This window comes from Lentzea sp. NPDC036949 (assembly GCF_055608075.1).
This window is the reverse complement of the sequence record NZ_JBVJRA010000001.1, coordinates 1,063,784-1,120,030: the sequence shown is the minus strand read 5'-3', so window position 1 is coordinate 1,120,030 and position 56,247 is coordinate 1,063,784. Positions and strand designations below refer to the sequence as shown.

The window sequence follows — 56,247 nt, the reverse complement described above, 5'->3', positions numbered from 1 at the left end:
AGCAAGGAAGTCGAGGTCGGGGGAACCCCCGAGCAGGTCTGGGACGCCATCGCGACCGGACCCGGCATCGACTCGTGGTTCATGGGCCCGCACACCGTCGACGGGCGCCTCGGCGGCCGCATGTCGCTCGACCTGGGCTTCTTCCAGGAGAGCTCGACGATCACGGCCTGGGAGCCGGGCAAGCACCTCGCCTACTCCAGCGACAAGGGCGAGGACGGCACGTTCCACGCGATGGAGTTCCTGGTCGAGGGCCGTGAGCAGGGCTCGACCGTGCTGCGGTTCGTGCACAGCGGCATCCTCGGCGACGGCTGGGGCGACGAGTTCGTGGACCAGCAGTCGAAGGGCTGGGACATGTACCTGTTCACGCTGGCCCAGTACGTGCGGCACTTCGCGGGCCGGCCCGGCACGTACGTGTTCGCGCAGTGGCCGCCGCAGCCGGAGGGCGCCGACAACTGGCCGGTGCTGATGCGCGCGCTCGGCATCCCGGAGAACGCGGAGGTCGGCGACGAGGTTTCCCTCGAACCGTTCGACGTGCACGGGGTCGTGGACTACGTGGTGCGCCACGACGCGCACAGGTTCCTCGGCGTGCGCGGGCAGGACGGCCTCTACCGCTTCCACGGCACCAACGCGGTCGGCCACCACCTGTTCGGCGATGCGACCGGCCAGGCGGAGAAGTGGCAGGCGTTCCTGGCTCAGACCCCGGGCGGGCAGAGCTCGTAGACGTAGTCACCGTGCCCGTACGGCACGACGTTCCGGTCGCGGCGGATGACGGAGACCCGTCCGCCGCGATCGGCGCAGGCCTTCCGGAACCCGTCGTCGGTGTACTCGATCTGGATGAAGTTGTCGCCGAACGCCTCGGCGTAGCGCCCGCACTCGTCGTTGACCTGGCACTCCTCGGTGATCGCGAAGTCGAAGCCGATCTCCTGCCTGCCCGCGGTCCCCAGCTCGGCGGTGTTCTTCTGCGCCACCGCGAGCCCCTGCTCGTGCGCGTACCGCACGAAGCCCTTCATGAACTCCTTGGCGGCGCCGAGGTCGAACGCCCCATCCGAGCGCGTGTACGAGTCGAGGTTGTCCGGCTCGATCCCCTTGAACAGCGACTGCTTGCAGCCCTTGATCCACTTCTTCTGGATCTCCAGGATGCGGGCGCGCTTGTCCCCGGTGGAGATGTCGAGGATGCCCTCGGACCACTCCGCGTCGATGGCGGGCTGACCGTCCTGCTTCTTGACGAGCAGGTCGGCGTGGTGCTGCCGCCACCACCCCAGCCCGCCCTCCATGCCCTCTGGCTGCGTCTGCAAGGCGTTGAGGTAGCAGATGTTGTAGCGCCGCCCGTCCGGCGTCTTGCTGCGGTCCCGCACGACGATCTTCACCGGCACGTCCGGCTGGTAGGCGCCGCCGATCTGGTAGTCGAACACGGCACCCACCGGGGGCAGCTCGCGCGGCGGCAGCTCCGGCTCGCTCGAGCACGAGGTGACGAGCAGGAGCAGGGCGGCGGCCGCCACGGCGGTTCTCATGCCTGCCGTTCTACCCACTTCCGCACGACTTCGTCGAGCAGCCCGGGCGTCGTCGCGGCCCATTCGTCCCCCGGGATTTAGGCCGATGGGCCGCCATGACCGCCACGCGCGGCGGGTATGTCCACCCCATGCGGTGGATCTTGCTCATCTTCCTGCTCACCGGGTGTGCAGCGCTCCCCACCTCGGCTCAGGTCGACCGAGTGCCCGAGGGCACGCTCGACGCCGCCACGGCCCGCACCTCGCTCGCCTCGCTGCCGGCGGGCGCACCGGGAACGCTGCGCGGCTACGACCGCGACTGCCCCGGCGCCTGCGTGTTCGGCCGGCCCTGGTCCGACGTGGACGGCGACGGCTGCGACCAGCGCAGCCAGGTCCTCGCCCGCGACCTGACCGCCGTGGAACGCAAACCGGGCCGCTGCGGCGTGCAGTCCGGCACCTTGGACGACCCCTACACCGGCTCGCAGGTGACCAAGGTGTCCTCGATCCAGATCGACCACGTGGTGCCGCTCGCCGAGATGTGGCGCAGCGGAGCGGCGGCCTGGCCCGCGGAGAAGCGCGTGGCGGCGGCGAACGACCTGCGCAACCTCGTGGCGACCTCGGGCAAGGTCAACCAGTCGAAGAGCGACAAGACGCCCGACGAGTGGATGCCGCCCAACGCGGCCTACGCGTGCTCGTACGGGCGGATCTACGTGACGGTGAAGACCGCCTACGCCCTGACGGTGGCCCCGGCGGAGCGGTCGGCCTTGGAGAAGGCCCTGGCGACCTGCGGTTAGGGTGCCGCCCGTGGACCTGACCCGCGGGCACCCGTTCCGCATCCCGCTCACCGCGGGCCTGCAGGCGGCGACCGAGGCGGCGTCCGCGTTGCGCGCCGTGCTGCCACCGGACGTCGCGGTGATCGGCGGGCAACGCCAACTCCTGGTGCTGCGGCTCATCTCCGACGACGAGCTCACCCTGCTGCGGCCGGCCGTGGAGGCGTTGATCGCCGACTTCCGCGCCACCGCACGGGCTTTGGTCGTGGCGCTGGCCTCCGACGCCGTGGACGAGGCGTGGTCGGTGCACGAGCACGGCGAGCACTGCCGGTTCGAGAACCTGGTGACCGGCGTGGTCGTGGAGGCCTTTGTGGACCGTCCGGACGACCTCGACCCGTACTTCCTGCTGGAGTTCGCCCGGACGGAACACCGGCACCGGGCCGTGGCGGAGGCGTGCGTGGAGGGGTTTCACGACATGTGCCGGGTGCTGGACGTGCTGGGATAGGCACTGGAACAGCAGAAGGGCCAGCCCGCTTCTCTGATCGCAATGAGCGCAGCGATTGCGGGAAACGCGGAATCGCTGCGTCGTCGTTCATGCGGCATCACTCGACGCCCGGACGCGAACACCGGTCGCCACAACGAGGTCCGGCAACGGATCGCCGTTCACGCGGTGGACCACGCGCTGTCCGGTGAACGCTCGCCGGCCGTGCAGCCAGCGGTGGTTGTCGAGTACGTAGCCCAGCCCGGCAGTGAGCCTGAACTCAAACGCGTGGCGGTCGATCGCCGCCCGCAGTGCCGGAATCCACCGGCTGACCTCAGGCGCGAACTGAGCGAGCTCGTCGAGCCGAAGTCTGACGGCGATTCGACCTCGACCGTTGTCGCTGAAGATCGAGCTGAGATGTCCTGCCGCACCGCCGAACAGCACGGAACGCGGCGTCCTCAACGCGATGAGCGCTTCGGGCTCCGACTCGGCGAGATCGTCGTACAAGGCCTGGCCGTCGATGAGCACGCACTCGCCACCGGTTGTCGCAGCCTGTGTGCAGCTCATCATCAGCAGGGCGGGCGGGTGCGGAACGCCTGAGCGATCGGTGTGCGGGTTGAGCGCACACGCGCTGAAGCCCGCGAACCCGCTACGCACGACGGACTCACCGAGGTCAGCGATCGTGGTGACGCCGTCAGGTCCGCTGTCGCGATGCGGAACGACTACGGCGATCGACTGCGCGAGCCTCAGCAGGTCCTCGGGGCCGTCGAGACCGTCGACCACAGCGAGTCCCCGCTCAGCGATCAGCCCGACCAGGTCGGTGGAGTCCGCGTTGACGCGATATGGCTCGATCATGGCGTCTACCTCCCGGAACGACTCGTCCACGGGATCAGCAGAACGCCGTTCGATCCACCACGTCCAGTGACAGGCTGTCAACATCGCGCCGCCTCGGCACGGTGAGTTCCGGTGCTACGTTGCCGTTGAGCAACCGCCTGCGATCACGGAGGACTCCTCGATGAGCCAGCTCACCTACCCCGTCTCCATCAAGGGCGTGGCGATCCGCGACGGCAAGGTGTTGCTGCTGAAGAACGAGCGCGAGGAGTGGGAGCTGCCGGGCGGCCGCATCGAGCCAGGCGAGACCCCGGAAGAGTGCGTTGCCCGCGAGATCACCGAAGAGACGCAGTGGAAGGTGACGACCGGGCCGATCCTCGACACGTGGATGTACTACATCGACGTCGCTGAGAAGAACGTGTTCATCGTGACCTACGGCTGCCACCCGGACGGCGACAGCGAACCCGTGCTGTCCGACGAGCACAAAGAAATCGGCCTGTTCACCGAGGACGAAGTGCCCGGCTTGAACATGCCAGAGGGCTACAAGCGGTCAATCGCAGCGTGGTTCGAACGTTTGCGCGCGGACGCGGTCAGGTGAGCCGTGACGGGCGGGCGGTGTGACGCGTGTGGAGCCGAGCTGAGTCGACTTGCCGTCGAGCCGATCTGCCCCACCTGTCACGCGAGTGCTCGCCACGTCGCCCCGGTCGTCCCTGCTCGCCGACTCATGCCCGCCGTGTGGTTGTGGTCGGCACCAGAGGCAACCGCGGCCCTCAGAAGTCGTGACCTGGCAACGATCCTGCGGGTGTACCGCAGGCTGAACAAGCTCAGTCAGGAACGGCTCGCCGCGCTGCTCGGCTACGACAAGACCTACGTGTCGATGATCGAGACCGGTCGCCGGAACATCAGCGACGTCGCTACGCGCCGGCACATCGCGCGGACGCTCGGGGTGCCGATGCACGCCCTCGGCGTGACCGACAACGACGATGCCGACTTCGCGGCGATGATCCAGTTCGGTGACTCGACCATCCGCCTTGCTGAGATCGCACGCCAGTCCGGCAGGGCCGTCGACGCCGTCAACGAGCTGTGGCCGCTGGTCGCTCGGCTTGAGGCACGAGCCGCCGAGGGACGGGCCGAACGGGACACAATGATCCTGCTCGGTCAGGGCCGTGCCGCGCTCGGCGTCTCGCTCGGCACGGTGCTGCCTGAAGAACGGCTGGTGGCTGCTGCCCGCTGGACGGGCAAGGCACTCGTGATCGCCGAGCGCCTCGGCGATCAGGCATTCCTCGCTCACGCGCTCCGGATGCACGGGAACGAACTGCGCAAGGCCGGCCACGCCGGCGCAGCAATTGCTCGACTCAGCCGGGCGGTTGCCGTGTCCGAGGATCGTGAGGGGCAGGGAGCCGCGTTCGCACTGCTCGCTCGTGCCGCAGGCGAACATAGTGACCCGGACCTGTTCGACCTCGCGATCGACGGGTACCGCGAACGGCTCGACGACGTTGGCGGCCGCAGCATGCTGTTCAACCCGTTCACGTTCCGGGAGATCGAACTACGCGGGCTGGTCACGACTGGCCGAGCCGCCAAGGCGGTCCGGATCATGCAGACGAACATGCCGGTCGCGCCGCCGGTCGCGCCGCAATGGCACATCATCGAGCGAGTCACCGCCGGACAGGTTCTGCTTGCAGCACGCCAGCGAGACGGCGCACGGGACGCCTTGCGCACCGCACTCCTTGCGGCAGAGACGCACCGCCTGCCGCATCAGATCCAGCGAACGATCCGCGCCGCCGACGACGGCGGACTCATCGAAATCAGCACGGGCGGGCAGCTGGCACTGCAACGCCTCAACGCCCTTCTGACACCGGGCTGATAAGGATCGGCTGAGTCGATCTCAGTGGACGACCACGGTCGGTAACGCGTTGCTGGTCTCACACCGATACAGGGCATGCCTGGCAGCCAGATGTGACACCCACTAGCGACTGCGAAAAGAGTTCCGCATGCGCCGATTCACGCTGCCCATCATCGCGCTAGGCGTAGTAGTCACGCTGTGCGCCTGCGGCGCTGCAAGTCCTTCGTCTGAACCGTCCCGATCATCAACGGCGGTAACGACCACGACTACCTCCGCCGCACCGCTTCCGCCTGTGATCGACACAGCCAAGTACGTGGGCGTCACTGCGAACACAGCGGTCGCCGAGATCCAGAAACTCGGCTACTACGTCTATGTGACGCATGCGATCAAGAAGTCGAACCTCTTCCAGATTTCGACCTCTGGCACGCTCCCCGAGTCCCTGAACAAGTGGGTCGTGAGTTCGATCGAGGCCAACCGCAGCACCCACTCGACTGCGACCGTGTGGGTCAAACCTGGAGAACTCACTCCAGCGGAGAAGGTCGATGAGGCCGCACAGGCAGCAGGGCTCGACTCGGCTGTAGGCACGACATACCGCACGGCATCCGCATGGGTGCTCGACGTGTGCAAGAGCATGACGACCCCGGCTCAGTACGTGACCGCGTCGGAGTTCCTCCAGGGGCAGATCAACGAGGATGCGAAGAGACTAGAGATTTTCAAGATCGGCATACCGCTGTTGTGCGCCGAGCACCAAGGCGCACTGAACGAAGTTCTCGAAGGCAACGTTCCCTTCGGTAGCGGAACCTACGAGATCGGTACCGGGAAGGGGAAGATCAAGCCCGGTAAGTACCGCACGCTGTTCAGCGTTGATGACTGCTACTGGGAGCGGACACGGCCTGACGGCGAGATCATCGACAACAACTTCGCCACACACGCCCAGTCGATCACTGTGACGATCGCATCAACAGACGGCAGCTTCACCACTCAGCGGTGCGGCAAGTGGCAGCTGGTCAAATAACTCCAAGTTTCGTACACGCCGCGAGTTGCTATGACATACCGGTCAGCGTCAGCGAGCACACGGGACGGTAGCGATCCGTCAAGAACTCTCGTCTACAGCGGACGGTGAGCGTCGGCTGCTCCGCCGCTCCGGCTACGTGACGGCCGAGGCAGCGTCGAACCAGGCAAGCGCCCCAAGGCCCTGGTGTGGACAGCCGAGCGCGTCGAGCAGTGGAAGCGGTCCGGCGAGAAGCCGTCACCGGTCATGGTCTGGACTCCAGAGCAGACGGGCGAGTTCCTCGACTTGGTGCACGAGGACAGGCTGTACGGGCTGCATCACCTGATCGCGTTCCGGGGCCTGCGTCGGGGCGAGGGTTGCGGGTTGCGCTGGTCAGACGTCGACCTCGACACGAGGACGGCGACGGTCGCAACTCAGCTCGTGCTCGCCGGCTGGGAGGTCGAGGAGGGAGACCCGAAGACGTCCAGCGGTGCACGAGTCGTTGCGCTGGACGCCGAGACGGTCAAAGTCCTGCGAACGCACAAGGCGCAGCAGGCAGCCGAACGGTTGGAGTGGGGCGAGGCCTGGATCAACACAGGCCGCGTGTTCACCGAGGCCAACGGGACGCCGCTGCACCCAGGCAAGGTGTCCGAGGCGTTCGAGAAGATCGTGCGGACGTCGAGCCTGCCGCCGATCCGGCTGCACGACCTGCGGCACGGTGCGGCGACGCTCGCTCTCGCGGGCGGCGCAGACATGAAGACTGTGCAGGAGATGCTCGGTCACCCGTCCATCACGATCACATCGGACATCTACACGAGCGTCCCGCCCGAGGTCGCTCACCGTGCCGCCGAAGCGGCGACCAAGCTCGTCCCGCGCAAGTCCACCGGGAACCGATGGGCATACTTCGAGCACACACGAGGCCCAGAGCAGCGCAGCTCTACAACTCGTCACGAACCTGCGGATACAGAAAGACCCAGGTCAGGAAGCCTGACCTGGGTCTTATCTCACCGAGCCGCCTATCGGAATCGAACCGATGACCTGCTCATTACGAGTGAGCCGCTCTGGCCGACTGAGCTAAGGCGGCGAGACGCGATAACTATAGCTGACCCGTGGACCCGTCACTCACGGGGGTCGGCATCGTTGAACCGACCGTGACCGAGGTCACCGTCTCCTAGTCCGCGTCGAGGAGTGGTTCATGCGTCGCTCGTTCTCCGTGCCGCTGGCCGGTCTGCTGCTGGCACTCGCCGCAGGGCCGGCACTCGCCCAGCCGCCGACCACACCGGTGCCGGGGCCGAGGGACCCGAACCAGCCGCCGGCGTCGTCGCCGAACGGGCCGCAGCCGTTGGCGCACGCGGTCGGTGACGCGGGCACGGGGCTCGCGGTGGTGCGGCTCGGGCCGCAGGGCGTTCCGACGAGCACGATCCTGCCGGGGTTCGGTGAGCAGCTGCCGAAGCAGTCGGTGACCGAGCTCGGGCTGGGGCTGTCGAGCGCGCAGGTCAACACCGAGGCGTTCCTGGCGACGGAACGCGTGGTCACGCAGGCCAACCCGTTCGGGTTCGCGGTGGCCGGACGGGCGCCGCAGACGCCGGGAACGCTGGTGCAGACGGCGATCCCGGACAACCCGCAGCCCACGAAGGGCGGCCTGCCGATCCCGGAGACGCCGCTCGCGAAGCTGAGCGTGCTCAACGGCAGCGTGCAGGCGCGGTGGGACGAGGAGGTCGGGCCGTGCATCAGCCCGCTCGCCACGGCCACGACGTCGCTGGCCGGGTTGCAGGTGCTGAGCGCGTTGCCCGCCGAGGTGCCGCTGGCGCCCAAGACCGGGCTGGTGAGCATCCCGGACACGTTCGAGGCGAGCTCCGCCGTCCGGCTCGTCGACCTGCCGGGCAGCAAGAACAAGGCCGTCGCGTCCACGTCGACGATGCGGGCGGTCAGCATCGAGCTCGCCGGCGGTCTGAAGATCGACGTGGTCACCCCGCCGACGCTCACCGCCACCGCGACCGGCGACGAGAAGACCTCGACGATCAGCTACACCGCGCCGGTGCTCAAGGTCAGCCAGAACGGCAAGGACCTCGGCACCCTCGACGCCGCCCACCCGGTGCTGGACGTGCCGCTGCTGCTCGACCTGGTCGTGGTGAAGCTGCAGATCGCGGGCCTGACCGAGAAGAAGGCCGCCTTCTCCGGCAACGGCTTCACCGGCTACCAGCTCGGCGCGACCGCGCGGATGCTCGACGTGCAGCTCCTGCCGACGGACAAGCTGAAGCTCCCGAACCTGCCCACCGCGCTCGCGCAGATCTCGCTCGGCGAGCAGATCGCCCGCGCCGCGGCACCGCAGGGCGGCGTGGTGTGCGGAACGTCACAGCCGCCGCAGACGAACGCCCCGCAGGAGCCGGGTGGTGCGGCGGCGCCGCCCAAGAAGGCACCGCCGCTCGCCTACACCAACGCCGCGTACCAGTCGGTTCCGCTGTTCTGGACCGGTGCCGGGTTGTTGCTCGTCGGGGTCGTGGTGGTGGCGGCGCTCCCGGTCCGTCGCCGGCCGCGTCGTGTTCCGAACTGACGCTGGCGTGGCGGAGTCGGGTGCACCTGCTGGGGCGGGCCAGCGGCACCCGAGAACCGCACGTCAGCCGCGGTGCAGCGTGGTGACCATCGCCTCGATCGCGATGCGCGGCTTCACGTTCACCTCGATCGCCTCCCGGCAGGACAGCACGGCCTCCAGGCGGCGCAGGATCGACTCCTGCGACCACTGGGCGGCGGCGGTGCGCGAGTCGGCGGCGCGGTCGGGGTGCATCAGGGACGCCTCGGAGCCGGTTTTGGTGACCAGGGCGTCGCGGTAGAAGCCGGCGAGGTCGACCAGGGCGAGGTCGAGGGAGTCGCGCTGGGTGCGGGTGGCGCGGGACTTCTGGCGCTTTTCGAGGTCCTTCAACGCGCCCTTCGCGCCGCGGGTGGCGGCTGCGGTGCCCTTGCCGGTGCCGCCGGCGCCCATGGCGGTTTCCAGGGCGGTGCGTTCGGCCTCGTTGCGGGCCTCGTTGGCGGTGGTGGCGTCTTCCTCTGCCGCCTTGATGAGCTCGTCGGCGCAGGTGAAGACGTCGGCGGGTTTGCGCAGGGCAAGAGGGATGCGCAGGACGGCCTCGCGGCGTTCGCGGGCTTCGGGGTCGACGGCCAGGCGGCGGGCGCGGCCCACGTGGCCGCCGCACACGGAGGCGGCCCAGGAGGCCATCTCAGGGGACACGCCGTCGACGACTTCCAGTGCTGAGGCGATGGCCGGGGGGCGGGGGGAGCCGAGGGGGACGAGGCGGCAGCGCGAGCGGATGGTGATCGAGACGTCCTCCGGGTGGTCGGAGGGGGCGCAGAGCAGGAAGACGGTGCGCTCCGGGGGTTCCTCGACGGCCTTCAGCAGCGCGTTCGCGGCGCCCTCGGTGAGGCGGTCGGCGTCCTCGATGATGACGACCTGCCAACGGCCGGACGTGGGGCGACGGGCGGAGATCTGCACGAGGGAGCGCATCTCGGCCACGGAGATCGAGAGGCCTTCGGTGATGACGACGCGCACGTCGGCGTGTGTGCCGTGCAGGGCCGTGCGGCAGCCGGTGCACTCACCGCAGCCTGGGCGGTCATCGGTGACAACGCACTGCAACGCGCCGGCGAACGCACGGGCCGTGGACGAACGGCCGGAGCCGGGTGGGCCGGTGAAGAGCCAGGCATGGGTCATCACGCCGGGTGCCGGGGTGCCGCCGGCGACGATCGTGGCGGCTGCCTCGGCCGCCGCGGACAGGCTTGCCACCGCGTCGGGTTGGCCGACCACCTCGTCCCACACGCTCATGGGTGCAGTCTCCCAGCGGCCGGGCCGGTCACGACGTCGGGGCGGGGGCTTCCGCGGGCACCTTCTTGCGGGACGCGAGCAGCGGGAGCACGGCGGTGTGGACGCGGTGCGCGGTCGTGTCGGCGTCACCGTCTGTCTCGACCACCAGGTAGCGGTCGGGGTTCGCGGCGGCCATCTCGCTGAGCAGGCGCTGGACCCGCCAGTGCTGTTCCAGGCCGATCGCCTTGCCGTCGGACACCGGGCGGTCGAGCAGGATCGTCAGGTCCGGGCGCAGGCGACCGGTGGCCCACTCGACCAGGCCTTCGAGTTCCTGGTGCTCCAGGGTGCCGGTCGCGCTGAAGTGCGCCAGGGGCGAGTCGACGTAGCGCTCCATCACGACGATGGACCCCTCGTCTAGCGCGGGACGCACCTGCCGTTCGACGACGTCGGCGCGCACGGCGGCGGCAACGAGGGCTTGCGCGCGCACGCCGGCCAGCTCGGCGGACGACAGCATCGTGCGCAGACGGCGTTCGTCGTGTTCGGGGTCGGCGGCAAGCAGCACCTCGAACCCCTCGGCGCGAAGAGCGGCCGCGAGCCGACGGGCCTGCACGGACGTGTCTTGACGCGTGTCGCCCTCGACGGCGATCAGCAGACCCTTGGTGCGCGAGCGTCCGCGGATGGCGGCGAACAACGACGACAGCACGCGCTCTTCGCGACGGTCGTCCATCTGCCGGTAGGCGACGAGGCCGAGCACGATCGCGATGACCGCACCGCCGAGCATCACCGGACGGGTCGCGTCGACCTCCATCGGGTGGCCGAAGATGCTGACCGTGCGCTTCTGCAGCACCGCGACCAGCAGCGGAGCACCGGCCGACGCACCGAACAGCACGACCTTGAGCAACGACTGGATCAACGCCACCGTGCGGCCGCGCATCTCGTCCTCGACCTGCGAGCCCACGATCGTGAGACCGGTCAGGAACGCCACGCCGGCGCACAGGCCGACCAGCGACACCATCAGCAGCGCCAGCCACAGGCTCGGGGCCAGCGCGACCAGCGTCAACGTGACGCCCGCGCCGACGATCGTCACGCCGAACAGCCGGTTGTAGGCGAGCCTGCGCGCGAACCGGGGTGCCGTCGCCATGCCGACCGCGAGCCCGAGGAACACGGCCATGAACAGCAGGCCGAACGTCGACGCGCCACCGAGGAGCGAGGTCGCGTAGAGCTTCGCCGTCGCGATCACGACACCGGCCGCGGCGAACGCGCCGATCATGCCGATCACCAGGCCGCGGACCAGCGGCGTCGCGGCGGCGAACCTGACCCCCTCGCGGAACATCGCGACGAAGCCCGGCTTGTCGGCGTCGACCTCCTTCTTCTGCCGCGCGGCCCGGCCGGACAGCTCCGGCAGCCGGGTGGCGATCAGGACGGCGGAGGTGAAGTACAGCAGGCCGTTGATGATCACGGCGATGGTCGCGATGCGGAACTCGAGGTCGCCGCCCTGCAGGTTCAGGTACGCCGGCACGCCCGCGATCAGCGAGTACAGGCCGAACCCGCTGATGGTCGAGATGCCGTAGGTCATCACGAGGCCGAGCTGGTTGGCCGACTCGACCTGGTCGGGCCGGCGCAACAGGTTCGGCACCGCCGACTCCTTGGCCGGAATCCACAGCATCGCGCAGCAGCCGACCAGGAAGTTCGCCACGAACAGCCAGATCGGCGACCCGATCAGCGCGATCGAGATGAACAGCGACCCGCGCAGGACGTCGCAGACGACCATGACCTTGCGGCGGTCGAAGCGGTCGGCGAGCACCCCGCCGACGGGGGCGAACAGGATGCCGGGCAGCAGCTGGGTCAGCACGACCAGCGACAGTGCGAACGACTGCCACTGGTAGCTGTTCAGCATCTCGGAGACCAGACCGGTCAACGCGAGCAGTGACAGCCAGTCACCGACGCTGCACAGGTAGGTGACGAGCCAGAGCCGGCGGAACGGCCGGATCGCGAGCACCGACCGCAGCCGGTGGACCGTGGACACGCTGGACTGGGCGGACCCGGCCGGGTCTGCCTGCGTCGCTGGTGTGTCCGCGTCCTGAATCTCAGTCACCTCTGCTCGCCCGTGCGGGTGCGATCAGGGTAACCGGATGTAGTGGGTGACGACGCCGGACTCTCGGCGTCGAAAGGTCACTATCCGCTGAAGATCGCGCCGAGGACGCTCACGAGCACCAGCACGAAGAAGCCGAGGACGACGATGCAGCCGACCACGGTAGCGGCGGTGTTGGGCTTCTGCACGGGCTGCTGCGCCTGTGCGGCAGGCACTTGCGGCCACTGCGCGGCCTGCTGCCCCGGTCGTGGCCGGCGGCTCTGCGGGCGCCGCCGCTCCTGTTCCAGCTGGGCCTGGACGGCCTGCCGCACCTGCTCGGTGGGATCGGGAGGTGTCGGCACCGCCACACGTGACGAGAACGACGCGGTCCGCAGCGAGGACCACTGGGGTGCCACCCACGTGTCGGCCGTCACCAGCCCGGCGAGCGGGTCGGGGAACAGCGGGGGTGGCGGCGGGGCCTGCGTCCCGTCCGGACCGAAGTCAGAGCTCGGCACCCGCCACCCCCGTCACGTCAGCTCTTCGTCTTCGCCGGGGCCTTCTTGGCCGCCGGCTTCTTCGCCGCGGTCGTCGCCTTCTTGACCGGTGCCTTCTTCTTCACCGGGCCCTTGGCGCGCTTCTCGGCCAGCAGCTCGGCCGCGCGCTCGTCGGTGATCGACTCGACGCTGTCGGTCTTGCGCAGCGACGCGTTCGCCTCGCCGTCGGTGACGTACGGGCCGAAGCGGCCCTCCTTGATCACCATCGGCTTGCCGGACACCGGGTCGTTGCCCAGCTCCCGCAACGGCGGCGCGGCGGCGGCCCGGCCGCGCTTCTTCGGCTCGGCGTAGATCTTCAGGGCCTCGTCGAGCGTGACCGTGAAGATCTGCGACTCGTCGGCCAGCGACCGCGAGTCGGTGCCCTTCTTGAGGTACGGGCCGTAGCGGCCGTTCTGCGCGGTGATCTCGGCGCCCGTCTCCGGGTCCTTGCCGACCACCCGCGGCAGCGACAGCAGCTTCAGCGCGTCGTCGATCGTGATCGTGTCCAGCGACATCGACTTGAACAACGAGCCGGTGCGCGGCTTCGGCAGCTTCGACTTCGGCGTGCTCTCCTCCGGCTCGGGCAGCACCTCGGTCACGTACGGGCCGAAGCGGCCCTCCTTGGCCACGATCTCGTTGCCCGAGACCGGGTCGGTGCCCAGCGAGCGGCCCTCCTGCGGCGTCGAGAACAGCTTCTCGGCGATCTCCGCGGTGAGCTCGTCCGGCGGCAGGTCGTCTGGCAGGTTCGCGCGCTGCGCGGCACCGTCGACCTCGCGCTCCAGGTACGGCCCGAACCGGCCGACGCGGACCACGACCGTGCGGCCCTCGGAGTCGCTGAACAGCGGGATCGAGTTGACCTCGCGCGGGTCGATGTCCTCGACGCCCGTGCCGACCAGCTTCTTCAGGCCACCGGAGCGGCCGACCGAGCCGTCGGGGCCGACGCTGCCGCCGAAGTAGAACCCGGACAGCCACGTCGTGCGCTGCTGGCGACCGGCGGCGATGCCGTCGAGCTCGTCCTCCAGCGCGGCGGTGAAGTCGTAGTCGACCAGGCGGCCGAAGTGCACCTCCAGCAGCCCGACCACGGCGAACGCCACCCAGGACGGGACCAGCGCCGCGCCCTTCTTCCACACGTAGCCGCGGTCCTGGACCGTGCTGATGATCGACGAGTAGGTGGAGGGGCGGCCGATGCCGAGCTCCTCCATCGTCTTGATCAGCGACGGCTCGGTGTAGCGCGACGGCGGCGAGGTCGTGTGGCCGTCCGGGGACAGCTCGGCGATCGTCAGCGCCTGGTCCTTGGCGAGCAGCGGCAGCCGCGACTCGGCGTCGTCGGACTCGCCACCGGCCTCGGCGTCGACGGTCTCGACGTAGGCCTTGAGGAAGCCGGCGAACGTGATCGTGCGACCGGACGCGGCGAAGGTGACCTCCTGGCCGGTCGCCGCCTTGCCGACGATCCGCACGCTGGTCGTGTTGCCGCGCGCGTCGGCCATCTGGGAGGCGATCGTGCGCTGCCAGATCATCTCGTAGAGCTTGAACTCGTCGGAGTCCAGCTCGGAGGCCACCTGGCCGGGCGTGCGGAACACCTCACCGGCGGGCCGGATCGCCTCGTGGGCCTCCTGCGCGTTCTTGACCTTGCGGGTGTACTGGCGCGGCTTGTCGGCGACGTACTGCGCGCCGTACAGGTCCGTGGCCTGCGTGCGGGCCGCGTTGATCGCGGTCTCCGACAGCGTCGTGCTGTCGGTGCGCATGTAGGTGATGTAGCCGTTCTCGTACAGCTTCTGCGCGGTGCGCATCGTGCGGTCGGCGGAGAACCGCAGCTTGCGACCCGCCTCCTGCTGCAGCGTCGAGGTCATGAACGGCGCGTACGGCTTGCGCGTGTACGGCTTCTCCTCGACCGAGGCGACCCGGACGGGGGCCTGCTCCAGGCCGGCGGCGATGGCACGGGCCTGCGCCTCGTCCAGCACGACCACGTCAGCCTTGCCGGTGAGCTTGCCGTCGGAGCCGAAGTCGCGGCCGGTCGCGAGGCGGGTGCCGTCGAGCGCCACCATGCGGGCGCCGAACTGACGCGGCGTGGCGTCGGCACCGGCGTCCATGACCGCCGAGATGTCCCAGTAGCCGGCGGAGACGAACTTCATCCGTTCGCGTTCGCGCTCCACGACCAGGCGCGTCGCCACCGACTGCACGCGGCCAGCCGAGAGCTTCGGCATGACCTTCTTCCACAGCACGGGGCTGACCTCGTAGCCGTAGAGGCGGTCGAGGATGCGGCGGGTCTCCTGCGCGTCGACCAGGTCCTGGTCCAGGTCGCGGGGGTTCGCGGCGGCGGCCTGGATCGCGGACTCGGTGATCTCGTGGAACACCATCCTGCGCACCGGGACCTTGGGCTTCAGGGTCTCCAGCAGGTGCCACGCGATGGCCTCGCCCTCGCGGTCACCGTCTGTCGCGAGGTAGAGCTCGTCGACTTCCTTCAGGGCTTCCCTGAGCTCGGTGACCAGCGACTTCTTGTCGGCGGACACCACGTAGAGCGGCTCGAAGTCGTGGTCGACGTCCACGCCGAGCCGGGCCCAGGCCTGGCCCTTGAACTTGGCGGGCACGTCGGCGGCACCGCGCGGCAAGTCCCGGATGTGTCCCCTGGAGGACTCCACGACGAAGTTGGCGCCGAGGTAGGACGCGATCTTGCGCGCCTTCGTGGGCGACTCGACGATCACAAGTCGTCGGGTGCCACCCGCTCCTCCGCTGCTCTTTCTCGTCCGTGTCGATCCAGCCACGCCGTCCCGCTCTCTTCCAAACCCGTTCCCAGGCCCGCCAGTGTTGCCCAGCGCCGGCCGAAAAGCACACCATCCGTCATGTCTTCTGCGACGCCTGTTCGACGAGACAGAGTGACACAACCCCGCCGGACTGCCCCGCTCAGGCCGCCGGCCAAGTGCTCATCGCCACCCCGTGGGGAGGGCTTCCGACCAGCTCAGCGAGCCTTGCGAGCCGTCGGCGGCCGGTTACCCGCAGCGCCGGTGCCCCTACCAGGGTGCACGGAAGTCCGGACTGGAGCAGGGCATTTTGCAACGGTGCGTGTGTCTGGGGTGCGTTGGGGTCCAAACCGAGCAGGTAGGCCGACTCCGACCAGCTGCCGGCGGCCAGCGCCCAGACCCGGAGCACCGCCCCGTTCAGCTCGAAGCCGGCGGGCACCGTCTTCGCGGTCCCGTTCAGCCAGTGGGCGGCCAGCGGGGTGAGGTCGGTGCGGAACGGCGTGCGGACGAAGCGCGTGCCTTCGTCGTCGACGCACAGCTCGGAGGTGACGCCGCGCTCGTCGCAGGCCTGCTTGAGGGGCCGGTAGCGCCACTCGTCGCGCAGTTCGACGTACACGCGGGCCGCTGTGCCGCGTGCGAAGCTGACGGCCTGCCCCGGCCCGCAGAGGAAGCCGGCGAGGTCCGCCTTGGCCGGCGTGCGCGCCTCGGCCGAGAAGAAGGACAGCTGCCCCACCACGGCCCACAGAGTAGAACAGGCGTTCGACTGTGACCAGTGGCGCACGCGTGGCCACACCGGTTGGACTACTGCTTCGCCTTCAGCTCGGAGCACGGTCGCGACCGGCCGACGGCGGCCGCGTACTTGGGCGACCGCTCCAGCGCGTCGAACGTGGCCCGCAGCTGTTCGGGCGTGCTGACCTGCGACGTCCTCGCCAGCACCTGCTCGGCGTCGTCCCAGAACCCGGCGTCCGCGGCGAGCACGGTGATCGGGTCCTTCGCCGCCTCGTAGGACTTCGCGGACTCGGTGAAGTACCTGACCGTGCCGTCGTGGACGTCCCGCAGTTCATCCGACGGTGAGCCGAGCTCGGTCAGCTCCCGCACCGCGTCGGTGAGGGCGGCGGCGTTCGCGGTGACGAGCTTGAGGTAGGCGGCCTTGACCGCGGCCGGGTCGGCGGGGTCCTGGGCCTGCAGCTCCTGCCCTGCCCTCAGACCGGGCAGGACACCGCCGCAGAACGCGTCGACCCACCGGCCCTGGGCGTCGGTGAGGGGCTTGTCCTCGTCCGAACCGCACGCCGTCAGCAGCGCCGCGGCGGCCAGCACCGCCGTGACCAGCCTGGTCCGGGTCACCGGGGTAGCTCCTCGCACTTGCCCGCCTTCTTCATCGGCTCGGCCAGCCCGCTGTCCTCGAAGCGCTTGCGCACGTCGGCGCCGGTGTTCTCGAACGCGGCGGCCTTGGTCATCAGTTCGGTGAACGCGGTGACCACCGCGGTCGCGTCGGACGAGGAGTCGATCTTCGACCTGGTGTCGGAGAGCACCGCCTTGAACTCCCCCGTGCTGTTCTCCACCGCCCCGACCAGCTCCTTCGCCTTCGGGTGCGGTCCGTCCTCCAGCGCCTTCAGGTCGTTCACCGACCGGTCGGCGGCGGTGATCTGGGTGGTCAGCCAGCCCGAGAGCCCGGCCTTGAGCTTCGCCGGGTCGCTCAGGTCGATGGACGGCTCCCCCGCCATGGCCTTCGTCGTGCCGCCGACGGCGCCGCAGACCTGGTCCAGCCACGCCACGACGTCGACCTCGGTGGGCGCCGCGGGCGTGGACGCGGGGGTGCCGCCGGTGCAGGAGGCCAGGGCCAGGCTCGTGACGACGGCGAGGACTGCGCGTGCGGTGGAGCGGGTCATGGGCCGCAAGCTACTCCGGGCGGTGGTGCCGCACAGGTCGGGCTCAGCCCGTGGGGGCGGCGCCGAGCCGCTGCATCTCCTGGCACTTCTGCGCGCTCTGGGCGGCCTTCTGCAGCTCGGGAACGGCCTTGAGGTCCCTCAGCGGGTCGGCGAGCTCGGAGAGCTTGGAGATCGCCTCTCCCGCCGCCTGCAGGCCGCCGGTGGCGTCGTTGGCGTCCGCCTGCTCGATCTTCACCTTGGCGTCGGCGAACAGCGTGCCGAGCGCGGTGAAGGTCTCCGACATCTTCGTCACGGCCTCGTCACCGCCCGCGACGGGCGACGGCCCGACCTGCTTGAGGTCGGCGGCGGACTTGGTGAACGCGTCGGCGTGCTGGCCCATGTAGGCGGCCATCTCGGCCTTGAGCTTGGCGGGGTCGCCCGCGTCGAGCTTCGGCGCCGTCTTGTCGACCTTGGCGAACGCGGACGCCGCGCCGCAGACCTTGTCCATGTAGGTGACGGCGGCGGCGTCGGGCTGGCCGCTGGTCGGCGTGGACGTGCCGGAGTTGCCGCCGTTGGTGCACCCGGCCAGCGCGATGGCGGCAACTGCGGTAGTGGCGACGAGGCTGCGCCTCATGTCGTAACTCCTCGGTCGGGGTACGTCGGTGGACACCCGAACGTACCCCGACCGGCGGTGGAACTACGCGGCGCCGTTGCTGACGGCCTCCGCGGGCGAGTCGGCGATCGCCGTTCCGCGGCGCTTCGACACGATGATCGCGCCGATGATGATGACGGTGGCGACCACCGCGATCGCGATGCGCAGCGGCGCGGACGCGTCCGGGCCGATGGAGAACGTCACGACGGCGGGGGCGATCAGCACCGAGACCAGGTTCATGACCTTGATCAGCGGGTTGATGGCCGGGCCGGCGGTGTCCTTGAACGGGTCACCGACGGTGTCGCCGATGACGGTCGCGGCGTGGGCCTCGGAGCCCTTGCCGCCGTGGTTGCCGTCCTCGACCAGCTTCTTCGCGTTGTCCCACGCCCCACCGGAGTTGGCCAGGAACACCGCCATCAGCGTGCCGGTGGCGATAGCGCCGGCGAGGTAGCCGGCCAGCGGGCCGACGCCGAGGCCGAAGCCGACGGCGATCGGGGCGAGCACGGCCATCAGACCGGGGGTCGCGAGCTCGCGCAGCGAGTCCCTGGTGCAGATGTCGACGACGCGGCCGTACTCCGGCTTGACCGAGTAGTCCATGATGCCCGGGTTCTCGCGGAACTGGCGGCGCACCTCGAACACGATGGCACCGGCGGCGCGCGTCACGGCGTTGACCGCGAGGCCCGAGAACATGAACACGACGGCCGCGCCGATGGCGACGCCGACGAGGACGTTCGGGCTGAACACCACGTTGGTGAACGAGATGGGCAGCGAGCCGATCTCGTTGCCGATCTTCAGCACGGCCTGGTCGATCGCGTCCTTGTAGGAGCCGAACAGCGCCGTCGCGGCGAGCACGGCGGTCGCGATCGCGATGCCCTTGGTGATGGCCTTGGTCGTGTTGCCGACGGCGTCGAGCTCGGTGAGGATCTGCGCGCCCTCGCCGTGCACGTCACCGGACATCTCGGCGATGCCCTGCGCGTTGTCCGAGACCGGGCCGAAGGTGTCCATCGCGACGATGACGCCGACGGTGGTCAGCAGACCACAACCGGCCAGCGCGATCGCGAACAGCGCGACGACGACCGAACCGGACAGCAGGAACGCGCCGTAGACGGCGGCACCGATGACCAGCGCGGTGTAGACGGCCGACTCGAAACCGACCGAGATGCCGGACAGGATGACGGTGGCCGCACCGGTCAGCGAGGTCTTGCCGACCTCCTGCACCGGCTTGTGCTCGGTGCCGGTGTAGTAGCCGGTCAGCCAGAGGATGACGCCGGCCAGCACGATGCCGATGATCACCGCGACGGACGCGATCAGCGCCGGGTTGCCGCTGGTGCCCTTGATCGCGTCGGAGATGCCGTTGAGGTCGGCGAAGGAGCTCGGCAGGTACGTGAAGGCCGCGATCGTGCACAGCACCGCGGAGATGACCGCGGAGATGTAGAAGGAGCGGTTGATGGCGGAAAGGCCGCTTTCGCCCACCTTCGCCCTGGTCGTGTAGACGCCGATGACCGCGGTCAGCACGCCGATCGCCGGGACGATCAGCGGGAACAGCAGGCCCTGCACACCGAACGCGGCGGTGCCGAGGATCAGCGACGCGACCAGCGTGACGGCGTAGGACTCGAAGAGGTCCGCGGCCATGCCGGCGCAGTCACCGACGTTGTCGCCCACGTTGTCCGCGATGGTCGCGGCGTTGCGGGGGTCGTCCTCGGGGATGCCCTGCTCGACCTTGCCGACCAGGTCGGCGCCGACGTCGGCGGCCTTGGTGAAGATGCCGCCACCGACGCGCATGAACATCGCGAGCAGCGCGGCACCGAAACCGAAGCCCTCCAGGACCTTCGGGGCCTGACCGGCGTACACGAGCACGACGAGCGCCGCGCCGAAGAGGCCGAGGCCGACCGTGGTCATGCCGACCACGCCGCCGGTGCGGAACGCGATGCGCGTCGCCTTTTCACGACCGCCTTCTTCGTTCGCGGCGGCGGCGACACGCACGTTGGCGCGCGTGGACAACCACATGCCCAGGTAGCCGATGATCGCCGAGAACGCGGCACCGACGATGAAGAACAAAGATCGGCCGATTCGTTCGGCCAAATCATCTGCCGGTAGCGCGAACAGCAGCACGAACACGATCACGACAAAGATGCCGAGCGTGCGGAACTGCCGGTTGAGGTAGGCCGCTGCGCCCTCCTGAACCGCCCTGGCGATGTCCTGCATCTTGTCGGTGCCCTGGCCGGCGGCCAGCACCTCCTTGAGCAGCACGTACCCGACGGCGAGAGCAGCCAGGGCGACCACGGCGACCACGGCTACGACGCCGCGATCACCTCCGGAGAGCTCAAGGCCCTCCGCGAGGAATTGCCGGGACATCCGTCCTCCTGGTGAGTTGCCATGTGCAGCGCCAAGGCAGACCAGCCGCCCAGCGCGACGTGACGCATCCCTCATTGGATGCGATGAGCGGGGAGTCTAGGGGCTGGTTGCAACAAGGCAACGAACCGTCCCGAAGCGTGCACACACCGTTATCCGCGCTGGAAGTCGACCGCGACCCGGTCCGGACTGTCGGTGGTGTATGCGAAGCTCGAGTCGTGGTGGATCAGGGACGCCGGTTGCTGGACCGGGTGCTGGCGGGCACGCCCGCCGGGGAGTCGCCCCTCACGCACGCGCGCGATCTCCCGTTGCGGCGGGCTGATCACGTGCAATGGCCGTCGTGGGCGGCCTCGGCGGTGGTCGAGGCGTTCGCGGAGACGGGGGTGCGCGAGCCGTGGCGGCACCAGGTCGAGGCGGCCGAGCTGGCGTGGTCCGGGCGGCACGTGGTGCTCGCCACGGGCACCGCGTCGGGCAAGTCGCTCGCCTACCAACTGCCGGTGCTTTCCACTCTTTTGGCGGACACGAGGGCCACCGCGCTGTACCTGTCCCCCACCAAAGCCCTTGGCGCGGACCAGCTCCGCTCGCTCGACGAGCTGGGGATCAAGGGGGTGCGCGCGTCGGCCTACGACGGTGACACCCCGATGGCCGAACGGGACTGGGTGAAGGCCCACGCGAACTGGGTCTTCACCAACCCGGACATGCTGCACCGCTCAATCCTGCCGCAGCACCCGAAATGGTTGCGGTTCTTCCGCAGGCTGAAGTACGTGGTGATCGACGAGTGCCATTCCTACCGAGGTGTTTTCGGTTCGCACGTGGCGTTGTTGATGCGGCGGCTGCGGCGGGTGGCCCGCAAATACGGCGCGGACCCGATCTTCGTTTTGGCATCGGCCACTGTGGCTGATCCTTCCGCTTCGGCGGAAAGGCTGCTGGGCGTGCCGGTGTCCGCTGTCGTGGACGACTTCTCACCGCGTGCCTCGCGCACGGTGGCGTTGTGGGAGCCGCCGCTGACCTCTTTGGAGGGCGAGAACGGCGCGCCGGTGCGGCGGTCGGCGGGCGCGGAGACGTCGCGGATCCTCGCGGACCTGGTGGTGGAGGGTGCGCGGTCGCTCGCGTTCGTGCGCTCGCGGCGCGGTGCCGAGCTGACGGCGCTGGGCACCCAGCGGATTCTGTCCGAAGTGGATGGTGAGCTGCCCGCGCGGGTGGCCGCCTACCGGGGCGGGTTCCTGCCGGAGGAGCGGCGGGCGCTGGAGAAGGCGCTGTCCACGGGCGACCTGCTCGGCGTGGCGACGACGAACGCGCTGGAGCTGGGCGTCGACATCGCGGGCTTGGACGCCGTGGTGGTGGCGGGTTTCCCCGGCACCCTGGCGTCGTTCTGGCAGCAGGCCGGTCGCGCCGGGCGGTCCGGTGACAGCGCGCTGGTCGTGTTCGTGGCGCGGGACGACCCGCTGGACACGTACCTGGTGCACAACCCGGCGGCGGTGCTCGACCGGCCGGTCGAGGCGACCGTGCTGGACCCGATGAACCCGTACGTGCTCGGGCCGCAGCTGGCCTGCGCGGCCTCCGAGATGCCGCTGACGCGGGACTGCCTGCCGGACTTCGGCGGCGAGCTGGCGGAGTCCGTGCTGGCCGAGCTGGTGGCGGAGAAGCTGCTGCGCAAACGGCCCGCCGGCTGGTACTGGGCCTCGCACGACCGGCCGCACGCCGGGGTGGACATCCGCGGTTCCGGCGGCGAGCAGGTGGCGGTGGTGGAGGCCGACTCCGGCCGGATGCTCGGCACCGTCGACCCGGGATCGGCCAGCTGGCAGGTGCACCCCGGCGCCGTCTACCTGCACCAGGGCCGCTCGTACGTGGTCGACGAGCTCGACCTCGACAGCGGTCTCGCGCTGGTGCACCGCGAGGACCCGGAGTGGACGACCCAGCCGCGCGACTGCGTGGACATCACCGTCGTGCGGGAGGTGGAGCGGCAGGAGTTCGGCGGTGTGACGGTGTCGCTGGGCGAGGTGGAGGTGACCACGCAGGTCGTCGGCTACCTGCGCCGGCTGCCCTCGGGCGTGGTGCTCGACCAGATCCCGCTCGACCTGCCCGAGCAGACCCTGCGGACCCGTGCGGTCTGGTACACCGTCGACGAGTCGCTGCTGCTCGCCGCAGGCGTGGAAGCGAAGCGGACCCCCGGCGCACTGCACGCCGCCGAACACGCGGCGATCGGCCTGCTGCCGCTGTTCGCGACCTGCGACCGGTGGGACATCGGCGGCGTGTCGACGGCCGCGCACCCCGACACCGGCATGCCGACGGTGTTCGTCCACGACGGCCACCCCGGCGGCGCGGGCTTCGCCGACCGCGGCCACTCGGCGCTGCGGGCCTGGCTGTCGGCGACCCGCGCGGCGATCAAGGCCTGCACGTGCCCGATGGGCTGCCCGTCGTGCGTCCAGTCCCCCAAGTGCGGCAACGGCAACGACCCGCTGGACAAGGCCGGAGCGGTGCTGGTGCTGGACGTGGTGCTCGGGAAAATCACCTGACCGGTGCCGTCGCTCGTGGCTACGGTGTTGGTGTGAACGCAGGTAGCTGCAACGCGACTGATCGGACCCGCCGCTTCTAGGTGCGGCCGAGTCCGGACCTCCGCTGTGCCACGCGCGGGTGGATCGCTGCGCCGTGCCTTCCGGCGCGGCCGGTTCGACGCTCCGCTGTGCCTTCCGGCGCGGCCGACTTGATGCTTCGCCGTGCCACTCGCGGCTGGTGGACCGCTCCGGCGTGCCCTCTGGCGCGGCCGACTCGACGCTTCGCCGTCCTATTCGCGGCTGGCGGACCGTTTGGCCGTGCTCTCCGGCGCGGACAGCTCGACGCTCCGCGTGCAACGCGTGCGGGTGGACCGCTGCCGTGTCCACCGGCGCGGGCGACCCGGACCTCCACCGTTCCACGTGCGCGGCTGGTGAGCCGCTCCGCCGTGCCCTCCCGCGCGGCCGACGCGACGCTCTGCCGCGCCCGTCCCCCTTCTCGCCACGGGTTCCTTGGAGTCTGCCTTGTTCACGCCGTTTGCCGACCTCGACGCACTGCTCGACGACTTCGTCGCGTCGGTGCGCACCATCCTCGGCCCCACCTACGTGGGCGCCTACGTCCAGGGCTCGTTCGCCCTCGGCGCCGGGGACGTCCACTCCGACTGCGACTTCATCATCGCCTGCACCGAGCTGCCGTCCGGTGCCGCGCTGGAGGGTCTGCGGGTTCTCCACGACGAAATCCCCACCCGGCCTGGCCACTGGTCGACGGAGATCGAGGGTTCGTACGCCGACGTCGACTCGCTGCGGTCGGTCGCCGGTCTTGGTGTTCCGTGGCTGTTCAACGACCACGGCACCCGCACGCTGGAGTGGGACCTGCACTGCAACTCGCCGCACGCGCGGTGGATCCTGCGCAACCACGGCATCGTGCTGGACGGCCCGCCGATCGAGTCGCTGGTCGACGAGGTCCCGCCCGAGGCGCTGCGGTCGTCGATGCGCGCCGCACTGCCGCACGTGCTGGAGGGGATCCGCGGCTGGGCCCCGATGGGCAACGCCTGGACGCAGCGCTACATCGTCGCCGCGTACTGCCGGACGCTCTACACCATCCACGCCGGGGAGGTGGAGTCGAAGCGCGGCGCGCTGCTGTGGGGGTTGAAAATGCTCGATCAGCGGTGGCACCCGCTGATCGAGCAGGTCTTGGCGGACCGGGACCTCGGCTGGGACGCCGACGCGGTTCCTCGTCCGGGGAGCCTGGAGCAGACCTTCGCCTTCGCGGCCTGCTGCGAGCTCCTGCAGTGATCTTCGTGGGCGCGCGCCGCGGGCTCACGGGTACCCGCGGCGCGCGCTCTCCACGTGCCGAACACTGTGTTCCCGCCTGCTACCGCATCTCGACCGGATCCCGTGGAACATCGGCGGAATCTGGTTGTCCGTCCGAGCAGGACACGCGGGAGGCGACGGCGTCGACTGCTGTGGGACGAACTCCGGGGAGGAGCCGGCTTCGCCGATCGCGGCAGCGCAGGTGCTCTGCCACTAACGTTCCTCGGTCCGGTCGTGCTGCGGGAGGCTGTCCTTCGGGGTGCGTGTTCGGCTTTTCTGCCCTCTCCTGCGACCTCCCCCGAAGTGCGGGTGCGGAGGCAGGTCGTCGGATCGGGCTTGGTGGAACGGCCGTGCAGGGCATCGCCTTCGGGGTTGTCGGGGAGAGTCCACGACGACACCCAGCACGGCCGGGCTCTACATGTAGTTGTGTGTCAGACGGTTTCGAGCTGGAAGCGGGCCGGGGCGTGCAGCGCCTCGGCGAGCGCGTCCTGCACGACGTGCGCGTCCGGCAGGTTCCAGCCGCAGATCGACGGCTTGACCCGCCAGTGCACGACGCCGTGCGCCATCGGGGTGGGCGGCAGCGGGATGTACTCGCCCTGGCCGTACAGGTGGACGTCCGAGTTGTTGGCCAGCTCGGCGTTCAGCTTCGAGCCGGACTTCACCATGAACATCCACCGGCCGGACGGGGTCGCGGCGATCGGCACGGGAACGCTGATCGACCGCAGTGCGACGGCCGCGCGGCGGCCGAGGTCGGTGCCGACCTCGATCGCGTCCACACCGTGGCCGGTGGCGAGGAGGAGGCTGTAGGAACGGCCCGCCCACCAGGTGGCGACCTGGTCGGACCGGGTGCCGACGCGGTCGACCCAGTCGCGGTGGACCGGGATGGGTCCGTGGAGCTCGAGCCCGCTGCGGCCCGCCCACTGCGTCACACCCTGCTCGGAACCGGCCGGGTACGTGCCGGGCAGGACGGGCCAGCCGCGGTACGCAAGGCTCACGGCCTCCGCACGCAGTTCGATGCGGAAGGCCCCGCGCCAGCTGTCCGACCAGTCCATCTTCCTTCGCCTCCAAGGCTCTTGGCTCGACATCGACGTGGTGCCGGTGTTCGTAGGACACCGCGTCGGTGCCGCCACTACAACTAACGACACCGGGGCCGGGCTTGGTAACCCCCGCCTCGACAACTGGTCGGTACGGCACGGCGAGCGTGCTTCGGCTGAACGGGGAACCGAACTGTCAACAATTGGTTCGATCACCGTTCAGCATGTCCAGGCACGGGTGTGAGTCCGCTCACCGCCGATGAACGACCGCTCGTCGTGCTCCAAACGCTCTGATCTTCAGCCGGACCTGCTCTCGACCGAGCACTGACCGGGCCGAACGGCGTAGCCGCCGACACCTCGACGACCACCTCCCACCCGTTCACCGCACACGAGCCGAGCTCGCCACCGTTCTGCCGCGCAACGCGTTCCGCCTGCTCACACGCGTGCTGATCACCTTCGGCAAGACGAGCGGCAGCCGCGAGGGCGGCCAGATCGGCGGCGCCGGTCACCCGGTGCCGTGCGATGACCGCCGCGCCGAACTGCGCACCCGCTGCGGTGACGACGACCAGCAGCAACATCGCCATGACACCGCTCACCGCAGCCGATCCGCGCTCACCGCCAAGCGGTTCGCCGCTCGTCCCGCCGCTCGTCCCGCCGCTCGTCCCGCCGTTCACCGCGGCTCCACGACGGCGAACGCGGTCGCGGTGAGCAGCACGCCCAACGGTCCCCGCTGCCGCACGACGACGCGCACGGCATCGCCCTCGTCCTGGAACTCCGCCGTGGCACCGGGTGCGATCTGCGCAACGGCTTGGACCCCGCGCTGCCGTTCGCCGCGCGCCGACAACCGCGCCGCCTCGCGCGCCGCGTCCGTGCACCGGATCTGCTCGATCACCGCCGTGAGGCTCGCGGCCGCGAGTCCCATGGCGATGAGCAGTGCGCACACCGCGACCGCGGCTTCCACCGTGACCATGCCCCGGTCGTCAGACCGCCGACAGCGCACGCTGTATCAGCCCTTGCAACAGGTTCTGCACGAAGTCGCTCGTCACGACCGCGTAGATCACGCCTGCGAGCGCCGCCGCAGCGAGCGTGCCGATCGCGTACTCGACCGTGCTCATGCCGCTGTCGTCCTTGAGCAGTTCCATCTCGTTCGCCCTTCTAGTGGAGGATCTGGCCGGCCAGCCCCAGCACCACCGGCAGCACGCCGAGGCACAGGAAGGCCGGCAGGAAACACAGTGCGAGCGGCGCGGCCACGGCCACCGCGGCCCGCTGCGCCTTCGCCTCGGCCTGGTCGACGGCATCGGCGCGCGTCCGTTCGGCCAGCTCGGCGGCCTGCTGCGCGAGTGCCGCCCCTGACCGCGCGGTCCTGCGCGCGGCCCTGGCCAACGCCGCGGTCGCGGGGTCGTCGAGCGCCGTCGCCCACGCCGTGACCGGGTCCGCACCGAGCCGCAGCAGCTCGGCGACCCGGCCGAGCCCGTCGACGCGGACCGCCGCGATGGCCGTCGGCACCGGCAACCCGGCTTTGAGGCACGCGGCCAGCAGGTCCCAGGCGGCGGCCCGTTCGAACGGCCCGTCGGCCTTGCGCGGTGCGGGTGGCGGGTCGTTGGCCCGTGGCCGGAGGCGGTCGAGGGGACGTCGTGGCGGAGGTGCGACGAGCACCGCGAGGGCCAGGAGCAGGTAGGTCATGGCTCGGTGATCCGTTTCGTCCACCACAGGCCGGTCGCCAGGAGCACCGCGCCGGCGACGAGCAGCACCTGACCGGCCGCGGTGCCGGTGAGGACGCCGAGCGGTCGTGCTCCGCTGAGCTCGCCCAGCAGCACTCCGAACACCGGGAGCCCGGCCAGGACCAGCGCGCTCGCCCGCGGGCCTGCCATGCGGGCCCGCACCTGCCGTGCGAAGGCCAGGCGCCGGTCCAGGTCCGCCTTGGTCGCGTCCAGCACGTCGGCCAGCGCGACCCCGTGCCGGGCGGACACGTGCCAGGCCCTGGCGAGCTGGTCCACCGCGGTTCTGAGCAGCGGCTGGTCCAGCTCCCGCAACGCCCTCTCGACGTCACCGCCCCGCCTGGACGCGGCAGCCGCGGTCCGCAGCACCTCGTTCGCCGGCGCGGGCGTGTCCTGGGCGGCGCCCTCCGCTGCCGCTGCGGCGTGGGCCCCGGCCCTGAGCTCGTCGACCACGCCGCCGAGTCCGTTGCTCAACGCCTCGGTCGCGGCGTTCTGGGAGCGCTCTCGCCTGATGCGCCTGACGATCCGCCCGACGGTGACGGCGACGACCGCCGCGGCGAGCAGACCACCGAGGCCGGTGGTCAGGTAGACCGCCACGGCTGCGGCGAGCACCCAGAACCACTTCGGCACCGGGACTCCGCGGGCGGCAGCGGGTCTCAGCCGTCTGATGGGCTTGACGTGCGGCCACACCAGCAGTGCTGTCGCGAGCAGGAGCAGGCCTACCACGGCTTCTCCTTCCACCCGTGCTCCTTCGTCCACAGTGGATGGACGACGAGTCCGTTCTCCGTACGGCTGAAGGCGCCGATCTCGGCCAGTTGTCGTTCGCCGGTGTCGCAGCGGCGCATGTGCAACACGAGCCGGACCGCCGCGGTGACCTGGCTGTGCAGCGCTTGGCGGTCAAGCCCCGCCAGCGCTCCCAGCGCTTCGAGCCGGGCGGGCACCTCGGCCGGTGAGTTGGCGTGCAGGGTCCCCGCGCCACCCTCGTGGCCGGTGTTGAGCGAGGTGAGCAGCTCACGCACCTCCGCGCCCCTGACCTCGCCGACGACGATCCGGTCCGGCCGCATCCGCAACGCCTCGCGCACCAGCTCGCGAACGGTCACCTCCCCCGCGCCCTCGACGTTCGGCGGGCGGGCGACGAGCCGCACGAACTGCTCGTGATCCGGGCGCAGCTCGCCGGCGTCCTCCACGCACACGATCCGTTCGTTCGGCGGCACGCACCCGAGCAGCGCGGACAGCAACGACGTCTTGCCCGAGCCGGTGCCGCCCACCACGAGGAACGCCATCCGCCTGCGCACGACGGCTTTCAGCGTCCCGGCGATCTCCGCGTCGAACGTGCCGAGGTCTTGCAGCGCCTGGAGGTCGTGGGTCGCGGGGCGGAGGACGCGCAGGGACAGGCAGGTGTGGTCGGCGATCGGCGGGAGCACCGCGTGCATGCGCACCCCGCTGCCCGGCAACCAGCCGTCGACGCACGGCGAGGCGTCGTCCAGCCGCCGACCTGCGGCAACCGCGAGGCGCTGGGCGAGCCGACGGACGGCGTCCTCGTCGGGGAAGACGACGGCCGTGCGGCGCAGGCCGTCCGGGCCGTCGACCCAGACCTGGTCGGGTGCGGTGACCAGGACGTCGGTGGTGCCGGGGTCGGCCAGCAGCGGGTCGAGGGGGCCGGTGCCGCTGAACTCCTGGCGCAGGACCTGCAGCGCTTGCAGGACATCCGCGTCGGCGAGGACGCCGCCCGCCTCCGAGCGGACCGCCTGGGCGACGACCGCGGCGGTCATCTCGGCGTCGGTGCCCGCGAGGCGGTGGCGGACGCGGTCGATGAGGGTGCTCATGCCGGGGTCGCCGGTCCGGGGTGGCGGGCGTGGCGGCCGTACGGGATCTCGTTCGCGCGGTGGGTGAGGCGGAGCCAGGTTTCGGAGCACCAGGCGAGGAAGCGGGTCATGGGGAGCTCCTTCTGGGGTGGGTGGTGCGGGACGGCGGGAGTGGGCGGGGATGACGAGGGCTGGGCTGGGTGATAGGGGCCGGGGCGGGCTGGTGGGGGTGGGTGGCAGAGGGCGGGGATGGCGAGGGCTGGGCTGGGTGGCAGGAGCCGGGGCGGGTGGCAGGGGCGGGCTGGGTGACGGGGGCCGGAGTGGCAGAGGGCGGGGTGGGTGGCGCGGAGCGGGCGATGCGGAGGTCGGCGGAGCGCGGGGTGAGACGAGGGCAGGGGCGCGGGGCGGGGTTGCGAGGGCCGGAGCGAGGGCGGAGGTCGGGTGGCGGAAGCGGAGTGGCGGAGTGGCGGAGTGGCGGAGTGGCGGAGTGGCGGAGTGGCGGGGAGCGGACTGGCGGGGAGCGGACTGGCGGGGAGCGGGCGATGCGGAGGTCGACGGCGGCGCAGGGTGAGACGAGGGCGGGGTGAGGCGCGAGGACGGGTGGCGGGCAGCGGGCGAGGGCCGGTGCAGGGCGAGGGTTTGGCGCGCCGTGCGCGGGGCCGGGACGGTGGGTGTGGCGTAGGCCGGTGCGGCTGGCGGCTGGATGCGTTGCCAACGCGGGAAAAGCGGTCGGTGGCGCGTGAGAACGGCCTTGGTCGCGCGCCGCCCACGCGCGGGGAGGCGGCCGCGGGCAGGGCGGCGCTCTGCGGCGCGAAGCGTTGGTGTGCAGCGGTTCGCGAAGGCGGGGCGGGTCAGGGTGGGGGCTTCACGAATTTGTACGGGGGTTTGGTGGTGCGGCCGTACAGGGCGAGGTTCAGCAGCATGCGGGCGTAGGTGCGGATGCGGAGGGAGAGGTGGAGGCGGGGCATCGGGGGCGGCCTTTCAGGGGTGGAGGGACTGCAGGATCAGGCGGGCCGTGGTGGCGAGGGGGCCCTTGGGGTTGCGGGGGAGGTGGCCGCGGTCCAGGGCGGCGGGGAGGCCTGGTTCGGGGCGCATCTGGGTGAGCAGGGGGAGGCCGACGGCGGCGGCGATGTCGGGGGCGGACAGGCCCGAGGGGGACGGGCCGCGGACCACCAGGCGGGTGGGGGTGCCGTGGGTGCGGAGCAGGGTGGCGACGCGGGTGGCGGCGGCGGTGGCGCGCAGTTCTGCCGGGACGACCAGGACCGCGAGGTCGGTGCGGGAGAGGGCGGCTGTCGCGGCCGGGGTGGGGTGGCGGGGGAGGTCGCAGACGGTGGTGCAGCCGGAGCGGCGGGCCGCGTCGAGGACCGCGGACACGGCCTGTGGTTCCGGGGGTTCGGCGGTGCGGTCGCAGGACAGGACGCTCAGTGCGCCGGTGGTGGGCAGGACGGCGCGCAGGGAGGACATGGGGACGCGGCCGCCGGAGCAGTGGACGGAGGGCCAGCGGGCGCCGGTGGCCGACTCGGCGCCGAGGGTCAGGTCCAGGCCGCCGCCGAGCGGGTCGCAGTCGACGAGCAGGGTCTCGGTGCCGGTGGTGGCGGACTCGCGGGCGCAGGCGGTGGCGAGGACGGAGGCGCCGGCGCCGCCGCGGCCGCCGATGACGGACAGGACGCGGCCGGCGTCCGAGGGCGGGCCGTCGCGGACGTCCGTGAGCAGGGTGACGAGGGCCTCGGCCTCGGTGGGGAGCTCCAGCAGCGCGGCGGCGCCGATCGCCACGACCAGGGGCCATGGCGGGTCGCCGCCGTGCACGACCACGACGCCGGGGCGGCGCGGGAGGTCGGCGGCCACGCAGGCGGGCAGTGCCGCGGCGTCGAGGACCACCAGCGGTGCGAAGTGCCAGGACAGGCGCAGCGCGGGGACGTCCGGCGCGCAGGACAGCGGGCAGTCGGCGGCTGCCGCGAGGCGGAGCACCTCGTCGAGCAGGTGCGGGTCGGTGAGCAGGGCGAGGGGGTGGGTCATGGGATGAACGGTCGTCGGTCGTGATGAACGACACAACGGGGTGAAGATCGAGATGTGGACGAATCGCGGGATGTGGACAAGTCGCGATCTTCAGGCGCCGGCGGGCCCGGAACTGTCGGTGGTGTGTGCGACGCTGGGAGGTCGGGCCGCGGCGGCCGCAGAGGTCCAGTCGAGGTCACCGGGAAACGTGCCCGGGATATGGGACGACCCCCGCCAGGGGGGAGGGACGGGGGTCGTCAATGGTTCAGTCCCGGGGGGTCGGACTGAACCCGTCCGTCGAACCGGACTCTCCTACTGTATCCCCATGCGCCAGTGCCGCGCGCAACTTCCGCTACAGCCGTGGGGCAAGTTTCGGTAACCGTGCGGCAACACCGTTTTGTCCACCGGCGAAATGCCGCCCGAACGGCCTACTGACCAGTACACCTAAGCTGAGTCCCATGAGCCGGACCGCCGCCTTCTTCGACCTCGACAAGACCGTGATCGCGAAGTCGAGCACGCTGGCGTTCAGCCGTCCCTTCTTCCAGGAGGGGCTGATCAACCGCCGAGCGGTGCTGAAGAGCGCGTACGCCCAGTTCGTGTTCATGCTGGCCGGCGCGGACGCGGACCAGATGGACCGGATGCGCGCGCACATCACGGCGCTGGCGGCGGGCTGGGACGTCGAGCAGATCCGCAGCATCGTGAGCGAGACCCTGCACGACATCGTCGACCCGCTGGTCTACAAGGAGGCGACGCAGCTCATCGCCGACCACAAGGCGGAGGGCCACGACGTCGTCATCGTCAGCGCGTCGGGCGAGGAACTGGTCGCCCCGATCGCACAGCTGATCGGCGCGGACCACTCCGTCGGCACCCGGATGGTCGTGAACGGGGGCCGCTACACCGGTGACGTCGACTTCTACTGCGCCGGCGAGAACAAGGCGGTCGCCATCAAGCAGCTCGCCGCAGAACGCGGGTACGACCTCGCCACCTGCTACGCCTACTCCGACTCGGTGAGCGACATCCCGATGCTCGAGGTCGTCGGTCACCCGAACGCGGTGAACCCGGACCGCGGCCTGCGCCGGATCGCCGTCCAGAAGGACTGGCCGGTGCAGGTGTTCTCGGACCCGGTGAGCCTGCGCTCGCGCATCCCCACCCCGTCGGGCAGGACGGTCGCGGTCACGGCCATCAGCCTCGGTGCCGTCGCCGCCGCGGGGGCCGCCTGGTACGGCCTCCGGCGCAAGCGCAAGGGCGACTAGTCAAGGCTCGCGACCCGAAGAACAGCCATCGGGACGCGTACCGAGCAGTAGCGGCAACGGCCCGCACACGTGGTGTCCGCGTGGGTGCACACGTCTGCCCCGACAGCGGTACCCGGACGCCGGCACGACCGCGGAAACGCTGGAACGCCAGTGCTTTCACTACTGAACGTGGCTTGACCGGTGCACCCTTCCGAGCCCTTGCTGTGACCGGGCCCACGCACTTAAATAGGTGGTGCGGACCTCGGGTCGGCCAGGGACCTGGCGAAGAGGAGCCAGACTCCACCCCGGCGGAGCTCCGTGCGCGGACTTCGAGTACCCACGCGCAGCACGCCGCGGGAGGCTTGTCGTCTAGGGCCTGCGTACCGGGACGCCGGACGCCGAGGCCAGGGTTGTACGACACGAGTTGCACGCTTGGTAACTCGCAAGCCCGCGCTGAAGACGGGGCGCCCCATTCGTGGGGCGCCCCGTCTGCTTTTGTGTGAAAGCTCCGCGCGGACCCTGTGAAGAACTCGGCGCGTCGCCGGAATGCGCTCCCGTTGACCCATAGGCTTGGCGTCACTAACTTGCATAACAGGCCTGTTATCTCGTGGGAAGATCACCGGGAGGCACGACACCGTGCGGAAAATCGCCGCGCTCACCCTGGCCACCGCGATGCTCACGCTCGTGCCGGTACCGCGAGCGGACGCTTCGGTGATCACGCTGGGCGGCATGTCGCTGGAGGAGAAGGTCGGCCAGCTGTTCGTCACGTTCGTGAACGGCCAGGCAGCCGACGTCGCTCACCCGAAGAACCGGACCGACTTCGGCGTCGACACGCCCGCGGAGGTGGTGCGCAAGTACCACCCCGGTGGCGTCATCTACTTCAACAACTCCTCGCGCGACAACATCGACACCCCCAGGCAGATCGCGCAGCTCTCCAACGGCCTGCAGAAGGCGAGCAGCGTCCCGTTGCTCATCTCGACGGACCAGGAGATGGGTCTCGTCACGCGCATCGGCCCGCCGTTCAGCCAGCTGCCGGGCAACATGGCCCTGGGCGCGGGCCGGTCGGCGGAGGACGCCGAGGAAGCCGCGCGGATCACCGCGGCCGAGCTGCGTTCGATGGGCATCAACCAGAACTTCGCGCCGGACGCCGACGTCAACTCCAACCCGGCGAACCCGATCATCGGCGTGCGCAGCTTCTCCAGCGACCCGAAGCTCGCGGCCGAGATGACGAGGGCCCAGGTCGAGGGCTACGAGCAGCGCTGGTTCAGCCCCACCTCGGTCACCGCGACGGCCAAGCACTTCCCCGGTCACGGCGACACGTCCGAGGACAGCCACACCAGCCTGCCGGTCTCGAACCGCACGCTGGAGCAGTGGCGGGAGATCGACGCGCCGCCGTTCAAGGCCGCCATCGCCGCGAAGGTCGACTCGATCATGACCGCGCACATCCAGGTGCCGCAGATCGACCCGTCCGGCAACCCGGCCACGCTCTCGCCGCGGGTCATCACCGGTCTGCTGCGCGAGGAGCTCGGTTACGACGGAGTGGTCGTGACCGACTCGCTGGAGATGGCCGGTGTCCGCAAGCTGCACTCCGACGCCGAGATCCCGGTGCTCGCGCTGAAGGCGGGCGTCGACCAGCTGCTGATGCCGCCGAACCTCGGTCTCGCGATCAACAGCGTCATCGCCGCCGTGCGCAGCGGTGAGCTCTCCGAGCGGCGCATCGACCAGAGCGTGCTGCGCATCCTGAAGATGAAGCTCCTGCGCGGTGTCATGCTCAACGCCCAGGTCGACGCGGACGCGGCCGACCGGGTCGTCGGCTCCAACGCCGCCAAGGCCCAGCTCATCACCGACCGCACCATCACCGCGGTCCGCAACGACGGCCAGGCGCTCCCGCTGCAGGCCACCGCTCCCCTGGTCGTCGGCACCGGCGACGCACCGGTCGCGGCCCTCGCGACCAGGCTCAAAGCCGCCAAGGTCGTCACCGCCACGAGCCCGACACCGGCGCAGACCCAGCAGGCGCTGACGGCGGCCGCGAGCGCCGACAAGATCGTCGTGCTGACCAACAACCTGAGCACCCGCCCCGCACAGCTCGACCTGCTGGCCAAGCTCGTCGCCACGGGCAAGCCGGTCGTCGCGGTGGCCACCGGCAACCCGTACGACGTCGCGCACACCGACGCGAAGACGTGGCTCGCCACCTACTCGACCACGGCGGTGTCGATGGAGTCGCTCGCGAAGGTCCTGCTCGGCGACGCCAAGCCGCAGGGCAAGCTGCCCGTCGCGGTGCCAGGCCCGACCCCCTACCCGTTCGGGCACGGGGTGACCTGGTGAGGCGGCGGCACTTCCTCGCAGCCGGCGCGGCCCTGTCCGTCCCCCTCGCCACCACCGGGTCCGCGGCCGCCGACCGCAGGCTCACGACCGGCGCGCAGCGGCTGGCGCAGGACGGCTGGCGCAAGCTCAAGGGCCGCAAGGTCGGCGTGCTGACGAACCCGACGGGCGTGCTCACGGACCAGACGCACATCGTCGACTCGATGGTCGCGCACGACGCAAAGCCGACGGCGGTGTTCGGTCCGGAGCACGGGTTCCGCGGCACCGCGCAGGCCGGTGGTTCCGAGGGCGACTACCGGGACCCGCGCACCGGCATCCCGGTCTACGACGCGTACGGCGCGAACGCCACCAAGCTCGCGGCGATGTTCGCCAAGGCCGGCATCGACACGGTCGTCTTCGACATCGCGGACGTCGGCGCCCGCTTCTACACCTACATCTGGTCGCTCTACACGGCGATGCAGGCCGCGTCGGGCCTGGACTTCGTCGTCCTCGACCGCCCGAACCCGATCGGCGGCAGGGCGAACGGCCCGCAGCTCGACCCCGCGTACGCCACCGGTGTCGGCCTGAAGCCGATCGTGCAGCAGCACGGCATGACCGTCGGCGAGCTGGCCCGCTTCTACGTGGGCGAGTTCGGCGTCAAGACCCGCCTGGAGGTGGTCGACGTCCGCGACTGGCGGCGCGACCAGCTCGACACCGGCCTGCCGTGGGTGCCGCCCAGCCCGAACATGCCCACGCGGGACACCGCCCTGGTCTACCCCGGTACCTGCCTGTTCGAGGGCACCGTGCTGTCCGAGGGTCGCGGCACCACCCGCCCGTTCGAGACGGTCGGCGCTCCCGGCGTCGACTGGCGCTGGGCCGAGGCGTTGAACGCGATGGACCTCAGGGGTGTCCGGTTCCGCGAGACCCACTTCTCCCCCACGTTCCAGAAGTTCCAGGGCCAGACCTGCGGCGGCGTCACCGTGTCCGTGACCGACCCGCGCGAGTTCGACGCCATCAGGGCGGCCGTCGCCATGCTCGTCACCGCGAAGTCGCTGTACCCGGGCGTGTTCGCGTGGCGGCCGGACAACTGGATCGACAAGCTCAGCGGTTCCGACCGGCTGCGCACGATGATCGACGCCGGGGCGACCGCGGACGACGTGGTGGGCGCCTGGCAGCCGGAACTCCAGCAGTTCCGCCGCACCCGCCTGCCCTACCTGCGCTACCGGTGAGGACGCCATGCTCATCCCCGCACTGGCCGTCGCACTCGTGACGGTCGCCATCCCCGGCCACTTCGACCAGCCGCAGGACGGTTTCGCGCACGAGCGGACGACGCTGCGCCCGTCCAACCCGTACTGGGCGCACCTCGACCCGGAGCCGATCAACACCGCCCTGCGCCAGGTCCGCGACTTCACCCGGCCGCAGGCGAACGGCAAGCCGCTGTTCCCCGGCGCCGTCACGCTGTACGTGCACGACGGCAAGGTCGTCACGCATGACCGCACCGGGTACGCCGTCCTCTACCGGGACCAGCAGACCGAGCTGCCGGAGGCCGACCGGGTCGCGATGCGCAAGGACACGATCTTCGACCTGGCCTCGATCTCGAAGCTCTTCACGTCGATCGCGGTGATCCAGCAGGTCGAGCAGGGCCGGGTCGACATCGACCAGCGGGTGGCGCACTACCTGCCCGAGTTCGGCGTGAACGGCAAGCAGGACATCACCGTCAAGCAGCTGCTCACCCACACGAGCGGCCTGGAGCCGTTCATCCCGCTGTGGTCGCGGTTCCCGGACGTCCCGAGCCGCATCAAGGGCGTCATGGACGTGCAGCCGAAGTCCACGCCCGGCAGCACGTACGTGTACTCCGACCTGAACCTGATCACGCTCGGCGAGCTGGTCCACCGGGTCAGCGGCAAGAGGCTCGACGAGGCCGTGCGCGACGGCATCACCCGGCCGCTCGGCATGGCGGACACCGGCTACAACCCGCGGGACAAGGACCGCACGGCCGCCACGGAGTTCCAGGTCTCCCCGCCGCGCGGCATCGTCCGCGGTGAGGTGCACGACGAGAACGCGTGGTCCCTCGGCGGGGTGGCCGGTCACGCCGGCGTGTTCAGCACGGCCCGGGACCTCGCCGTCCTCGGTCAGACCATTCTCAACGGCGGCACGTACGACGGCCGGCGCATCCTCAGCGAGCACTCCGTCGAGCTGATGCTCACGAACTTCACCCCGCAGTTCCCCGGCAACGCCCACGGCCTCGGCTTCGAGCTCGACCAGCGCTGGTACATGGGCGCGTTGAGCGGTCCCGGCACCGCGGGGCACACCGGGTACACGGGCACGTCGTTCGTGATCGACAAGGCCTCGCGCAGCATCGCGATCCTGCTGACGAACCGCGTGCACCCGTCCCGCGACTGGGGCAGCGTCAACCCCGCTCGCCGCGCCGTCGCCGACGGGCTGGCCGGTGCGCTCGCCGTGCAGTCGGGTGGAAGGCAGTGGCGGGCAACGACTTCCGGCGGCACGCTCACCGCGGACCGCCCGGTCGAGGTGTTCGTGGACGTCGACGAGGGTGACGAGCTGACCGTCCAGCACTGGGACGGCACGGCGTGGCAGGACGTCCGCACGATCACCACCACTGAGCGCCGATGGATTGCCACAGAACAGAAGAAGACGAGGTTCGTCTACACCAAGGCCGGTCAGTACAACGGCCGTGGCGTCTACGTCCACGCACGCGGCAACGTCACCGCCGAGGGCTGGTCAGCAGCACGCCGCTAGCGCCGAGGCGAACGTGTCGAGCGCCCGTGGGAACGCGGGCGCTCCGAAGCTCATGACCACCCCGGTCCGGTCGTCGGTGCTCGACGGATGCCGGAACCACGACAGCGGACTGACTTTCACGCCCAGGTCGCGCGCCTTCTGCACGATGGCCGTCTCGTGCGGGGTGTCCAGCACGGCGTGCATCCCGGCCGCGATGCCGGAGATCTCCACGTACGGCGAGACGGCCTCCACGAGCCGGGCGCGCCGCCGCTGGTACTTCAACCGCATCCGGCGCACGTGGCCGTCGTACGACCCGGACGCCAGGAAGTCGGCCAGCGTCAGCTGGTCCAGCATGCTGATGTGCTGCTCGCGGCTGGTCTTCAGCGCGAGCACCGGGTCGACGAACCGGTCCGGCAGCACCATCCACGCGATCCGCAACGCGGGCGTGAGCGCCTTGCTGGACGTCCCCAGGTAGACCACGTGCTCGGGGTCGAGGCCCTGCACCGCCCCGACGGGCTGCCGGTCGTAGCGGAACTCGCCGTCGTAGTCGTCTTCCAGCACAAGCCCGTTCACGCGCCGTGCCCACTCCACCGCCGACGCGCGCCGCCGTGGGTGCAAAGGGCCGCCCAACGGGAACTGGTGCGCGGGCGTCAGAACGCAGGTGCGCAGCTCGTCGGGCAGTTGTTCGGTGTTCGCGCCGTGGTCATCCACCGCCAACGGCACGGTCGACGTCCACAGCGACCGGTGGAACCCCAGCCCGTACTCCTCCACGACCACCGGCGGCGCCAGCAGCCGGTCGAAGATCTGCACGGCGCCGCCGAAGCCGGAGCACACCACGATCCGCTCCGGGTCGGCCCGCACGCCCCGCGCCCGCGCCAGGTACTCCGCGAGCGCCGTCCGCAGCTCGATCCGCCCCTGCGGGTCGCCGGGCCCGAACGCCTCCGCCGGTGCCGCCATCAGCGCCCGCCGCGTCGAGCGGACCCACTCCGCCCGCGGGAACTCGGTGATGTCGGGCGTGCTGACGGTCAGGTCGTACCGCACGTCGTCGGCGACGACCCGGCGCACCACCTGCGGCGGCGGCGCGACCCGTTGCGCGACAACGGTTCCCGAGCCCTGCCGAGCGGTCAGCCAGCCTTCGGCCACCAGCTCGGCGTACGCCTCGGCCACGGTGTTGCGCGCGATCCCCAGGTCGGCGGCGAGCGAGCGGGAGGCCGGCAGCCGCGTTCCCGGTGGCAGGCGCGCGGACCGGACCGCGTCCCGCAGCGACGCCGTCAACCGCTGCCGCACCCCACCCGGACCGGACAGGTCGAGGTGGAAGTCAAGATTGGCCCACGATTCCACGACCAGATTGCACCATGTCGAGGGCCAATGAGCGCCCTAGTTTTGTCCACATGACGAACCGAATCGACCTCGCCAAGAAGGCGCCGAAGGTCTACCGCGCCATGATCGCCCTCGACGCCGCTGCCCGCGAGGGCCTCGACGAGCAGCTCGCCGAGCTGGTCCGCATCCGCGCCTCGCAGCTCAACCACTGCGCCTACTGCCTCAACATGCACACCGTCGACGCACGGAAGGGCGGTGAGACCGAGGCCCGCATCTACCTGCTCAACGCGTGGGAGGAGGCGGGCGACGTCTACACCGAAAAAGAGCAGGCCGCGCTGAGGCTCACCGAGGCCATCACCGTCCTGAGCAGCCACGAGTACGTCAGCGACGAGGTCTACGAGCGGGCAGCGCAGCACTTCGACGAGGAGGAGCTGGCGCAGCTCATCGCCCTCATCTTCACGATCAACTCGTGGAACCGGATCGCGGTGTCGACCAGGAAGAAGCCCGACGTCCGCTGAACGGCTGGCCGAGAGGGTGACTTTCGGACACACTCCGTTGACCCTGGGGGTGGCGGTTAGTAAGTTTCCCACGTGTCCACTGAGAGCAGTGCCGAGTCCAGTCCGCTGGTGAAGATCCGGTCGTTGCTGCCGGGTCTCGCGCGCGCCGAGCAGCGCGTCGCCAAGGTGGTGCTGGAGAACCCGGCCACGGTCGCTCACCGCAGCATCACCGAGGTCGCCGAGCAGGCGGGCACCAGCGAGACCACGGTGACGCGGTTCTGCAAGGCCATCGGCGTCGGCGGCTACCCGGAGCTGCGCATCGCGCTGGCCGCGGACACCGCCCGCAGCCAGGCCAGGGCCAACCACGACATGGGCGGCGACATCGGCCCCGGCGACGACCTCCGCCAGGTCGTCGGCAAGGTCGCGTTCGCCGATGCCCGCGCCGTCGAGGAGACGGCGGAACAGCTGGACGTGGAGTCGCTCGCGAAGGTCGTCGAGGCCGTCGCGGGCGCACGCCGCGTGGACGTCTACGGCTTCGGCGCCAGCGCGTTCGTGGCGTTCGACCTCCAGCAGAAGCTGCACCGCATCGGGCTGACCTGCTTCGCGTGGAACGACACGCACATCGCGCTGACCTCGGCCGCGGTGCTGACCGAGGCGGACGTGGCGGTGGGCATCTCGCACACCGGCTCCACCTCGGAGACCGTCGAGGCGCTGCGGGTGGCCCGCGAGACCGGGGCCACCACCGTGGCGCTGACGAACTTCCCGCGCTCGCCGATCACCGAGGTCTCCGACCACGTGCTGACCACGGCGGCGCGCGAGACCACGTTCCGCTCGGGTGCGATGGCGAGCCGCATCGCCCAGCTGACCGTGATCGACTGCCTGTTCATCGGCGTCGCCCAGCACCACGTGGACACGGCGAAGACGGCGCTGGAGGCGACCTACGAGGCGGTGTCCGGCCACCGGCTCGGAGCCAGACCGGACGGACGCCGGCGGCCGCGGGAGACGACTAAATGACCTCGCCCCGGAACGGTGTGGTGGTGCACGTGGAGTCTCCGACCGAAGGGCGGAACCCGCGCACGGCCGACATCGACCGGGTTCCCACGATCGACGTGCTGCGGATGATCAACGACGAGGACCGCACGGTCCCCGCCGCGGTCGCCGCGGTGCTGCCGGAGCTGGCGCGCGCGGTCGACCTCGGCGTCGCCGCGATCTCGGCCGGCGGCCGGGTGCACTACGTCGGCGCCGGCACCTCCGGGCGGCTGGCCACGCTGGACGCCGCCGAGCTGGTGCCCACGTTCAACGCGCCGTCCGACTGGTTCGTCGCCCACCACGCCGGTGGACCGGAGGCGCTGGTCCGCGCGGTCGAGGAGGTCGAGGACCACTCCGGTGCCGCCCAGATCCGCCGCCACGCCACCGCCGGGGACCTGGTCGTGGGCATCACGGCGTCCGGGCGCACGCCGTTCGTGATCGGTGCGCTGCAGGAGGCGCAGGCGCTCGGCGCCCACACGGTGCTGATCTCCAACAACGCCGCCGTGCCGATCACACCGGACGTGCTGGTCGCGCTCGACACCGGGCAGGAGGCGATCGCCGGGTCGACGCGGATGAAGGCGGGTTCGGCGCAGAAGCTGGTGCTGACCTCGTTCTCGACGGCGGTGATGGTCAAGCTCGGTCGCACCTACTCGAACCTGATGGTCAGCATGCGCGCCACCAACGCCAAGCTGCGCGGGCGGACGATCCGGATCCTGCACGAGGCCACCGGACTGCCCGAGAACGCCTGCGAGAAGGCGCTCGTGGACTCGTCCGGTGACCTCAAGGTCGCGCTGGTGCACCTGCTGTCCGGGGTGCCGACCGAACGGGCGGCCGCCGCGCTGGAGGACAGCAAGGGCCACGTCCGCGACGCGCTGGACCGGCTAGCCGGCTGACACGAGGTCCGGCCCGAACACCTCGTAGTGGACGTCGGTGACACCTGCGACGAGGAGCTGGGCCCGCACCGCGCGCAGGAACGGCACCGGCCCGCACAGGTACGCGGTCGTGTCCGGCGGGACCTCGATGCCGCTCAGGTCGACGAACCCGGTCCGCTCGGCCGGCCACTCCCCGATCGGCCGCTCGTAGAAGACGTGCGCCTGCCCGTCGGCGAGCTTCGCCACGAGCTGGCCGAGACCGGCGCGGAACGGGTGGCTGAGCTGGTCGCGGTCGCCGTGCACGGCGATGACCCGCCGCGGTGAGCCGGTGGCCGCGAGCTCGGCGAGCATCGAGATCATGGGCGTGCAGCCGATGCCGGCCGAGGCGAGCAGCACCGGGCCGTCGCCGGGCTGGAGCGTCACGTCACCGGCCGGCTGGCTCAGCCGCAGCGTGCTGCCCACCGGCGCGTGGTCGTGCAGGTGGTTCGACACCTCGCCGTCACGCTTCACGGAGAACTGCAACGCGTCGTCGGTGCGCCCGGAAAGGCTGTACTGGCGGATCTGCCGGGCACCGTCGGGCAGCGGGACCTGCACCGACACGTACTGACCGGGCTGGCTCGCCGGCACCGGCCCGTCGACCGGTCTGACCACGAACGTCACCACGTCGTCGGTCTCCTGGAAGCGGGCGATCACCCGGTGGTCCTGCTGGCCCGTGGGCAGGAACCGCTCCAGGCCGATCAGCGTGTCGGCCATCAGCCAGTAGACCTCGCTCCAGGCGGCGGCGACCTCGTCCGACACGGCCAGGACCTCGGCGACGGCACCGAGGAGGTGCTTGTGCACCACCGCGTACTGACCGGGCGTGACGCCGACCGAGACGTGCTTGTGGGCGATGCGGCGCAGCATCGCGTCGGGCCGCTGCCCGGCGAGCAGGCCGGACGCGAAGGCCGCGACCGACCCGGCGAGCGCCTGGGCCTGGGTGCCGTTGGCCTGGTTGCCGCGGTTGAACACGTCCCGCAGCAGGATCGGGTGCTCGGCGAACATGCGCCGGTAGAAGAGCGTGCTGATCTCGCCGATGGCGGCGCCGACCGCGGGCAACGTGGCCTCGACCAGCTCGGCGGACTTCTCCGACAGCATCGACGTGCTCCTCACTTCAGCCCCAGGCTGAGCAGAACCGGACCGGTGGGCCGGGCGACGAGGTCTCCGACGGACAACGGGTCGAGCGAGGCGTAGAACGCCTCCTGCGCCTGGCGCAGGGCGTGGCGCAACCGGCAGGCCGAGCTGAGCGGGCACCGCAGCTCGCCCTCGCAGTCCACGACGTCCCCGACGCCTTCCAGCTCGCGCATCAGCCGGCCGATCGACACGGCCCGGCCCTGCGCGGTGAGCGTCAGGCCACCGCCCCGGCCGCGTCGCGCCTCCACGACACCGAGGTGCTGCAGCTGCGCCACGACCTTCGCCGCATGGGTGTACTGCACGCCCATGACCGCGGCGACGTCCCGTGTGGTCGGGTGCTCCGAGCCGTCCACGACGGCAAGCCTCATCACGATCCGCAGCGCGATGTCCGTGCTCTTCGTCAGCCTCACCCGACCGAGGCTAGCTTAATTTGAATCTGAGATTCCACTTATCCCGGCAGCACCGGACGCCACGGGATCGGCGTGGACAGCACCATTGCGCTGGACGTCTCACCGTGCGACGCCAACCGGACCAGCAGGCGTTCCAGCTCAAGGATGGACGTGGTGACGACCTTCACCACCGAGCAGATGTCACCGGTGAGCCGCACGACCTCCACGACCTCCGGCAGGTCGTCCAGCAGCTCGGGGTGCACGGTGATGCACCGCGGCCCGTAGCACTTCATGCGCACCAACGCGACGACCGGACGCCCCACGACAGTCGGGTCGACCACGGCGCGATAGCCGGTGATCGCACCCATGTTCTCCAACCGCCGCACGCGCTGAGCGACCGTCGGCGGTGACACGTGCACCCGCCGCGCCAGCTCGTTGTACGACAGGCGCGCATCCTCTTGGAGCGCCTCCAACAGGGCCTTGTCCACGTCGTCCAACATGAACGCAAAGCTACTCGGCTCTTTGCTTTGCGATTGGCAGAGATTCGCGTCGAACGCCTTTCGACGCCCATTCAGGTGACGCGCACTTCGAGCCAGGATTGAGGGCATGAGCTGCCCCGTGTCCCCCAAGCTGGATTTCGGCGGCACCACGCCGTACGAGGACTACGTGCACGCGTCGGTGCTGCACACCCTTCAACAGCAGTGGTCCAAAGATCCCCGTGAGATGTCGTTCCTGGTCATCACGCAGGTGATGGAGCTGTACTTCGGCCTGCTCTGCTTCGAGTGGCGCCAGGCCCAGACCGAGCTGCGCGCCGACGACCTGCGCGCTGCCGTGCGCACGTTGCGCCGCTCCGACCTGCACCTCCAGGCGCTGTCCGCGGCATGGCGCCCGATCGCGCGGATGACGCCGACCGAGTTCAACTCCTTCCGCGACGCCTTGGGCGAGGGCTCCGGCTTCCAGTCGGGCATGTACCGCGAGGTGGAGTTCCTGCTCGGCGAGAAGTCGGCGTCGATGCTCGTGCCGCACCGCGCCGTGCCCGCGATGCACGCGCAGCTGGAGGAGTCGCTGTCGAAGCCGTCGCTCTACGACGACGTGCTCGCGGCCTTGAAGCGCCGCGGTTTCGGCATCCCCGCCGAGGTGCTCGACCGCGACCTCACCAAGGCCTACGAGCCGTCCGCCGAGGTGGAGCAGGTGTGGGCGGCGATCTACCGCGGCGACGACCGCGACCTGCTGGAGCTCGGCGAGGCGCTGACCGACATCGCGGAGGAGTTCGCGCGCTGGCGCTACGACCACCTGCTCGCGACCCGCCGTTCGATGGGCGCGAAGGTGGGCACGGGTGGGTCCGCCGGTGTTGCATGGCTGGAGAAGCGCACCCAACGAGCGGTGTTCCCGGAGCTGTGGACCGCGAGGAGCTACGTTTGACTTCGCCCTCGTCCCAGGGACGCGGACTCCCACCCGCCGTGAGGCGGACAGCGCTCAAGCGCTGTGCCTCGCGGCACGGGCTTCCTGTTTCACCGCTGATCGCGGAGGGGAAACCCCTTGCCGTCTGACATCAGCTCCGCAGGCATCGCCCGGCGTTGCCCGGGCTACGGCTCGACCAGCCGCAAGGATGTTCTTCGCCGCGTTGTGGTCCCGGTCGTGCCGGGTGCGACAGGTCGGGCACGTCCAGTGCCGGGTGGAAAGCTCCAGCTCGACGAGCCGGTGACCACAGGTGGAACAGGTCTTGCTGGACGGGTACCAACGGTTGATCACCACCAACGTGCGGCCGGCACGTTGGCACTTGTACTCCAGCTGTCTCCGAAACTCGCCCCAGCCCGCGTCGGCGATAGCGCGGGAAAGCCGGCGGTTGCGCATCAGGTTTCCGATCGACAGGTCCTCGATGGCGATCAGAGCGGCTTTGCGCACAAGTGCGGTCGTGGTGCGGTGCAGGAAATCTTTGCGACTGTCGCGGACTTTGCCATGAGCACGAGCGACTTTGACCTTCGCCTTGCGCCTGTTGTTGCTGCCGGGCCGACACCGAGCCATCCGGCGTTGGTACCGGGCCAAGTTCCGCGCCTTGTGGGCGAAATGCCGCGGATTGGCGATCCGCTCGCCGTCACTGGTCACCAGGAAGTTCGTGACGCCGAGATCAACACCGACCTCGCACACCGTCGACGCGACAGGTGCGCGCACATCCGCCTCGACTGCGAATGTCACATACCAGCGGTCATCGGAATCTCGAGAGACCACCACCGTCGTGGGATCGAGAGTGGCCAAGTCCACCTCGTCGTACGACCAGACGAATGCCAAGGACGCGTTGGTCTTCGCCAGGGTCAGGACACCTTCGCGCATGCGGAACGCCGACCGGGTGTAGTGCGCACTCTGACGACCGGTTCGAGACTTGAACCTCGGACGACGGGCGCGTCCCGCGAAGAAGTTCGCGAATGCCGCATGTTGGTGACGCAGGGTTTGCTGCAACGGAACGGAGGACACCTCACTCAGGAAGGCCAGCTCCTCAGTGCGTTTCCACCGGGTCAAAGCAGCATCGGTTTCTCGATACGAGGTGGAAGCGCCATGCAGACGGTAACGGCTCTGCCGTTCGCTCAAAGTCTTGTTCCACACCAGGCGGACACACCCGAAGGTGCGGACCAGCCCGGTGATCTGTTCTGCACTCGGATACGCCCGGCACTTGTACGCCGTTCGCACGAAACACAGCGTACTGCATTCGTCACAGCGGGAGACGATCCGGATGGTTGCCCGGACCCCACCTTCCCGAACCAATCGGGCTTCTGCTTTGGAGACCTCAGTGAAGCGTGAGCTGTTCGACCTCCCCGAAGGCGTCATCTACCTCGACGGCAACTCCCTCGGCGCACCGCCGACGCACGTCGCCGCCCGGATGCAGGAGGTCGTTGCGCACCAGTGGGGAACGCGGCTGATCCGGTCGTGGTCCGAGGGCTGGTGGGAGGCGCCGCAACGGATCGGTGACCGGATCGGCCGGCTGGTCGGGGCCGCACCGGGGCAGGTCGTGGTCGGCGACTCCACGTCGGTCAACGTGTTCAAGGCGTTGATGGGTGCGGTGAAGGGCACCGAGCACGGCGAGGTCGTGGTCGACGAGGCGACGTTCCCGACCGACGGTTACATCGCGGAGTCCGTGGCCTCGTTGACGGGCCTCAAGGTCCGGGCCGCACATCCGTCCTCTTTGGACCTCACCGGGGACACCGCGGTGGTGTTGCTCAACCAGGTCGACTACCGCACCGGCGAGCTGCACGACATGAAGGCGCTCACCGAGCAGGTGCACGCGGCCGGCGCGCAGGTGGTGTGGGACCTCTGCCACAGCGCGGGCGTGCTGCCGATCGCCTTGGACGAGCTCCAAGTCGACTTCGCGGTCGGCTGCACCTACAAGTTCCTCAACGGCGGGCCCGGCTCGCCGGCGTTCATCTACGTGCCGCACGCGAAGCAGGCCACGTTCGAGAACCCGCTGTCGGGGTGGAACGGGCACCGCGAGCCGTTCGGCATGAAGTCGTCCTACGAGCCCGATCCGGGCATCGCGCGGGCACGGGTCGGCACGCCGGACATCCTGTCGATGCTGGCGCTCGACGCGGCGCTGGACGTGTGGGACGACGTGGACCTCGCCGAGCTGCGCGAGCGCGGGCTCCGGCTCACCGCGGTGTTCCGCGAGCGGGTCGAGGAGCTCACGGACCTGGAGGTGATCACGCCGGAGCGGCGCGGCAACCAGATCTCCGTGCGCTGCCCGGACGCCAAGGCCGTGATGCACGAGCTGATCGCGCGAGGTGTCATCGGCGACCACCGGCCGCCGGACGTCCTGCGGTTCGGGTTCGCGCCGCTCTACGTGACCGACGAGGACGCGGTGCGGGCCGCCGAGGTCCTGGCCGACGTCATCCGGTGAGCGCGGCGTCCGCGATGCTCCTGGCCTCGCGGGCGCCCGCCTCCAGCGACGAGCACACGAACAGGATCCACTGCGCCAGGCCTTCCAGTTCGCCCGACGCGAACGCCACGGACGCCGCCTCGTACTCCGCCGACCGGCGCAGGCACGCCACCTCCGGCACGCCGAGGCCCTTGGGGTCGAGGCCGGTGGAGATCGACGTCAGCCGGGCGGCGGCGCGGGCCACCACGCCGTTCGCGACGTCGAACGGGGCCAGGCCGAGCAGTTCGCCGTGCACGACCGCGACGAGCACGGGCGCGGGCACCGAGGTGCCACCGGTGACGAGCGAGCCGAGCAGGTCGAGCCGCTGCGACACGTCCTGTGCGACGCGCGGCCGGCCGACCTCCGGGGTCAGGTCCGCCGCGGCGAGGACGTGCAGCCGCGCCAGCGCCTGCAGCGGTGCGCGCTGCCAGACGGCGACCAGGCCGCCGAGCGCCTCCGCGATCCGCAGCGAGCCCGCGAGCACCGGGTCGGAGACCTCGCCGGACTCCGGGATCTCGGTCGGGCCGCCCTCCAGCGCCGCCGACGCCCGTGCCGCGCGGACGGACGCCTCGGCCGCGGTCGTGGCCCAGCCGCGCAGGTTCACCCGATGGCGGTGCACCTGGAAAACGGCGTCCTTGGCCGCGTTCGCGGCGTCTGCGACACCGGGCAGGGAAAGCAGCGGGGCGAGGGGATCGGTCACGGTCGCGCAGAGTACCTGACCAGGTGAAACGCGTGACCCAGCTCACTGGGCGACCGTTGAGCGCGCAACTTCGCCCGTTCAACGCGCCACACGTGCCTGGACCAGACAAAACGGGTTACACAGTGACAGCCGTGTAACCAACCTCCCAAGATTGGTCTGAACCTTTCAGGGGAGGAGCCTGTTGGAGTGAGCTGGCTCGCACTACGGTCAGTACCCGCATCCCGAACAGGTCTGGACTTTCCAGGAGGTCTCGCACCATGACGCAGTCGCCAGGCCAGGGCAACGCCCTGGACAACCTGCTCACGGAGAGCAGGACGTTCCCGCCTTCCGACGAGTTCGCGGCACAGGCGAACGCACAGCCCGCGCTGTACGAGGAGGCGAAGGCCGACCGCGAGGCGTTCTGGGCGAAGCAGGCGGAACGGCTGCACTGGGACACGAGGTGGGACCAGGTGCTCGACTGGTCGGACGCGCCGTTCGCGAAGTGGTTCGTGGGCGGCAAGCTCAACGTCGCCTACAACTGCGTCGACCGCCACGTCGAGTCCGGCCACGGCGAGCAGGTCGCGATCCACTGGGAGGGCGAGCCCGGCGACTCCCGCGCCATCACCTACGCCGAGCTGCAGCGCGAGGTCTCCAAGGCCGCGAACGCGTTGACCTCGCTGGGCATCGGCGCGCAGGACCGCGTCGCGATCTACATGCCGATGATCCCCGAGGCGATCTTCGCGATGCTCGCCTGCGCCCGCGTCGGCGCGTTGCACAACGTCGTGTTCGGCGGCTTCTCCGCCGAGGCGCTGCGCACCCGCATCCAGGACTCCGAGGCCCGGCTCGTCATCACGACCGACGGCCAGTACCGCCGCGGCAACCCGGCCCCGCTCAAGCCGGCCGTCGACGAGGCCGTCGCGGGCGCGCCGTCGGTGGAGAAGGTCGTCGTCGTCAAGCGCACCGACACCGAGGTCGCGTGGACCGACAGGGACGTGTGGTGGCACGAGCTGGTGGACGCGCAGTCCGACCAGCACACCCCGGAGGCGTTCGACTCCGAGCACCCGCTCTTCATCCTCTACACCTCGGGCACCACGGGGAAGCCGAAGGGCATCCTGCACACGTCCGGCGGCTACCTCACGCAGGCGTCGTACACGCACCACAACGTGTTCGACCTCAAGCCGGACACCGACGTCTACTGGTGCACCGCGGACATCGGCTGGGTCACCGGCCACAGCTACATCGTCTACGGACCGCTGTCGAACCGCGTGACGCAGGTCGTCTACGAGGGCACGCCGAACACCCCGGACGAGGGCCGGCACTGGGACATCGTGCAGAAGTACGGCGTCTCCATCTACTACACGGCGCCGACGCTGATCCGCACCTTCATGAAGTGGGGCGCGGACATCCCGGCCAGGTACGACCTGTCGTCGCTGCGGGTGCTGGGCTCGGTCGGCGAGCCGATCAACCCCGAGGCGTGGATGTGGTACCGCGAGAACGTCGGTGGCGGCAAGGCGCCGATCGTGGACACGTGGTGGCAGACCGAGACCGGCGCGATCATGATCTCGCCGCTGCCCGGTGTCGTCGCGACCAAGCCCGGTTCCGCGCAGCGCCCGCTGCCCGGCATCGGCGCGAAGGTCGTCAACGACGAGGGTGTCGAGGTCGAGCACGGCGGCGGTGGCTACCTGGTGCTCGACGAGCCGTGGCCGTCGATGCTGCGCGGCATCTGGGGCGACGACGAGCGCTACCGCGACACGTACTGGTCGCGCTTCAAGGACCAGGGCTACTACTTCGCCGGTGACGGTGCCAAGTACGACGCCGACGGCGACCTGTGGCTGCTCGGCCGCGTCGACGACGTGATGAACGTGTCGGGCCACCGCATCTCGACCACCGAGGTCGAGTCGGCGCTCGTGTCGCACCCGACCGTGGCCGAGGCCGCGGTCGTCGGCGCGTCCGACGACACGACCGGCCAGGGCATCGTGGCGTTCGTGATCCTGCGCGGTGGCGCGGGTGCCGACGCCGGTGGCGCGGAGGCGATCAAGGCGCTGCGCGACCACGTGGCCAAGGAGATCGGCCCGATCGCGAAGCCGCGGCAGATCATGGTCGTGCCGGAGCTGCCGAAGACGCGCTCGGGCAAGATCATGCGCCGCCTGCTGCGCGACGTGGCGGAGAACCGCGCGGTCGGCGACGTGACGACGCTCGCGGACTCGTCGGTGATGGACCTGATCTCGGCGGGCCTGCAGTCGGGCAAGTCGGAGGACTGATACTGATCTGCGCAAACGTGACGGGCGTCCTCTTCGGGGGACGCCCGTTCGCGTTAAGGTTGCGGCAGGGTGAGCCGGGAAGTCTGGTCGGCACGAGGATTTGTCGTGCCCGCAGACCGCCCTGGGAGCCCCGTGTCGCGCAAGAAGGCCGTCGTCGCCGAGTTCGCCCGTTACCTCCGCACCGAGACCGTCGGTGGCACCGTTCTGCTCGGCGCCACCGCGATCGCCCTGCTGTGGGCCAACTCGCCGTGGGCACCCGCCTACTTCGGGCTGCGCGACCTGCACCTCGGGCCGTTGTCCGTCGGCGACTGGGCCAAGGACGGTCTGCTGGCCGTCTTCTTCTTCGTGGCCGGCCTTGAGCTCAAGCGCGAGCTCGTCGTCGGCGAGCTCTCGAACATCAAGGCCGCGGCCCTGCCGATCATCGCGGCGGTCGGCGGCATGGTCGTGCCGGCGCTGATCGCGTTGTCGATCGGGTGGGGGCAGCCGGGGATCGAGAAGGCCTGGGCGATCCCGGTGGCCACGGACATCGCGTTCGCGCTCGGGGTGCTCGCGCTGACGGCGTCGGGACTGCCGTCGAGCCTGCGGGTCTTCCTGCTCTCGCTCGCGGTGGTCGACGACCTGGGCGCGATCGTGGTGATCGCTGTCCTGTTCACGGCGCAGTTCAACCTGCTGGCGGCGGGTGCCGTGGTGGCGCTGCTGGCGCTGTACTGGTTCCTCCAGCACAAGAGGATCACCACGCCGTTGCTGTACGTGCCGATCGCGCTGGCCACCTGGTGGTTCATGCACGAGTCGGGCATCCACGCCACGATCGCCGGTGTCTCGCTCGCGCTGCTGACGCGGGTCAAGCGCGACCCGTACGAGCAGCACGCGCCGGCCGTGCGCCTCGAACACCGGTTGCAGCCGTGGTCGGCGGGCGTGGCGGTACCGGTGTTCGCGCTGTTCGCGGCGGGTGTGCCGGTCGGCGCGGAGGCGTTCGGCAAGCTCTTCGAGGACAAGATCGCGATCGGTGTGGTGGTCGGGCTCGTCGTCGGCAAGGTGATCGGGATCGTGGGGGCGTCGGCGCTCGCGGTGTGGTTCAAGGCGGCGGTCTGGCCGGCCGGGGCGGGGCCGCGCGACATCGTGGCGGTGGCGACGCTGGGCGGGGTCGGGTTCACCGTCAGCCTGCTGATCGCGGAGCTGTCGCTGCCGGAACCGGAGACCGCGAAGGCCGCCGTCCTGCTCGCCTCGATGATCGCGTCGCTGCTCGCGGCGGTGTTGCTCATTCGCCGGAGCCGGGCGCATGGCACCATGTCCGGGTGACCACCAGGGAGCACATCGCGTCGATTCCGCTGACCGCTGACGACCCCGCGGCCGAGGCCTCGATCGGCGGCCTGGTCCGCGACGCGACCGCGCACGTGTCGACTTTGGTCAGAGCAGAGGTCGAGCTCGCGAAGGGCGAGCTCGCCGCCGAGGTCAAGAAGGCGCTCAGGGGCAGTGTTTTCTTCATCGTCGCGCTGACGGTGCTGCTGTTCAGCCTGTTCTTCTTGTTCATGGCGCTCGGCTTCGGGTTCACCGAGTGGTTCGGCTGGTACGCCTGGGCCGGCTTCGGGCTGACCTTCCTGCTGATGCTCGTCACCGCGGGGCTGTTCGCGTTCCTCGGTTACCGGAAGGTCCGCAAGATCAGGGCGCCGGAGCGGTCGATCGCGGCGGCCAAGGACACCGTGGCCGCACTGCGCAACCGTGACTCTCACGGCAGGGGCGACGACAACTGAGCCGCAAACCCGACCCGTCGGTGGTGCGGGTCGCGGGGCCGTGGACGCACCGCGACGTCTCGGCCAACGGCATCCGCCTGCACGTCGCCGAGCTCGGCGAGGGACCCCTCGTGCTGCTGCTGCACGGGTTCCCCGAGTTCTGGTGGTCGTGGCGGCACCAGCTGACCGCGCTCGCCGAGGCCGGGTACCGCGCCGTGGCCGTCGACCTGCGCGGCTACGGCGACTCGGACAAACCCCCGCGCGGGTACGACGGGTTCACCCTCGCGGGTGACATCGCGGGTCTGGTCAAGGCGCTCGGCGCCCCCCGCGCGCACCTGGTGGGCCACGCGTGGGGCGGCCTGCTGGCGTGGACGGCCGGCGCCATGCACCCGCGGCTGGTGTCGTCGGTGTCCGCGCTGTCGGCCCCGCACCCGCTGGCGTTGCGCCGCACGTTCCGCCGACTGGGCCGGCTGAACCGGCACGTGCTGCAGTTCCAGCTCCCGCTCTACCCGGAACGCCTGCTGACCAGGGAGAACGGCCTGCAGGTGGCCAAGCTGCTGTCGGCGTGGTCGGGCCCGAAGTACCGGTCGGCACCGGAGTTCGACGAGGTCGTCCGCCGCTGCCGGCAGGCGATGCTCGTGCAGGGCGTGGCGCACAGCGCGATGGAGTACTACCGCTGGGCCGTGCGGTCCCAGCTGCGCGGCGACGGCCGCCGCTTCGCCGAGGCGGTCGACAAGCCGTTGCCGGTGCCGGTGCTCCAGATCCACGGCGAGCTGGACGCGGTGGTGCTGGAGTCCACAGCCCGCGCGTCCCTGCCGTGGCTCGGTCCCGGCTCGGAGTTCCGCTCGCTGCCCGAGGTGGGGCACTTCCCGAACCAGGAGGCGCCGCACACCACGAGCCGCCTGCTCACCGAGTTCCTGCAGAGGTCGTCCTGAACGCCGCCGCCAGCTCCGCCGCCGGGTCGTCCGGCAGCTCGGTCGCGCGCCAGGCGATGTAGCCGTCCGGGCGGACGAGCGACGCGCCCTTGCCGGACAGCCCGAACGCGTCGAGCGCCTCGACGGGTTCGTACCGCACGCCCAGCGGTTCGGCCGCGTCCGCCCACAGCGGGTCGTTCGCCACCAGCACCCAGCCGCGTTGGAACAGGTCCAACGTGGACTTCCCCGGCTCGATCCACAGGTGCGGGGCGCGCGTGCCGGGCTGGCCGTTCCACTGCTCGGGGAGCCGGGCTGGCGGCAGTTCCTCGCCCGCCCCGAGCACCGCCGCCGAGCGGTAGAGCACGCCGAAGTGCATGGCGTCGTTGTCGTACAGCGGCGCGTCCTCCGGTTCACCGCCGCGGTTGTGGCCGTCGTTGCGCGCGAAGATCTGCTGGTGGCACAGGGTCGCGACGGGCCGCCGTTCCGCGTCGTAGGTGTCCAGCAGGGACGGTCGTGACGTGCCGTCCAGCACGGCGGCGAGCTTCCAGGCGAGGTTGTGCGCGTCCTCGATGCCGACGTTCGCCCCGAACCCGCCGCGGCTGGGCGGCAACGTGTGCGCGGCGTCGCCGGCGAGGAAGACCCTGCCCCGGCTGAACCGGTCGGCGACGTTCGCGCTGATGGTCCACCGGCCGGTGGTGATGACCTCGACGTCGAGGTCGTCGCGGCCGATGGCCTGGAAGACCTTCTGCCGCAGCTCCGGCTCGGTGTACTCGCGGTCGTCGAGCATCAGCACCCAGCGGCCGTCGCCGTAGGTCGTGAGGAAGCCGACGTCGTCGATCACGAACTGGCCGATGCCGTCCTTCAGGTACTCGTCCAGCGGTGCGCGGAACAAGACGCTGCGCGACGTGTGCATGTATCCGCGACCGGTGCGGGTGATGCCGAGCTGTTCGCGGATCGGGCTGCGGTGGCCGTCGGCCGCGACGAGGTAGTCGGCGCGGATCTCGTACGGCTCCCCGTCACCCTGCACGACCGCCGTGACGCCGTCGTCGTCCTGGGAGAACTCCAGCATCCGGGTGCTCATCCGGATGTCCGCGCCGAACGCGCGCGCCTTGTCGCGCAGGATCGGCTCCATCACGTCCTGCGCCGCGCCGACGCCCCTGACCGGCGAGTGCTCGACGTCCGTGAGCTGAGCCGGTGGCGTCCAGAACGTCTCGTCGTACTTCTTCCCGACCAGGCTCTCCGCCCGCACCCGCCGCACGCCGAAACCCCTGGTCATCCGGCTGCGCGGCAGCTCGTCCCCCATGCCGACCGCCCGCAGCAGCTCACCGACCCGCGCGTTGAAACCGACCGCCCGCGGGTGCGGTGAGCTGCCCGGGTGCTTCTCGACGAGCACCACGTCCACCCCGCGCCACGCCAGGAACAACGCGGCCGAGGTACCCGCCAGCCCGCCCCCGACCACCACGACCTGCGTCCTCATCACGCCCACCCTCCGATACGCCGTATCTGTCAATACACTGTATCGGCAAGAGACGCTGTATTGTCCAGTCCGATGTCGAACGAACCCGTGTGGGAGCGGCCGGAGCCGCCCGGCAAGCCGTCACCGACCCCGTTGAGCAGGGACCTGATCGTGAGCGCCGCGATCAGGCTCGCCGACGCGGGCGGGCTCGACGAGGTGTCGTTCCGCAAGGTCGCCGCCGCCCTCAACGCCGGCCCGATGCGCCTGTACGGCTACGTGGAGACCAAGGACGAACTGCTCGACCTCATGGTCGACGAGGTCTACGGCGAGATCACGCCGCCGCCGTCATCGGCCGGCTGGCGCGAGGGTCTGCGGCACGTCGCGCACGGCATCCGGGACGCGACGAAGCGGCACGAGTGGTTCATCGACCTGCTCAGCAACCGCCCGCACCAGGGCCCGAACGCGCTCACGCACCTGGAGACCACGCTCGCCACGGTCCGGTTCGACGACATCGACCAGGTGCTCGGCGCGGTCGGCGCGGTGATGGCGTACGTCTTCGGGGCCGTCCGCGGCGAGATCACCGAACTGCGCGCGGAACGGTCCAGCGGCATGACCGAGGAGCAGTGGCAGCGCGCGTCCGGCCCCTACATGCAGCGGATGCTCGCCACCGGCCGGTTCCCGACGCTCGCCAGGGTCATGCACGAGTCGAGTGACACCGATCCCGCGCACAGGTTCGAGGTGGGCCTCGGCTACGTGCTCGACGGGATCGCTACGAGGCACAACCTTGCGTGGAGGCCCGCCGGGTCAGCGTCGGAGCCTTCTGCACAATTTCCTTGACCTGCTGCGCCGTGAGCACGAACCCGGTCTCCGGGTCGTCGACCGCCGCGCCGAACACCACGCCCATCACCCGGCCGTTCGGGTCGACCAGGGGGCCGCCGGAGTTGCCGGAGCGGACCTCGGCGCGGACGGTGTAGACGTCGCGGGTCACGGTCTGCGCGTCGTAGATGTCCGGGCCGCGCAGCAGCGGGATGCGTTCGCGGACACGGGCGGACTTGGCGAGGTAGGGGCCGTCGAGGGGGTAGCCCAGCACGATGCCGTCCTCACCGGCCTGCACTTCGTCGGAGCGGAACTGCAGCGGCGCGGCCTCCAGGTCGGGGACCGCGAGGATGGCGACGTCGACCTTGGGGTCGTAGAGGACGACGGTGGCGTCGAACTGGCCGCGGCCGACCTCGACCGTCACCTCGTTGGTGCCGGCGACGACGTGGGCGTTGGTCATGACGCGCTCGGGGGCGATCACGAAACCGGTGCCCTCCAGCGCGCGGGAGCAGGACGGGGCACGGCCGCGGACCTTCAGCACCGAGGACTTCAGCCGGTTCACCACCGGGGAGCTCGCCAGCGCCTGGTCGGGTGGGCTGACGTCCTTCAGCGGGGTGCGGTTGAACGGGTCCATCGCCTGCGGGAAGCCGGAGACGTCGAACAGCTTCTGCAGGTCGTCGGACAGCACGCGAGCGGCCTGCGGCATGGTCTCGTTGACCTTGCCGAGGATCACCGAGTTGCGCAGCGACGCGGTCAGGTCGGGCAGGCCCGCGACCGAGGTCAGCGGCAGGGCGATCATCCAGGCCACGACGAAGACGACGATGCCCTGCACGATGGCGCCCAGCGCGTTGTCCGCGCCGCGCAACGGGGAGGCGTTGACCCGCGCCTTGATCGTCCGGCCGATGTAGACGCCGATCGTCTCGCCGAGCGCCACCAGCAGCACGACGATGCCCACCGCGAAGACGACCTTGGTCACCACGTTCTCGAACTGGGACACGAGCATCGGTGCGATCTGGGTGCCGAGGATCAGGCCGACGAGCACACCGACGAACGCGGGCAGCGCGACGACCATGCCCTGCCTGGCCCCCGACACCGCGGCGATCGCGGCAAGGCCCAGCACGAGCAGGTCAACCCAGTTCAACCGACTACCTCCGCCTCACTGTGTAGCGCGCAACGCTAGTTCAAGGTCGCGCACATCGGTCGCATCCCACGGCTGTTCCCAGCCACCGAGTGCGATCAGGCCGTTCAGCAGTCCCGCGGTGAAGCCCCACACCAGCATGCCCGGCGCGGAGAAGGCCGCTCCGACGTAGCCCGCGGGGTGGCGCACCCGGAACCTGTTGGCGGGGTCGGCGAGGTGTGCGACCGGCACCCGTGCGACGGCGGCGGTCTCGGCCGGGTCGACGGGGGCGACGGGGCTCGGCTGTTCCCAGTAGGCGAGCACGGGGGTGACCACGAAACCGGACACCGGCACGTACAGCTCCGGCATCACGACCAGTGGTCTCACTCCTGTCCCAAGTACACCTGTCTCCTCGTAAGCCTCGCGTAATGCGGTGGCCACGGGTCCGTCGTCGGTCGGGTCGGCGGCCCCGCCGGGGAACGCGACCTGACCGGGGTGCGAGCCCAGCGTGTCCGAGCGGCGCAGCAGCAGGACGTCCGGGCCGTGGTCGGCGTTGTCGCCGAAGAGCATGAGCACCGCCGCGGGCCTGCCGCCGGACGCGGGGGGCTTGATCCGGGTGAACGCCGTGGCGTCGATCTCCTCGGTCGCCTTGACGAGCCGCTGCATCCAGTCCGGCAGCTCGGTCGCTCCCAGCCCGGTTGTTCCCAGCTCGGTCGCCTCGCTCATCGCACCGCCTTCTCCACCTGTTCCGGCGCCGTGAACACCGGCGGGTCCGTGATCAACCGGACCGCGCCGTCCGCTGATATGTAATACGTGGCCGGCAACGTGATCGGCGCCTTCACCCGCTTGCGCAGCTCGTCCGCCCCGTCGTGGACCGACGGCAGCCGCACGCCCAGCTTGGCGAGCAGCTCCAGGCCGTCGGCCTCGGTGCTCTCCACGAGAACTGGGACGACCGGGACGGCGTTCGGTTGCTCCGCGTAGGCGTCCAGCACCGGAAGCTCCTTCTGGCACGGCTGGCACCAGGTCGCCCAGAAGTTGATCAGGAGCGGGCCC

General features: G+C 70.4%; 52 protein-coding genes, 1 tRNA gene and 1 pseudogene (2 of these 54 only partly in view). 24 read left to right on the top strand and 30 right to left on the bottom strand.

Going from position 1 to position 56,247, the window contains the following annotated elements:
• On the top strand, positions 1-720 hold the 3' portion of the coding sequence (locus tag ACZ7CD_RS05680; RefSeq protein WP_470374212.1) for an SRPBCC family protein. 21 nt of this gene lie to the left of the window's left edge; only the last 720 of its 741 coding nucleotides appear in the window; the start codon falls outside the window, past its left edge; the stop codon is at positions 718-720.
• On the opposite strand, the gene ACZ7CD_RS05675 is transcribed toward ACZ7CD_RS05680, so the two are convergent.
• A complete protein-coding gene (locus tag ACZ7CD_RS05675; RefSeq protein ID WP_470378367.1) occupies positions 693-1,511 on the bottom strand; it encodes an endo alpha-1,4 polygalactosaminidase in 819 nt (272 codons plus the stop codon). The two genes, ACZ7CD_RS05680 and ACZ7CD_RS05675, sit on opposite strands and share 28 nt — an antisense overlap.
• Positions 1,512-1,639: 128 nt before the next feature.
• On the opposite strand from ACZ7CD_RS05675, the gene ACZ7CD_RS05670 reads away from it, so the two are divergent.
• Together ACZ7CD_RS05670 and ACZ7CD_RS05665 are read left to right on the top strand one after the other, a co-directional pair.
• On the top strand, positions 1,640-2,281 hold the full coding sequence (locus tag ACZ7CD_RS05670) for an HNH endonuclease family protein (protein ID WP_360385172.1): 642 nt from the start codon (positions 1,640-1,642) through the stop codon (positions 2,279-2,281).
• 10 nt (positions 2,282-2,291) lie between these two features.
• Complete coding sequence (locus tag ACZ7CD_RS05665; protein ID WP_470378366.1) at positions 2,292-2,762, top strand: hypothetical protein; 471 nt, start codon at positions 2,292-2,294, stop codon at positions 2,760-2,762.
• Positions 2,763-2,849: 87 nt separating this feature from the next.
• On the opposite strand, the gene ACZ7CD_RS05660 is transcribed toward ACZ7CD_RS05665, so the two are convergent.
• Positions 2,850-3,623, bottom strand: coding sequence for a TauD/TfdA family dioxygenase (locus ACZ7CD_RS05660; protein ID WP_470378365.1), 774 nt, complete (start codon positions 3,621-3,623; stop codon positions 2,850-2,852).
• A 130-nt stretch (positions 3,624-3,753) separates the two neighbouring features.
• On the opposite strand from ACZ7CD_RS05660, the gene ACZ7CD_RS05655 reads away from it, so the two are divergent.
• From ACZ7CD_RS05655 to ACZ7CD_RS05640, 4 genes and pseudogenes are all read left to right on the top strand, one after another.
• Complete coding sequence (locus ACZ7CD_RS05655) at positions 3,754-4,167, top strand: NUDIX hydrolase (protein ID WP_470378364.1); 414 nt, start codon at positions 3,754-3,756, stop codon at positions 4,165-4,167.
• A 204-nt stretch (positions 4,168-4,371) separates the two neighbouring features.
• On the top strand, positions 4,372-5,433 hold the full coding sequence (locus ACZ7CD_RS05650; RefSeq protein ID WP_470378363.1) for a helix-turn-helix domain-containing protein: 1,062 nt from the start codon (positions 4,372-4,374) through the stop codon (positions 5,431-5,433).
• 271 nt (positions 5,434-5,704) lie between these two features.
• Positions 5,705-6,427 carry a hypothetical protein gene (locus tag ACZ7CD_RS05645; RefSeq protein ID WP_470378362.1) on the top strand — a complete coding sequence of 241 codons (723 nt, stop codon included), beginning with the start codon at positions 5,705-5,707 and terminating at the stop codon, positions 6,425-6,427.
• Positions 6,428-6,670: 243 nt separating this feature from the next.
• A pseudogene (locus ACZ7CD_RS05640) lies at positions 6,671-7,165 on the top strand (tyrosine-type recombinase/integrase); the annotation flags it as partial.
• A gap of 248 nt (positions 7,166-7,413) precedes the next feature.
• Here the strand turns inward: ACZ7CD_RS05640 and ACZ7CD_RS05635 are convergent.
• Positions 7,414-7,487, bottom strand: a tRNA-Thr gene (locus tag ACZ7CD_RS05635).
• A 111-nt stretch (positions 7,488-7,598) separates the two neighbouring features.
• On the opposite strand from ACZ7CD_RS05635, the gene ACZ7CD_RS05630 reads away from it, so the two are divergent.
• Positions 7,599-8,957: a hypothetical protein gene (locus ACZ7CD_RS05630; protein WP_470378361.1), complete on the top strand. Its 1,359-nt coding sequence runs from the start codon at positions 7,599-7,601 to the stop codon at positions 8,955-8,957.
• A gap of 63 nt (positions 8,958-9,020) precedes the next feature.
• Here ACZ7CD_RS05630 and ACZ7CD_RS05625 read toward each other — a convergent pair whose 3' ends face one another.
• The 9 genes from ACZ7CD_RS05625 to ACZ7CD_RS05585 form a co-directional block, all read right to left on the bottom strand.
• Complete coding sequence (locus ACZ7CD_RS05625) at positions 9,021-10,217, bottom strand: DNA polymerase III subunit delta' (protein WP_470369619.1); 1,197 nt, start codon at positions 10,215-10,217, stop codon at positions 9,021-9,023.
• 28 nt (positions 10,218-10,245) lie between these two features.
• A complete protein-coding gene (locus ACZ7CD_RS05620; protein WP_470369620.1) occupies positions 10,246-12,291 on the bottom strand; it encodes a bifunctional MFS transporter/dTMP kinase in 2,046 nt (681 codons plus the stop codon).
• A gap of 80 nt (positions 12,292-12,371) precedes the next feature.
• Positions 12,372-12,782, bottom strand: a complete 411-nt coding sequence (locus ACZ7CD_RS05615) for a hypothetical protein (RefSeq protein WP_360385162.1) — start codon at positions 12,780-12,782, stop codon at positions 12,372-12,374.
• Between the two features lie 17 nt (positions 12,783-12,799).
• Positions 12,800-15,562: a type I DNA topoisomerase gene (gene topA, locus ACZ7CD_RS05610; protein WP_470378360.1), complete on the bottom strand. Its 2,763-nt coding sequence runs from the start codon at positions 15,560-15,562 to the stop codon at positions 12,800-12,802.
• A 139-nt stretch (positions 15,563-15,701) separates the two neighbouring features.
• Complete coding sequence (locus ACZ7CD_RS05605; protein WP_360385158.1) at positions 15,702-16,274, bottom strand: hypothetical protein; 573 nt, start codon at positions 16,272-16,274, stop codon at positions 15,702-15,704.
• A gap of 65 nt (positions 16,275-16,339) precedes the next feature.
• Positions 16,340-16,882, bottom strand: coding sequence for a hypothetical protein (locus ACZ7CD_RS05600; RefSeq protein WP_470378359.1), 543 nt, complete (start codon positions 16,880-16,882; stop codon positions 16,340-16,342).
• Positions 16,879-17,427: a hypothetical protein gene (locus tag ACZ7CD_RS05595; protein WP_470378358.1), complete on the bottom strand. Its 549-nt coding sequence runs from the start codon at positions 17,425-17,427 to the stop codon at positions 16,879-16,881. The genes ACZ7CD_RS05600 and ACZ7CD_RS05595 overlap by 4 nt, the downstream gene beginning before the upstream one ends.
• Before the next feature lie 43 nt (positions 17,428-17,470).
• Positions 17,471-18,040 carry a hypothetical protein gene (locus tag ACZ7CD_RS05590; protein WP_360385152.1) on the bottom strand — a complete coding sequence of 190 codons (570 nt, stop codon included), beginning with the start codon at positions 18,038-18,040 and terminating at the stop codon, positions 17,471-17,473.
• Positions 18,041-18,103: 63 nt separating this feature from the next.
• Positions 18,104-20,413 (bottom strand): sodium-translocating pyrophosphatase, encoded by a 2,310-nt coding sequence (locus ACZ7CD_RS05585; protein WP_458429664.1) that lies wholly within the window; start codon positions 20,411-20,413, stop codon positions 18,104-18,106.
• A 215-nt stretch (positions 20,414-20,628) separates the two neighbouring features.
• Here ACZ7CD_RS05585 and ACZ7CD_RS05580 point away from each other — a divergent pair, with 215 nt between their 5' ends.
• Complete coding sequence (locus ACZ7CD_RS05580; RefSeq protein ID WP_360385148.1) at positions 20,629-22,926, top strand: DEAD/DEAH box helicase; 2,298 nt, start codon at positions 20,629-20,631, stop codon at positions 22,924-22,926.
• A gap of 501 nt (positions 22,927-23,427) precedes the next feature.
• On the top strand, positions 23,428-24,198 hold the full coding sequence (locus tag ACZ7CD_RS05575) for an aminoglycoside adenylyltransferase domain-containing protein (protein ID WP_470378357.1): 771 nt from the start codon (positions 23,428-23,430) through the stop codon (positions 24,196-24,198).
• 449 nt (positions 24,199-24,647) lie between these two features.
• On the opposite strand, the gene ACZ7CD_RS05570 is transcribed toward ACZ7CD_RS05575, so the two are convergent.
• The 8 genes from ACZ7CD_RS05570 to ssd form a co-directional block, all read right to left on the bottom strand.
• Entirely contained in the window at positions 24,648-25,268 is a 621-nt protein-coding gene (locus ACZ7CD_RS05570; protein ID WP_458429667.1) for a bifunctional DNA primase/polymerase, read from the bottom strand.
• 194 nt (positions 25,269-25,462) lie between these two features.
• On the bottom strand, positions 25,463-25,924 hold the full coding sequence (locus tag ACZ7CD_RS05565; RefSeq protein ID WP_470378356.1) for an Rv3654c family TadE-like protein: 462 nt from the start codon (positions 25,922-25,924) through the stop codon (positions 25,463-25,465).
• The gene (locus ACZ7CD_RS05560; RefSeq protein WP_470378355.1) at positions 25,921-26,220 is read right to left on the bottom strand and encodes a TadE family type IV pilus minor pilin; all 300 of its coding nucleotides are present in this window, start codon (positions 26,218-26,220) and stop codon (positions 25,921-25,923) included. The genes ACZ7CD_RS05565 and ACZ7CD_RS05560 overlap by 4 nt, the downstream gene beginning before the upstream one ends.
• Before the next feature lie 10 nt (positions 26,221-26,230).
• Positions 26,231-26,392 (bottom strand): DUF4244 domain-containing protein, encoded by a 162-nt coding sequence (locus ACZ7CD_RS05555; protein WP_458429669.1) that lies wholly within the window; start codon positions 26,390-26,392, stop codon positions 26,231-26,233.
• A gap of 13 nt (positions 26,393-26,405) precedes the next feature.
• The gene (locus ACZ7CD_RS05550; RefSeq protein ID WP_360385136.1) at positions 26,406-26,933 is read right to left on the bottom strand and encodes a type II secretion system F family protein; all 528 of its coding nucleotides are present in this window, start codon (positions 26,931-26,933) and stop codon (positions 26,406-26,408) included.
• Positions 26,930-27,694: a type II secretion system F family protein gene (locus ACZ7CD_RS05545; RefSeq protein ID WP_470378354.1), complete on the bottom strand. Its 765-nt coding sequence runs from the start codon at positions 27,692-27,694 to the stop codon at positions 26,930-26,932. Before ACZ7CD_RS05545 ends, ACZ7CD_RS05550 begins: the two co-directional genes overlap by 4 nt.
• Positions 27,688-28,794, bottom strand: a complete 1,107-nt coding sequence (locus ACZ7CD_RS05540) for a TadA family conjugal transfer-associated ATPase (protein WP_470369626.1) — start codon at positions 28,792-28,794, stop codon at positions 27,688-27,690. The genes ACZ7CD_RS05545 and ACZ7CD_RS05540 overlap by 7 nt, the downstream gene beginning before the upstream one ends.
• Before the next feature lie 960 nt (positions 28,795-29,754).
• Complete coding sequence (gene ssd / locus ACZ7CD_RS05535; protein ID WP_470378353.1) at positions 29,755-30,789, bottom strand: septum site-determining protein Ssd; 1,035 nt, start codon at positions 30,787-30,789, stop codon at positions 29,755-29,757.
• A 437-nt stretch (positions 30,790-31,226) separates the two neighbouring features.
• Here ssd and ACZ7CD_RS05530 point away from each other — a divergent pair, with 437 nt between their 5' ends.
• The 4 genes from ACZ7CD_RS05530 to ACZ7CD_RS05515 all read left to right on the top strand — a co-directional run bounded on the left by ACZ7CD_RS05530 (position 31,227) and on the right by ACZ7CD_RS05515 (position 37,061).
• Positions 31,227-32,021, top strand: coding sequence for an HAD-IB family hydrolase (locus ACZ7CD_RS05530; protein ID WP_360385128.1), 795 nt, complete (start codon positions 31,227-31,229; stop codon positions 32,019-32,021).
• Positions 32,022-32,672: 651 nt separating this feature from the next.
• Complete coding sequence (locus ACZ7CD_RS05525; RefSeq protein ID WP_470378401.1) at positions 32,673-34,325, top strand: glycoside hydrolase family 3 protein; 1,653 nt, start codon at positions 32,673-32,675, stop codon at positions 34,323-34,325.
• The gene (locus ACZ7CD_RS05520; RefSeq protein WP_470378352.1) at positions 34,322-35,530 is read left to right on the top strand and encodes an exo-beta-N-acetylmuramidase NamZ family protein; all 1,209 of its coding nucleotides are present in this window, start codon (positions 34,322-34,324) and stop codon (positions 35,528-35,530) included. The genes ACZ7CD_RS05525 and ACZ7CD_RS05520 overlap by 4 nt, the downstream gene beginning before the upstream one ends.
• Before the next feature lie 7 nt (positions 35,531-35,537).
• Positions 35,538-37,061 carry a serine hydrolase domain-containing protein gene (locus ACZ7CD_RS05515; protein WP_470378351.1) on the top strand — a complete coding sequence of 508 codons (1,524 nt, stop codon included), beginning with the start codon at positions 35,538-35,540 and terminating at the stop codon, positions 37,059-37,061.
• Here the strand turns inward: ACZ7CD_RS05515 and pdxR are convergent.
• Positions 37,044-38,381 carry a MocR-like pyridoxine biosynthesis transcription factor PdxR gene (gene pdxR / locus ACZ7CD_RS05510; protein ID WP_360385122.1) on the bottom strand — a complete coding sequence of 446 codons (1,338 nt, stop codon included), beginning with the start codon at positions 38,379-38,381 and terminating at the stop codon, positions 37,044-37,046. The genes ACZ7CD_RS05515 and pdxR overlap by 18 nt on opposite strands.
• A 50-nt stretch (positions 38,382-38,431) precedes the next feature.
• On the opposite strand from pdxR, the gene ACZ7CD_RS05505 reads away from it, so the two are divergent.
• The 3 genes from ACZ7CD_RS05505 (at position 38,432) to ACZ7CD_RS05495 (ending at position 40,779) form a co-directional block, all read left to right on the top strand.
• Positions 38,432-38,878 carry a carboxymuconolactone decarboxylase family protein gene (locus ACZ7CD_RS05505; protein ID WP_360385120.1) on the top strand — a complete coding sequence of 149 codons (447 nt, stop codon included), beginning with the start codon at positions 38,432-38,434 and terminating at the stop codon, positions 38,876-38,878.
• Between the two features lie 72 nt (positions 38,879-38,950).
• Positions 38,951-39,871, top strand: coding sequence for a MurR/RpiR family transcriptional regulator (locus ACZ7CD_RS05500; RefSeq protein ID WP_360385118.1), 921 nt, complete (start codon positions 38,951-38,953; stop codon positions 39,869-39,871).
• A complete protein-coding gene (locus ACZ7CD_RS05495) occupies positions 39,868-40,779 on the top strand; it encodes an N-acetylmuramic acid 6-phosphate etherase (RefSeq protein ID WP_470369632.1) in 912 nt (303 codons plus the stop codon). The genes ACZ7CD_RS05500 and ACZ7CD_RS05495 overlap by 4 nt, the downstream gene beginning before the upstream one ends.
• Here ACZ7CD_RS05495 and ACZ7CD_RS05490 read toward each other — a convergent pair.
• Genes ACZ7CD_RS05490 through ACZ7CD_RS05480 form a run of 3 tightly spaced genes read right to left on the bottom strand, consistent with a single transcriptional unit; the run spans position 40,768 to position 42,817 of the window.
• Entirely contained in the window at positions 40,768-41,892 is a 1,125-nt protein-coding gene (locus tag ACZ7CD_RS05490) for a globin domain-containing protein (protein ID WP_360385114.1), read from the bottom strand. The genes ACZ7CD_RS05495 and ACZ7CD_RS05490 overlap by 12 nt on opposite strands.
• Positions 41,893-41,903: 11 nt before the next feature.
• Positions 41,904-42,338, bottom strand: coding sequence for an RrF2 family transcriptional regulator (locus tag ACZ7CD_RS05485; RefSeq protein WP_360385112.1), 435 nt, complete (start codon positions 42,336-42,338; stop codon positions 41,904-41,906).
• A gap of 38 nt (positions 42,339-42,376) precedes the next feature.
• Positions 42,377-42,817, bottom strand: coding sequence for an Lrp/AsnC family transcriptional regulator (locus tag ACZ7CD_RS05480; protein WP_355559845.1), 441 nt, complete (start codon positions 42,815-42,817; stop codon positions 42,377-42,379).
• 106 nt (positions 42,818-42,923) lie between these two features.
• Between ACZ7CD_RS05480 and ACZ7CD_RS05475 the strand changes: the two genes are divergently transcribed.
• Entirely contained in the window at positions 42,924-43,739 is an 816-nt protein-coding gene (locus ACZ7CD_RS05475) for a tryptophan 2,3-dioxygenase (protein ID WP_360385110.1), read from the top strand.
• A 54-nt stretch (positions 43,740-43,793) separates the two neighbouring features.
• Here the strand turns inward: ACZ7CD_RS05475 and ACZ7CD_RS05470 are convergent, their stop codons facing one another.
• The gene (locus tag ACZ7CD_RS05470; protein ID WP_360385108.1) at positions 43,794-45,002 is read right to left on the bottom strand and encodes an RNA-guided endonuclease InsQ/TnpB family protein; all 1,209 of its coding nucleotides are present in this window, start codon (positions 45,000-45,002) and stop codon (positions 43,794-43,796) included.
• 100 nt (positions 45,003-45,102) lie between these two features.
• Here ACZ7CD_RS05470 and kynU point away from each other — a divergent pair, with 100 nt between their 5' ends.
• Positions 45,103-46,203 carry a kynureninase gene (gene kynU, locus ACZ7CD_RS05465; protein ID WP_470378350.1) on the top strand — a complete coding sequence of 367 codons (1,101 nt, stop codon included), beginning with the start codon at positions 45,103-45,105 and terminating at the stop codon, positions 46,201-46,203.
• On the opposite strand, the gene ACZ7CD_RS05460 is transcribed toward kynU, so the two are convergent.
• Entirely contained in the window at positions 46,193-46,921 is a 729-nt protein-coding gene (locus ACZ7CD_RS05460; protein ID WP_360385104.1) for an oxidoreductase, read from the bottom strand. The genes kynU and ACZ7CD_RS05460 overlap by 11 nt on opposite strands.
• A 257-nt stretch (positions 46,922-47,178) precedes the next feature.
• On the opposite strand from ACZ7CD_RS05460, the gene acs reads away from it, so the two are divergent.
• From acs to ACZ7CD_RS05440, 4 genes are all read left to right on the top strand, one after another.
• Positions 47,179-49,161, top strand: a complete 1,983-nt coding sequence (gene acs, locus ACZ7CD_RS05455; RefSeq protein WP_470378349.1) for an acetate--CoA ligase — start codon at positions 47,179-47,181, stop codon at positions 49,159-49,161.
• 132 nt (positions 49,162-49,293) lie between these two features.
• The gene (gene nhaA, locus ACZ7CD_RS05450; protein WP_470376067.1) at positions 49,294-50,460 is read left to right on the top strand and encodes a Na+/H+ antiporter NhaA; all 1,167 of its coding nucleotides are present in this window, start codon (positions 49,294-49,296) and stop codon (positions 50,458-50,460) included.
• The gene (locus tag ACZ7CD_RS05445) at positions 50,457-50,912 is read left to right on the top strand and encodes a phage holin family protein (protein ID WP_360385098.1); all 456 of its coding nucleotides are present in this window, start codon (positions 50,457-50,459) and stop codon (positions 50,910-50,912) included. The genes nhaA and ACZ7CD_RS05445 overlap by 4 nt, the downstream gene beginning before the upstream one ends.
• Positions 50,909-51,826 (top strand): alpha/beta fold hydrolase, encoded by a 918-nt coding sequence (locus ACZ7CD_RS05440; RefSeq protein ID WP_470378400.1) that lies wholly within the window; start codon positions 50,909-50,911, stop codon positions 51,824-51,826. The genes ACZ7CD_RS05445 and ACZ7CD_RS05440 overlap by 4 nt, the downstream gene beginning before the upstream one ends.
• Here ACZ7CD_RS05440 and ACZ7CD_RS05435 read toward each other — a convergent pair.
• The gene (locus tag ACZ7CD_RS05435) at positions 51,798-53,282 is read right to left on the bottom strand and encodes an FAD-dependent oxidoreductase (protein WP_470376066.1); all 1,485 of its coding nucleotides are present in this window, start codon (positions 53,280-53,282) and stop codon (positions 51,798-51,800) included. The genes ACZ7CD_RS05440 and ACZ7CD_RS05435 overlap by 29 nt on opposite strands.
• A gap of 72 nt (positions 53,283-53,354) precedes the next feature.
• Here ACZ7CD_RS05435 and ACZ7CD_RS05430 point away from each other — a divergent pair, with 72 nt between their 5' ends.
• Positions 53,355-54,098, top strand: coding sequence for a TetR/AcrR family transcriptional regulator (locus tag ACZ7CD_RS05430; protein ID WP_470378348.1), 744 nt, complete (start codon positions 53,355-53,357; stop codon positions 54,096-54,098).
• Here the strand turns inward: ACZ7CD_RS05430 and ACZ7CD_RS05425 are convergent.
• The 3 genes in view from ACZ7CD_RS05425 to ACZ7CD_RS05415 are tightly spaced (at most 15 nt apart) and all read right to left on the bottom strand, a layout consistent with a single transcriptional unit that may run on beyond the window.
• Positions 54,031-55,218 (bottom strand): MarP family serine protease, encoded by a 1,188-nt coding sequence (locus tag ACZ7CD_RS05425; RefSeq protein WP_360385092.1) that lies wholly within the window; start codon positions 55,216-55,218, stop codon positions 54,031-54,033. The two genes, ACZ7CD_RS05430 and ACZ7CD_RS05425, sit on opposite strands and share 68 nt — an antisense overlap.
• Positions 55,219-55,233: 15 nt before the next feature.
• Positions 55,234-55,920: an NUDIX hydrolase gene (locus ACZ7CD_RS05420; RefSeq protein ID WP_470378347.1), complete on the bottom strand. Its 687-nt coding sequence runs from the start codon at positions 55,918-55,920 to the stop codon at positions 55,234-55,236.
• On the bottom strand, positions 55,917-56,247 hold the 3' portion of the coding sequence (locus ACZ7CD_RS05415) for a TlpA family protein disulfide reductase (RefSeq protein WP_470376063.1). It continues 233 nt past the right edge of the window; the window shows 331 of its 564 coding nt (coding positions 234-564); the start codon falls outside the window, past its right edge — the gene reads right to left on this strand; its stop codon occupies positions 55,917-55,919. Before ACZ7CD_RS05415 ends, ACZ7CD_RS05420 begins: the two co-directional genes overlap by 4 nt.

Excerpts from the sequence above, each read along its gene's own strand:
- ACZ7CD_RS05675 (WP_470378367.1), bottom strand. The coding sequence starts at position 1,511 with ATGAGAACCGCCGTGGCGGCCGCCGCCCTGCTCCTGCTCGTCACCTCG.
- ACZ7CD_RS05670 (WP_360385172.1), top strand. The coding sequence starts at position 1,640 with ATGCGGTGGATCTTGCTCATCTTCCTGCTCACCGGGTGTGCAGCGCTC.
- ACZ7CD_RS05655 (WP_470378364.1), top strand. The coding sequence starts at position 3,754 with ATGAGCCAGCTCACCTACCCCGTCTCCATCAAGGGCGTGGCGATCCGC.
- ACZ7CD_RS05630 (WP_470378361.1), top strand. The coding sequence starts at position 7,599 with ATGCGTCGCTCGTTCTCCGTGCCGCTGGCCGGTCTGCTGCTGGCACTC.
- ACZ7CD_RS05625 (WP_470369619.1), bottom strand. The coding sequence starts at position 10,217 with ATGAGCGTGTGGGACGAGGTGGTCGGCCAACCCGACGCGGTGGCAAGC.
- ACZ7CD_RS05595 (WP_470378358.1), bottom strand. The coding sequence starts at position 17,427 with ATGACCCGCTCCACCGCACGCGCAGTCCTCGCCGTCGTCACGAGCCTG.
- ACZ7CD_RS05590 (WP_360385152.1), bottom strand. The coding sequence starts at position 18,040 with ATGAGGCGCAGCCTCGTCGCCACTACCGCAGTTGCCGCCATCGCGCTG.
- ACZ7CD_RS05585 (WP_458429664.1), bottom strand. The coding sequence starts at position 20,413 with ATGTCCCGGCAATTCCTCGCGGAGGGCCTTGAGCTCTCCGGAGGTGAT.
- ACZ7CD_RS05570 (WP_458429667.1), bottom strand. The coding sequence starts at position 25,268 with ATGGACTGGTCGGACAGCTGGCGCGGGGCCTTCCGCATCGAACTGCGT.
- ACZ7CD_RS05560 (WP_470378355.1), bottom strand. The coding sequence starts at position 26,220 with ATGGTCACGGTGGAAGCCGCGGTCGCGGTGTGCGCACTGCTCATCGCC.
- ACZ7CD_RS05555 (WP_458429669.1), bottom strand. The coding sequence starts at position 26,392 with ATGGAACTGCTCAAGGACGACAGCGGCATGAGCACGGTCGAGTACGCG.
- ACZ7CD_RS05550 (WP_360385136.1), bottom strand. The coding sequence starts at position 26,933 with ATGACCTACCTGCTCCTGGCCCTCGCGGTGCTCGTCGCACCTCCGCCA.
- ACZ7CD_RS05540 (WP_470369626.1), bottom strand. The coding sequence starts at position 28,794 with ATGAGCACCCTCATCGACCGCGTCCGCCACCGCCTCGCGGGCACCGAC.
- ssd (WP_470378353.1), bottom strand. The coding sequence starts at position 30,789 with ATGACCCACCCCCTCGCCCTGCTCACCGACCCGCACCTGCTCGACGAG.
- ACZ7CD_RS05530 (WP_360385128.1), top strand. The coding sequence starts at position 31,227 with ATGAGCCGGACCGCCGCCTTCTTCGACCTCGACAAGACCGTGATCGCG.
- ACZ7CD_RS05525 (WP_470378401.1), top strand. The coding sequence starts at position 32,673 with ATGCTCACGCTCGTGCCGGTACCGCGAGCGGACGCTTCGGTGATCACG.
- ACZ7CD_RS05515 (WP_470378351.1), top strand. The coding sequence starts at position 35,538 with ATGCTCATCCCCGCACTGGCCGTCGCACTCGTGACGGTCGCCATCCCC.
- ACZ7CD_RS05505 (WP_360385120.1), top strand. The coding sequence starts at position 38,432 with ATGACGAACCGAATCGACCTCGCCAAGAAGGCGCCGAAGGTCTACCGC.
- ACZ7CD_RS05495 (WP_470369632.1), top strand. The coding sequence starts at position 39,868 with ATGACCTCGCCCCGGAACGGTGTGGTGGTGCACGTGGAGTCTCCGACC.
- ACZ7CD_RS05490 (WP_360385114.1), bottom strand. The coding sequence starts at position 41,892 with ATGCTGTCGGAGAAGTCCGCCGAGCTGGTCGAGGCCACGTTGCCCGCG.
- ACZ7CD_RS05480 (WP_355559845.1), bottom strand. The coding sequence starts at position 42,817 with ATGTTGGACGACGTGGACAAGGCCCTGTTGGAGGCGCTCCAAGAGGAT.
- ACZ7CD_RS05475 (WP_360385110.1), top strand. The coding sequence starts at position 42,924 with ATGAGCTGCCCCGTGTCCCCCAAGCTGGATTTCGGCGGCACCACGCCG.
- acs (WP_470378349.1), top strand. The coding sequence starts at position 47,179 with ATGACGCAGTCGCCAGGCCAGGGCAACGCCCTGGACAACCTGCTCACG.
- ACZ7CD_RS05435 (WP_470376066.1), bottom strand. The coding sequence starts at position 53,282 with ATGAGGACGCAGGTCGTGGTGGTCGGGGGCGGGCTGGCGGGTACCTCG.
- ACZ7CD_RS05430 (WP_470378348.1), top strand. The coding sequence starts at position 53,355 with ATGTCGAACGAACCCGTGTGGGAGCGGCCGGAGCCGCCCGGCAAGCCG.
- ACZ7CD_RS05420 (WP_470378347.1), bottom strand. The coding sequence starts at position 55,920 with ATGAGCGAGGCGACCGAGCTGGGAACAACCGGGCTGGGAGCGACCGAG.